The 57671-nt window shown below is 47.8% G+C and carries 45 protein-coding genes; 35 read left to right on the top strand and 10 right to left on the bottom strand.

Features of this window, described 5'->3' with window-relative positions:
- Window positions 1-203: 203 nt before the first annotated feature.
- The 12 genes from AC3WQ3_RS20235 (at window position 204) to AC3WQ3_RS20180 (ending at window position 15113) form a co-directional block, all read left to right on the top strand.
- On the top strand, window positions 204-1517 hold the full coding sequence (locus tag AC3WQ3_RS20235) for a hypothetical protein (RefSeq protein WP_492473297.1): 1314 nt from the start codon (window positions 204-206) through the stop codon (window positions 1515-1517).
- Window positions 1518-1775: 258 nt separating this feature from the next.
- Entirely contained in the window at window positions 1776-2879 is a 1104-nt protein-coding gene (locus AC3WQ3_RS20230; RefSeq protein WP_492473296.1) for an NADH:flavin oxidoreductase, read from the top strand.
- Between the two features lie 443 nt (window positions 2880-3322).
- Entirely contained in the window at window positions 3323-4618 is a 1296-nt protein-coding gene (gene nagZ / locus AC3WQ3_RS20225; protein ID WP_492473295.1) for a beta-N-acetylhexosaminidase, read from the top strand.
- A 78-nt stretch (window positions 4619-4696) separates the two neighbouring features.
- Window positions 4697-5401, top strand: coding sequence for a response regulator transcription factor (locus tag AC3WQ3_RS20220; RefSeq protein ID WP_127536055.1), 705 nt, complete (start codon window positions 4697-4699; stop codon window positions 5399-5401).
- Window positions 5398-6381 (top strand): ATP-binding protein, encoded by a 984-nt coding sequence (locus AC3WQ3_RS20215; RefSeq protein WP_154893424.1) that lies wholly within the window; start codon window positions 5398-5400, stop codon window positions 6379-6381. Before AC3WQ3_RS20220 ends, AC3WQ3_RS20215 begins: the two co-directional genes overlap by 4 nt.
- Before the next feature lie 277 nt (window positions 6382-6658).
- On the top strand, window positions 6659-7429 hold the full coding sequence (locus AC3WQ3_RS20210) for an ABC transporter ATP-binding protein (protein ID WP_095358397.1): 771 nt from the start codon (window positions 6659-6661) through the stop codon (window positions 7427-7429).
- A complete protein-coding gene (locus AC3WQ3_RS20205; RefSeq protein WP_492473294.1) occupies window positions 7404-9365 on the top strand; it encodes an ABC transporter permease in 1962 nt (653 codons plus the stop codon). Before AC3WQ3_RS20210 ends, AC3WQ3_RS20205 begins: the two co-directional genes overlap by 26 nt.
- Before the next feature lie 190 nt (window positions 9366-9555).
- A complete protein-coding gene (locus AC3WQ3_RS20200) occupies window positions 9556-10995 on the top strand; it encodes a 4-hydroxyphenylacetate 3-hydroxylase family protein (protein ID WP_336779808.1) in 1440 nt (479 codons plus the stop codon).
- Window positions 10996-11182: 187 nt separating this feature from the next.
- A complete protein-coding gene (locus tag AC3WQ3_RS20195) occupies window positions 11183-11890 on the top strand; it encodes a response regulator transcription factor (RefSeq protein ID WP_492473293.1) in 708 nt (235 codons plus the stop codon).
- On the top strand, window positions 11868-13307 hold the full coding sequence (locus tag AC3WQ3_RS20190) for a sensor histidine kinase (RefSeq protein ID WP_336779810.1): 1440 nt from the start codon (window positions 11868-11870) through the stop codon (window positions 13305-13307). The genes AC3WQ3_RS20195 and AC3WQ3_RS20190 overlap by 23 nt, the downstream gene beginning before the upstream one ends.
- Window positions 13308-13400: 93 nt before the next feature.
- On the top strand, window positions 13401-14480 hold the full coding sequence (locus AC3WQ3_RS20185; RefSeq protein WP_095287491.1) for an AI-2E family transporter: 1080 nt from the start codon (window positions 13401-13403) through the stop codon (window positions 14478-14480).
- Window positions 14481-14714: 234 nt separating this feature from the next.
- Window positions 14715-15113, top strand: a complete 399-nt coding sequence (locus AC3WQ3_RS20180; RefSeq protein WP_095358391.1) for an Asp23/Gls24 family envelope stress response protein — start codon at window positions 14715-14717, stop codon at window positions 15111-15113.
- Window positions 15114-15207: 94 nt separating this feature from the next.
- Here AC3WQ3_RS20180 and AC3WQ3_RS20175 read toward each other — a convergent pair whose 3' ends face one another.
- Window positions 15208-16050 (bottom strand): AraC family transcriptional regulator, encoded by an 843-nt coding sequence (locus AC3WQ3_RS20175; RefSeq protein ID WP_492473292.1) that lies wholly within the window; start codon window positions 16048-16050, stop codon window positions 15208-15210.
- A gap of 198 nt (window positions 16051-16248) precedes the next feature.
- Here AC3WQ3_RS20175 and AC3WQ3_RS20170 point away from each other — a divergent pair, with 198 nt between their 5' ends.
- The 3 genes from AC3WQ3_RS20170 (at window position 16249) to AC3WQ3_RS20160 (ending at window position 20331) form a co-directional block, all read left to right on the top strand.
- Window positions 16249-17253 carry an aldo/keto reductase gene (locus AC3WQ3_RS20170; protein ID WP_492473341.1) on the top strand — a complete coding sequence of 335 codons (1005 nt, stop codon included), beginning with the start codon at window positions 16249-16251 and terminating at the stop codon, window positions 17251-17253.
- Between the two features lie 181 nt (window positions 17254-17434).
- On the top strand, window positions 17435-19045 hold the full coding sequence (gene mbcS / locus AC3WQ3_RS20165; protein WP_492473291.1) for an acyl-CoA synthetase MbcS: 1611 nt from the start codon (window positions 17435-17437) through the stop codon (window positions 19043-19045).
- A gap of 41 nt (window positions 19046-19086) precedes the next feature.
- On the top strand, window positions 19087-20331 hold the full coding sequence (locus AC3WQ3_RS20160) for an aminopeptidase (RefSeq protein ID WP_095358388.1): 1245 nt from the start codon (window positions 19087-19089) through the stop codon (window positions 20329-20331).
- 77 nt (window positions 20332-20408) lie between these two features.
- Here AC3WQ3_RS20160 and AC3WQ3_RS20155 read toward each other — a convergent pair whose 3' ends face one another.
- Together AC3WQ3_RS20155 and AC3WQ3_RS20150 are read right to left on the bottom strand one after the other, a co-directional pair.
- Entirely contained in the window at window positions 20409-20861 is a 453-nt protein-coding gene (locus AC3WQ3_RS20155; protein ID WP_492473290.1) for an AraC family transcriptional regulator, read from the bottom strand.
- 178 nt (window positions 20862-21039) lie between these two features.
- Window positions 21040-21672 (bottom strand): nitroreductase family protein, encoded by a 633-nt coding sequence (locus AC3WQ3_RS20150; RefSeq protein ID WP_127536044.1) that lies wholly within the window; start codon window positions 21670-21672, stop codon window positions 21040-21042.
- A gap of 131 nt (window positions 21673-21803) precedes the next feature.
- On the opposite strand from AC3WQ3_RS20150, the gene AC3WQ3_RS20145 reads away from it, so the two are divergent.
- The gene (locus AC3WQ3_RS20145; protein ID WP_127536043.1) at window positions 21804-22043 is read left to right on the top strand and encodes a hypothetical protein; all 240 of its coding nucleotides are present in this window, start codon (window positions 21804-21806) and stop codon (window positions 22041-22043) included.
- 146 nt (window positions 22044-22189) lie between these two features.
- Here the strand turns inward: AC3WQ3_RS20145 and AC3WQ3_RS20140 are convergent, their stop codons facing one another.
- On the bottom strand, window positions 22190-22966 hold the full coding sequence (locus AC3WQ3_RS20140; RefSeq protein ID WP_154893413.1) for a M15 family metallopeptidase: 777 nt from the start codon (window positions 22964-22966) through the stop codon (window positions 22190-22192).
- A 265-nt stretch (window positions 22967-23231) separates the two neighbouring features.
- Complete coding sequence (locus AC3WQ3_RS20135; protein ID WP_154893412.1) at window positions 23232-23594, bottom strand: iron-sulfur cluster biosynthesis family protein; 363 nt, start codon at window positions 23592-23594, stop codon at window positions 23232-23234.
- Window positions 23595-23814: 220 nt separating this feature from the next.
- Here AC3WQ3_RS20135 and AC3WQ3_RS20130 point away from each other — a divergent pair, with 220 nt between their 5' ends.
- From AC3WQ3_RS20130 to AC3WQ3_RS20115, 4 genes are read left to right on the top strand one after another with little or no spacing between them, the layout of a single operon-like run.
- Window positions 23815-24819, top strand: a complete 1005-nt coding sequence (locus AC3WQ3_RS20130) for an ABC transporter ATP-binding protein (protein WP_336779816.1) — start codon at window positions 23815-23817, stop codon at window positions 24817-24819.
- Window positions 24812-26326, top strand: a complete 1515-nt coding sequence (gene opuFB / locus AC3WQ3_RS20125) for an osmoprotectant update ABC transporter permease/substrate-binding subunit OpuFB (protein ID WP_492473289.1) — start codon at window positions 24812-24814, stop codon at window positions 26324-26326. Before AC3WQ3_RS20130 ends, opuFB begins: the two co-directional genes overlap by 8 nt.
- Window positions 26327-26361: 35 nt before the next feature.
- Window positions 26362-27705, top strand: coding sequence for a dihydrolipoyl dehydrogenase family protein (locus tag AC3WQ3_RS20120; RefSeq protein ID WP_492473288.1), 1344 nt, complete (start codon window positions 26362-26364; stop codon window positions 27703-27705).
- Between the two features lie 29 nt (window positions 27706-27734).
- Complete coding sequence (locus AC3WQ3_RS20115) at window positions 27735-28346, top strand: DUF1349 domain-containing protein (RefSeq protein ID WP_492473287.1); 612 nt, start codon at window positions 27735-27737, stop codon at window positions 28344-28346.
- 176 nt (window positions 28347-28522) lie between these two features.
- Here AC3WQ3_RS20115 and AC3WQ3_RS20110 read toward each other — a convergent pair whose 3' ends face one another.
- Window positions 28523-28975, bottom strand: coding sequence for an SET domain-containing protein (locus AC3WQ3_RS20110; RefSeq protein ID WP_492473286.1), 453 nt, complete (start codon window positions 28973-28975; stop codon window positions 28523-28525).
- A 160-nt stretch (window positions 28976-29135) separates the two neighbouring features.
- Here AC3WQ3_RS20110 and AC3WQ3_RS20105 point away from each other — a divergent pair, with 160 nt between their 5' ends.
- The 5 genes from AC3WQ3_RS20105 to AC3WQ3_RS20085 all read left to right on the top strand — a co-directional run bounded on the left by AC3WQ3_RS20105 (window position 29136) and on the right by AC3WQ3_RS20085 (window position 41204).
- On the top strand, window positions 29136-30692 hold the full coding sequence (locus tag AC3WQ3_RS20105; RefSeq protein ID WP_095287476.1) for an ABC-F family ATP-binding cassette domain-containing protein: 1557 nt from the start codon (window positions 29136-29138) through the stop codon (window positions 30690-30692).
- Window positions 30693-31185: 493 nt separating this feature from the next.
- A complete protein-coding gene (locus tag AC3WQ3_RS20100) occupies window positions 31186-36384 on the top strand; it encodes an S-layer homology domain-containing protein (protein ID WP_492473285.1) in 5199 nt (1732 codons plus the stop codon).
- Window positions 36385-36636: 252 nt separating this feature from the next.
- The gene (locus AC3WQ3_RS20095; protein WP_492473284.1) at window positions 36637-38472 is read left to right on the top strand and encodes an assimilatory sulfite reductase (NADPH) flavoprotein subunit; all 1836 of its coding nucleotides are present in this window, start codon (window positions 36637-36639) and stop codon (window positions 38470-38472) included.
- A 50-nt stretch (window positions 38473-38522) separates the two neighbouring features.
- Window positions 38523-40244 (top strand): assimilatory sulfite reductase (NADPH) hemoprotein subunit, encoded by a 1722-nt coding sequence (cysI, locus tag AC3WQ3_RS20090; protein WP_492473283.1) that lies wholly within the window; start codon window positions 38523-38525, stop codon window positions 40242-40244.
- Window positions 40245-40487: 243 nt separating this feature from the next.
- Window positions 40488-41204 (top strand): YebC/PmpR family DNA-binding transcriptional regulator, encoded by a 717-nt coding sequence (locus AC3WQ3_RS20085; protein ID WP_127536594.1) that lies wholly within the window; start codon window positions 40488-40490, stop codon window positions 41202-41204.
- Window positions 41205-41291: 87 nt separating this feature from the next.
- Here the strand turns inward: AC3WQ3_RS20085 and AC3WQ3_RS20080 are convergent, their stop codons facing one another.
- From AC3WQ3_RS20080 to AC3WQ3_RS20065, 4 genes are all read right to left on the bottom strand, one after another.
- On the bottom strand, window positions 41292-41777 hold the full coding sequence (locus tag AC3WQ3_RS20080; RefSeq protein ID WP_336780233.1) for a DMT family transporter: 486 nt from the start codon (window positions 41775-41777) through the stop codon (window positions 41292-41294).
- Window positions 41778-41794: 17 nt separating this feature from the next.
- Window positions 41795-42493 (bottom strand): Crp/Fnr family transcriptional regulator, encoded by a 699-nt coding sequence (locus AC3WQ3_RS20075; protein WP_336779833.1) that lies wholly within the window; start codon window positions 42491-42493, stop codon window positions 41795-41797.
- A 45-nt stretch (window positions 42494-42538) separates the two neighbouring features.
- Window positions 42539-42964, bottom strand: a complete 426-nt coding sequence (locus tag AC3WQ3_RS20070) for a DMT family transporter (protein WP_336779834.1) — start codon at window positions 42962-42964, stop codon at window positions 42539-42541.
- Between the two features lie 254 nt (window positions 42965-43218).
- On the bottom strand, window positions 43219-44016 hold the full coding sequence (locus tag AC3WQ3_RS20065; RefSeq protein WP_492473282.1) for a Nif3-like dinuclear metal center hexameric protein: 798 nt from the start codon (window positions 44014-44016) through the stop codon (window positions 43219-43221).
- Between the two features lie 419 nt (window positions 44017-44435).
- On the opposite strand from AC3WQ3_RS20065, the gene AC3WQ3_RS20060 reads away from it, so the two are divergent.
- The 10 genes from AC3WQ3_RS20060 to treR all read left to right on the top strand — a co-directional run bounded on the left by AC3WQ3_RS20060 (window position 44436) and on the right by treR (window position 57565).
- Window positions 44436-45029 carry a biliverdin-producing heme oxygenase gene (locus AC3WQ3_RS20060; RefSeq protein WP_336779836.1) on the top strand — a complete coding sequence of 198 codons (594 nt, stop codon included), beginning with the start codon at window positions 44436-44438 and terminating at the stop codon, window positions 45027-45029.
- A 93-nt stretch (window positions 45030-45122) separates the two neighbouring features.
- On the top strand, window positions 45123-47666 hold the full coding sequence (locus AC3WQ3_RS20055) for a diguanylate cyclase domain-containing protein (RefSeq protein WP_492473281.1): 2544 nt from the start codon (window positions 45123-45125) through the stop codon (window positions 47664-47666).
- A 207-nt stretch (window positions 47667-47873) separates the two neighbouring features.
- Window positions 47874-49460, top strand: coding sequence for a TerB N-terminal domain-containing protein (locus tag AC3WQ3_RS20050; RefSeq protein ID WP_492473280.1), 1587 nt, complete (start codon window positions 47874-47876; stop codon window positions 49458-49460).
- Window positions 49461-49467: 7 nt separating this feature from the next.
- Window positions 49468-50811: an ATP-binding protein gene (locus tag AC3WQ3_RS20045; RefSeq protein ID WP_492473279.1), complete on the top strand. Its 1344-nt coding sequence runs from the start codon at window positions 49468-49470 to the stop codon at window positions 50809-50811.
- Entirely contained in the window at window positions 50808-53015 is a 2208-nt protein-coding gene (locus tag AC3WQ3_RS20040) for a DEAD/DEAH box helicase (protein ID WP_492473278.1), read from the top strand. The genes AC3WQ3_RS20045 and AC3WQ3_RS20040 overlap by 4 nt, the downstream gene beginning before the upstream one ends.
- A 340-nt stretch (window positions 53016-53355) precedes the next feature.
- The gene (locus AC3WQ3_RS20035; protein ID WP_492473277.1) at window positions 53356-54303 is read left to right on the top strand and encodes an EamA family transporter; all 948 of its coding nucleotides are present in this window, start codon (window positions 53356-53358) and stop codon (window positions 54301-54303) included.
- Between the two features lie 228 nt (window positions 54304-54531).
- Window positions 54532-54957: a cupredoxin domain-containing protein gene (locus tag AC3WQ3_RS20030; protein WP_492473276.1), complete on the top strand. Its 426-nt coding sequence runs from the start codon at window positions 54532-54534 to the stop codon at window positions 54955-54957.
- Window positions 54958-55054: 97 nt separating this feature from the next.
- Entirely contained in the window at window positions 55055-56071 is a 1017-nt protein-coding gene (locus AC3WQ3_RS20025; protein WP_492473275.1) for an SDR family oxidoreductase, read from the top strand.
- A 16-nt stretch (window positions 56072-56087) separates the two neighbouring features.
- A complete protein-coding gene (locus AC3WQ3_RS20020) occupies window positions 56088-56741 on the top strand; it encodes a prolyl oligopeptidase family serine peptidase (RefSeq protein WP_154893393.1) in 654 nt (217 codons plus the stop codon).
- A gap of 113 nt (window positions 56742-56854) precedes the next feature.
- Entirely contained in the window at window positions 56855-57565 is a 711-nt protein-coding gene (gene treR / locus AC3WQ3_RS20015) for a trehalose operon repressor (protein WP_336780234.1), read from the top strand.
- Window positions 57566-57671: the final 106 nt, after the last annotated feature.

Here is a 57671-nt window from a genome sequence, read left to right as displayed (position 1 = left end):
ATCTTTTCTTTTTAATAAAACGATGTCATTTTGGCAAAAAGAATACCTGCCTAGACAGCTCATCTTCGGATGAAGCTGTCTATTTTTGTTGAAAAGGGCGGAATGTATTGCATGCTTGTTCTGTTTTACATAATATAAAAAGATACAATTTGTATCGTTTATATGAAAAGGCATTCAATTTCAGAACGAAGGAGGAAGCGGGCATGCATAACAACACGAAATGGGCAGCTCTCATTTTGACCATCGTTGCAAGCGTGGGCTGGATGCTTACAGGGAGTGCCAAGCCCAAAAGCAGTGACAAGGCCGAGCGCAAGCCGACGGTTGAACGGGCCATGGCAAAGGTATCCAATGTACCCATCAATTCTGCGGATGTGACAAGCAAGATTGAGCTGCTTGGACGACCTTTTGCCAAAACGCCTTACGCCAATAATGTGTGGGATATGCAGTTATACAGAGACAAGATCTATTTGGGTCATGGCAACAGCAGCAATATGGGGGTAGCGCCGAACTCGGGTCCCATCCCGGTCATTTATTTCGATACAGCAACCTCATCGTTTAATAGGCAGGCAGTCAGCAACAGCAATCCTGGAATTGTCCCATCAACCAAAATGGTTGTGGATGAGGAGCAGATTGATATCTACAAGGTCCTGGACGACAAGCTCTATATTCCGGGAAATGATTCTGACGGAGAGCAATGGAGTTTCGGGAACTTTTATCGGCTGGATGGGGACGTATGGACAAAATACCGCAACCTTCCGCTTGGGGTACACGTTTATGACCTTGCTCTGTTTCAAGGCAAAATGTTTGCCGCTCTCGGAACAGAAGATAAACCAACGATTCTGATTTCACATGATATGGGCGTAAGCTGGCAGAAGTTTGCAAACATTAATACGTTCGGGCTAAGGGCATACACGCTGTTTGAGCTGGGGGGCAAGCTGTATGCATCCGGAATGATGTATCCTGCCAATAAAATCTGGAATGACAAAACCAATTTCCTAGAGATTAATGCGAATCTGGAGAAGAAAGACGTCGTAATCTACGGTAACAAAATCCTGCCGGGACTGACCTATCAGCAGGGCACGATTCCGTATAACAAGATTGGGAAAAATGTTAACTTTGATAACAAGTTAGTCTATATCGCTGGTGGCGTATTCAATGACGGTCAATTGCTTCCCAAATCCTTGAATGTCATGACAGCCATTAATCAGGCTAGGCGCGTGATTTTACCTGATGCCAAAGCATTGCCAACAGACTTGCTTTTGCGCGACGGCAAAGTATATGTACTCACCTACACGTTCCAAAATAAAAATCTGTATATTAACCGGGTATACCAAACCACGGACCTGATCAATTGGCATGAAATTCTCCGGTTCAACCAGGACACGTATGCGAAGTCATTTGAAGAGCATGAAGGGGATTTCTACTTCGGTTTGGGCACGGATCCGGACGTCGTCTCACCTTCATCAGGCAAAATACTCAGAGTTCATCGCCACGACATTCCTGTGAATTCGGATTAAGAGGAACACACAGAAAGAGTATGGAGTATATACTATGATTCATATCTATTTTTGGTTATCATTTAAAATGAAAAAGACGTAAACACGGAGCGTACACGTACAGCAGCGTAATTATCGCCACTTGCTGCGGGGATGCTCTATTTTTTTTGTTACATAATAGATCATTTCATTAGCGAGTTTGAAAATAAAACTCACAAACTATAAAATGGAAAGGTAATTGGGTTCTGACATTCCACAAGATAAAGGAGCTATAAACAAATGAATGTACCTTCAGCGTTGTTTACACCCCTCACTTCAGACAAGCTTACATTGTCCAATCGGATCGTCATGGCACCCATGACTCGTGGTTTTTCTCCGGAGGGCGTACCCGGGCCGGAAGTTGCTGAATATTACAGACGCAGAGCAGCTGGCGGTGTGGGGCTCATTATCACGGAAGGGACAGGGATTAACCATCCTTCCTCTGTAAGCGGTGCGAGTATTCCGTTATTTCATGGTGATGAATCCCTCCAGGGCTGGTCAAATGTGGTTCAAGCCGTCCATGACGCGGGCGGTAAAATCATGCCTCAATTGTGGCATGTGGGCACAGCAAGGCGTACAGGTGATCTGCCTCATGCAGAAGCGGAGCCGGTTAGTCCGTCTGGCATCAGCATGGCAGGTGAAGAGAACAGGGAACCTTTAACCGAAGAAGAGATCCAAGGCCTGGTACAAGCGTTCGCACAAGCAGCTGCAGATGCGAAGCGGATCGGGTTCGATGGCATAGAATTGCATGGCGCTCACGGATACCTGATTGATCAGTTTTTCTGGGAGCATACCAATCGTCGTACAGACAAGTATGGCGGTGACTTGGTCAAACGCACACAATTCGCAGTCGAGGTCATTAAAGCGTGCCGCGAGGCGGTTGGACCGGATTTTCCGATCGTGCTTCGTTTTTCTCAATGGAAAATGGGCAATTATGATGCTCGCCTGGTGGATACCCCGGAACAGCTGGAGCAATTTCTTGCGCCGCTGGCTGCGGCGGGCGTAGATATCTTTCATTGCTCGACTCGTCGCTTCTGGCTGCCGGAATTCGAAGGATCTGAATTAAATCTTGCCGGTTGGACACAAAAATTAAGCGGGAAACCTGCGATATCCGTTGGGTCCGTTGGTCTGGAAGCCGAATTCGTGGACCGATCAACCGAGAATCAGGGAACAGGCGATGCTCACTTGGACCAATTGAATACGATGTTAGAGAACAAGGAGTTTGAACTGATCGCTCTGGGACGTGTACTGCTAAGCGATCCGGAGTGGCCTGCAAAAGTGCGTGAAGGACGGCAGTCCGAGATCATTCCATTTACAACTGAAGTGTTGAAAACATTGAATTAGTGAATAGTAGCTATTTATCAGCATTCTTCTGCCTTTTTTACCTACAAGGAAGACAAAAAATAAGCAATCCACAACAACCTTATGCCGCCGAAAGGCGGCTTTTTCAACCTACTATAATAATAATTTCAACATATGAAAAATTCACAACAGAACACCATTTCTCGGCCGCAATTACGATCCCCGTTGATCCATACAACGCCCACGCCCTTCGTTGAAAAAATCATTAGAAACCATATTACAACACTCAAATGCAAACATTTTTTTGGCAAATCAGACCCGTATCTCACTCTTTTAATTAAAGCAGGTGATTTTGAAAAAAGAGTTGCTTATGTTAATGTTATGCCTGAACATTACGGTACACATTCCAACATGAATTAGGAGGTTGACATTCCTTGTATGTACATAACGATTCTATAAAGAGTAAACGAAGACACTCGTTGCAAATGTTATTTCTGATTATTGCAGTCCTTATGCTCATTACCGCATGTGGAGAAACGCAAAAGCCCGGCTCCACAGTGAATTCCTCTACAGGTTCTACTACGGAACAACAAGCTGCACCGGAAGGCAGTGGTGATTCCGATGCGGAGGAAGCTGAAGAGAATAATGAGCAGAACAATGCTTCCCCTCAGGAAGAGGCAGATCCGGTTCAGGAGCAGCTGGACCAGCTCTCGCTGGATGAAAAGATTGGACAGATGATTTTGGCCGGGGTACAGGGGACTGCTCTGGATGACCAGGCCAAACAAATGATTGCGGACCAAAAGGTAGGAGGCATCATTTTTTATGGTAATAACGTGACGACTTTGCAGGGAACAGCGGATTTTGTGCAGTCCATCAAAGAAGCAAACCGTTCCAATCCGGTGCCAATCTTCATGAGTGTGGATCAGGAGGGTGGCAAAGTCAGCCGAATGCCGGATGAAGTGCAGAGTATCCCTTCCAATGGTAAAGTTGGAGCGACGAATGACGCCGAACTGGCAGAAACGATGGGTAAATTACTGGCAAGGCAGATCCAACTTGCAGGCTTTAATGTGGATTTTGCTCCGGTATTGGACGTCAACAGTAACCCGAACAATCCGGTGATTGGTGACCGTTCCTTTGGCAGTTCAGCTGAACTCGTGTCTCGTCTCGGCGTCGCTGAGATGAAAGGTCTGCGCAGCGAGGGAGTGATTCCGGTCGTGAAGCATTTTCCCGGTCATGGGGATACGTCAGTGGACTCCCATCTGGATCTTCCCGTGGTGAACAAAACAGAGAAGCAGCTGGCCGAGCTGGAGTGGATTCCGTTTCAGGCCGCGGTGAAAGAGCATGTGGAGGCTGTAATGGTGGCTCACATTTTATTCCCTAAGCTGGATCCTGATCATCCTGCTTCGTTATCGGATGTCATTATTGGTGAACATCTGCGGGGCAAATTCAATTACGACGGCGTTGTCATTACAGATGATCTCAGCATGGGTGCAATCGCCAAAAATTATAAACTGAATGAAGCTGCAATCGCGACCGTTCAGGCAGGCAGTGATATTTTGCTCGTGGCTCACAGCTATGAAAGTGCCAAAACGATATTTGATACATTGAAAAATGCGGTGAAGAATGGGGAAATCACCGAATCTCGAATTGATGAAAGCGTGTATCGTATTCTGGCACTGAAGCAGTCGTACAAGCTGTCTGATGAGCAGCAACCATCGGGTGACCTCAAGCAATTGAACGCAGACATTGTACAATGGCGCAAACAGGTTCATGCCGAGTAATCCATCCTGTGTTATGATTTTGGAATGAGAGAGAACATACTACATTTCATTATTACAGGTTAGGGGTGCGGCCCATTTATGTATACCATAATGATTGTCGAAGATGATCCGAAAATTGCAGGACTGCTGAAATCCCATATCGAACGATACGGGGACAGAGCCGTTCTTGTGGAAGATTTTGAGCGGGTGTTACAGCAATTTGAGCAGATCCAGCCACATGTTGTTCTTCTGGATATCAACTTGCCCAGCTATGACGGGTTCTACTGGTGTCGTCAGATCCGTACGATGTCCACATGTCCGATTTTGTTTATTTCCGCCCGGAGCGGCAAAATGGATCAGGTGATGGCGCTGGAGAACGGAGCGGATGATTATATAACGAAGCCGTTTGAACATGAAATCGTGATGGCCAAAATCAAAAGTCAGCTGCGACGTGTATATGGAGATTACGCAGCCCGTGACGAAGAACGCAAAGTCGAGCTGGAAGGATTGACAGTATACCTGGAAAGACTGGAGATTCAGCTCGGTGATCGCAAAGTGCAGCTGACGAAGAAGGAAACGATACTGCTGGAAACGCTCCTTCGTCGTAGTCCGAAGCTCGTGAGCAGGGAGACGATTCTGGAGAAACTGTGGGATGACTCCTTTGTAGACGACAATACACTCAGTGTCAATGTAACTCGTGTACGCAAGCGATTGGCCGAAATAGGCATAACAGACGCTTTGGAAACGGTGAGGGGTTCCGGTTATCGGTTAAACGCAAACTGGAATACGGCTTCACCATCATGAAGCTGTTTATGAGAGAACACCTTGCTTTAACTTGCTGGGTGGTCGTCATCTTGCTTACCGTCGTCGGCGTATTTTGGTATGACGGTTACGACCATGTGCTAACAGCTGTCTATGCCGTATCGCTGGGGTTATTTTTATATGCAGGTTACCTGACGTACCGTTATATGTCTCACAGGGCGTTCTATACCCGAATGACACAGCCCATGAATTCGCTTAATGAATTTGTCCCGCTCGAAGAGATGGTTCCCTTATCGGTAGCGCTGGAGAAGCTGCTGGATTCACAATATGGTCATTATCATGCCCATCTCCACCGTCTGGAGCAGCGCCAGCAGGAGTATCTCACATTTATGAATCAGTGGGTACACCAGATGAAGACACCTTTATCCGTGATTGAACTGACCGTGCAGGACCAGGAGGACGATGACCCACGTCTCAGGAGTATTCGGGAGGAAGCAGATCAGATGAGACGTGGATTGGAAACGGTGCTGTACGTAGCGCGTTTGGACACATTTGAACAGGACTTCAGTGTTGAACCGGTTACACTTAAGGCAGCAGGCGAAGAGGCCATTCATGAGCTGAAGCGTTTCTTCATTCGCAATCATGTCTATCCGGAGATTCAAATGGATGCTTCGCTAATTGTGCAATCGGACGCCAAATGGATTCGTTTTGTCATCGTGCAACTGCTCTCCAATGCCATCAAATACTCCTCTGGTAATGGACAGAAGATATACCTGCGTGCATATAAAGCAGAACGGTCCATTATTCTTGAAGTTCAAGATCAGGGTGCCGGTATTCCTAAGTCAGATCTGAACAGGGTGTTCCAGCCTTTCTTTACGGGAGAAAATGGTCGTCATTTTAAGGAGTCAACAGGTATGGGACTGTACATCGTGAAAGAGGTTCTGACCCGAATGAATCACCGGATCGATCTGGAATCAGTATATGGTGAAGGGACGACGGTCCGGATAACATTTAGTGTTTAGTGACTATAAGATGGTTTTCTATATTGTTTTTCAATAGGATGGTTCAAGAGAATCGACGTCTGTTACCCTGGGGTAATGACGTCTTTTTTGTTTAATAGAAGCAACCTTACAACTTTGTCATGCAAGTGAAAGGTTAAGCCATAGGAGATTAGCCGAAACTTCGGTAAACTGAAGTCAGAAGTCAGGGCATCAAGAGTGCCAGTGAATAACCAATGATTAAATAGACACGAGTTAGTTATCGTTGACTCATGTTCAACGTAAAAAAGGAGTGGTACATATGGAAATATGCTCGGTAAAACAGATCAGCAAAATCTATAAAGGCATCGTCTCTTATGAAGCACTATCGGGGATTGACCTAAGCATCCAGGAAGGCGAATTTGTAGGGATCATGGGTCCATCCGGCAGCGGCAAAACGACACTGCTCAACATGATCTCGACGATCGACCATCCGACATCAGGAGAACTGCGCATTGCCGGGAAAAATCCGTTCGAGCTGAACCAGGATGAGCTTGCGCTGTTCCGGCGCAAAGAGCTGGGATTTGTATTTCAGTCGTTTAATCTGCTCAATACCCTTACGGTGAAGGAGAACATTGTGCTGCCGCTGACGCTCGACGGAACGCCGCTGGGGGAGATGAACGCTCGTGTGGATCGGCTAGCAAGCAAGCTGGGGATTGAAGGGATTTTGGACAAGCGGACTTATGAGATTTCGGGTGGACAGGCACAGAGAACGGCCATTGCCAGAGCACTAATCCACTCACCCAAGCTGATATTGGCGGATGAGCCAACAGGCAACCTGGACTCGAAGGCGGCACGTGATGTCATGGAGATGCTGGAGCTTCGCAATCAGGAGGATCAGGCGACGATGCTGCTGGTTACACATGATGCAGTTGCAGCGAGCTACTGCAGCCGGGTTGTCTTCATCAAGGACGGCAAACTCTATAATGAGATTCACTATGGCGATAACCGGGCGGCTTTTTATCAAAAGATAATTAATGTGTTATCCCTAATGGGAGGGTCAGGACATGAATTTTCGCCAGTTCGCCATTAACAATGTAGTTCGCAACAAACGGATTTATTTGGCTCATTTTCTGAGCAGTACATTTTCCGTCATGATATTTTTCACGTATGCACTGCTTCTGTTTCACCCGGATCTGAAGGATGGTTTGAGGGGATCAAGTGAAACGGTTACTATGCTTGCCAATCAGGGCTTTATGATTGCAGAGATCATTATTTTTATCTTTTCATTCCTGTTTTTGCTGTACTCGGTAGGTTCTTTTCTGAAAACACGCAAGAAGGAATTCGGTATATTCCTGATCATTGGGATGACACGCAAACAGATGAACCGGCTTCTGTTTATGGAGAACATGTGTATCGGGATCGCCGCCATTGCAGCGGGTATTGGACTGGGGATGATCTTCGGAAAACTGATCCTGCTCATCTGCGGTTCCCTGCTGGCTGTGGAGAACAGTCTTCGATTTTATTTTCCATTAAAAGCAATTGCTCTGACAGCTGCCGCGTTCCTTGTTCTGTTTGCTGTCATTGCACTATCTTCTTCGCTGCTTATCCGCAAGGGAACGCTGATTGATTTGGTGAAATCGGAGGAAAAGCCGAAGCCGGAGCCGAAGGCATCACGCTTGCTCGCGTTTCTATCCGTGTTGTTAATTGGCGGTGGCTATGCAGGGGTGTTCACTTTTGTGTGGGTGACGTACTCCTTCCCGCTGCTCCTGGGGAGTGTCATTATGGTTATCGCAGGTACATACCTGCTGTTCACGCAGCTCAGTGTGTATGTCATTCGGGCATTAAAACGAAATCAGCGTTTGTTTTTCCGTAAAACCAATGTACTGTTTCTATCCGAGCTTACGTATCGCATGAAAGACAATGCTGTCATGTTTTTCATGGTAAGTGTCATCTCAGCCTCGGCATTTACCGGCATTGGCACCATGCTGGCGATCGCTGATCCAGGGTTGTCGTCGATGACGAACCCGTATGCATTCACTTACACGAATTCATGGGATACACCTGAGGCAGAGGGGGATATCAGGCAGATTGAGGAAACACTTGTTGACCATGAGGTCCCCTATGTAAAAGGCAGCTACACCCAGCTGTATGAGAATAAAGATGGCAGCAATATCATCAAATTGAGTGAATACAACCATCTTGCCAAGGCTCTTGGTTACGAAGAACGCACGTTGGATTCGGAAAATGGGGCCTTTATGACGCCGTCGAATTTGGCAGCACGCAAAGAGCTGCGTAAACAAGTGGAGCAGGGGTTTTCACCAACACAGGTAGATCTTGAAGTTGAAAATTATCATCAACAGGTTGAGCTGTCTCCTCCAGCTACCGAAATCGTTATCCCTGTTGATTTCAAAGTGGACATCTACGTCATTTCCGATGAATTGTTTGAAAAGATGAAGTCAGCGTACAATGAATTCCTAGACTTGAGTGAAGATTACTATTCCAATAAAATGACTCAATTTGTGGTGGAAGATTGGATGGGAACGCGGGCCTTCGCCCCTGACCTGGTTAATTCGATTCAGGATCGGCCGCGTACGAAAGGCTACTTCATGTTCAGTGCTCTCGTTGTGGACTGGCTGAATTCGAAACAAACCAATGGGATCATTTTGATCCTGAGCGGTCTGATCGGTATTGTCTTCTTTACCTTTGCGGCAAGCTTTACCTATTTTAGACTCTACGCGGATCTGGAAAGGGATGAAGCACAGTATCGCATGATTGGCAAGATGGGACTCAGTCGTCCTGAACTTCGTAAAATTGTAACTCAGCAGCTGCTGCTTATGTTTTTCCTGCCATTACTCATTGCTTTGATTCATAGTTCGGTAGCATTTGTGGCGCTGCAGCAGTTGGTCGATTTTTCGGTTATGGGATACAGCCTACGTATCTTCTTCGTTTTTGCCACCATGCAGATCCTGTTCTTTGCGCTTGTGCGCTGGCGGTATTTACGCCATATGTACTCCAAATTAATCTAACCTGGCATGACCTAGGCAAACATCGGACGCTTCGTTCGGTGTTTGTTGACTTTTCTATACGCGACACAGTACTATTTCATTAGATACAAATTGTATCATTGTGTGTGTCATACATACCTTCAGCATGTGACAGTTATACTTTGAGATTGGTAGCCATAGCAGGCTTTTTGCCTGAGAGGGAGGATGGATCATGAGCATCACGATGTCTCGCGGACAAGCTTACATACACCGATTGAATGATGAGCGAAACGTATGGCTGGATGGCAAGCGTGTCCGGGTAACCGAACATCCCGCCTTTCAGGGAACACTGCAGACCATTGAGAACTTGTTCGATTTGGTGGATGATCCGGATACACGAGAAACAGTGGCATATTGGGATGAACAGACGGGGAGTTATGTGCATCAGGCTTTTCGGGTGCCTCACGCTTCTCAAGATGTCAGCAGTAGAGCGGCAGCATTTCGGCTCTGGTCGGATCGAACCTATGGAGTCATGAGCAGACTGTCGGATTATGCCCGCTCGCGTGTTGTCGGATGGTATGCCACACGTCAAGATATGGTACGACACGATCCCATGTATGCAGATAAGATAGCAGCCTACTATCAGGAGGCCAAACGAAAAGATGCATTTCTGACGATTGTCCAGCGTGACCCGCAGATCAACCGTTCTCTGCCTGTTGGGGAGGATGAAGATGCCATGCTGCGGATTGTGAAAACCAACTCGGAAGGGATTATTGTTCGTGGTGCCAAGATGGTGGCGACCGCAGCTCCTTATGCGGATGATATCATTGCGTATCCGATTCAGCGGATTCCGGGACATCTGCCGGAACTGGCACATATGGTAATTGTTGCTGTGGGAAGTCCGGGTTTACATCTGATCTGCCGTGAATCATTTGCCGCTCCGCAGTTGGATGCTGCTCATCCTCTCAGTGCCCGTTATGATGAGATGGATGCTGTATTATTTTTTGATGATGTATTGGTTCCCTGGGAGCGTGTACTTCTGCACAACAATCCGGAAGCCGTGTGGCAGGTTCGCTGTAACGCAGCCTCTTCCAGTCTGGCCTACCATCAGAGCATCATTCGACTGCACTCCAAGCTGGAATTTATCACCGCCGTCACGGCAGCCATTGCGCAGGAGATCGGTGTGGATTCATTCCTGAATGTACAGGAACAACTCGGAGAGATGATCAGCCAGATGCAGACCATTGAGGGCTTGATCGTTGCTTCTGAGGCCCAGGCACAGCCAGATGCGCATGGCAACTGGCTCCCGTCATTCAAATACATTGAGACAGCTCGTAACCTGGGCAGCCGATATTACCCGAGAGCGGTTGAAATTCTGAAAACCATTGCAGCTGGTGGACTGATTCAGATTCCGTCAGGCAGTTTCGATCTGGATGAAACGGTAGGACCATTGATGGCCAAATATCTTGGTGGAGTGACACTGCAAGCGCCAGAGAAAATCCGTCTGTTTCAGCTGGCTTGGGATCTGACCGGAAGTGCACTTGGGGCGAGGCACGATCTCTATGAGCGTTACTACGCAGGGGATCCGGTTCGCAACCGTGCCGGCCAGTATATACAATATGATAAGGAAAGTCTGAATAAAAAGGTTGAGCCTTGGCTCCACATGAAGTAGTCATTGAAGCTTCAGCAGCATTGTGCTCATGGATAGAATTACAAGCCCCGGCACATGCCAGGGCTTTTATTTAGGTTATCTTTAGATTTGATTTAGGTGGATTTAAGGGACGTGGTATATAGTAGTAAGATACATGTAAAAGAATACACAGCCGATGATTGAGGATTGAAGAAATGAGAGGAATAACATGAGATACACCGTATTGATTGCAGATGATGAACCAGAGATCGTGGAACTGCTTCAACTGTACCTTGAAAAGGACTATGACATCAGGACTGCCGCGAATGGAGCGGAGGCGCTGGAATGCATTCGTTCTGTACCGATCGATCTTGTCATTTTGGATATTATGATGCCTGTAATGGATGGACTTCAGTTAATCAAGCAAATTAGGGCAACCCATCATATGCCCGTCTTGTTTCTATCTGCCAAAAGCCAGGACCATGACAAGATTCTCGGACTTGGACTCGGTGCGGATGATTATATTTCGAAGCCGTTTAATCCGCTGGAGATTGTTGCTCGTGTAGAAGCTTTGTTAAGACGTGTGAATCAATTTGACGCCCATGAATCCGCAGCACCCCAGGAGACTAGTCTTGTTCTCGGTGAACTTATGCTGGATCGTTCCAAATGTGTGCTTTTTCGATCTGGCAAGCCTGTAACCCTAACCTCCACGGAATACAAAATTGTGGATCTGCTGCTGGAGCAGCCTGGCCGGGTATTTACACGCAAGAAAATCTACGAGGCGGTATGGGGGGACTACTACGCGCATGAAGACAGCACCATTATGGTGCACATCAGCAACATTCGCGAGAAGATCGAACGCGACTCCAGACAACCTGAATATTTAAAAACGATAAGGGGACTCGGATACAAAATTGAAGCGCCAACGGAAAGCTAGAGAAAAGCGACTTTTGCAAACGTCCCTGACACTGGACTTCCTGCTGTTCAACTTCTTTTTGCTGCTGCTCGTCTTGATTGTCTATCTCATGGTTTCGCTGGATGTCGTGGATTTCCGCATTTCGGATCAGGTAGTTGATCCTGATCTGAACGTCGAGGCGCATGTCTACGCAGCTGAATTGAACAAGAGGCTTGAGGATGACTCTTCAAGCAAGGAAATACAGCGTCTGCTGGATAGCGGAGGATGGATCGAAATTCTGGATGCAGAGCGTTCGGTCATTCGCCAGATCGGTGTCAAGCAGGATGCATTTACATATTACAGTGAGTCGGAGTTGTATGCCGGACTGGAGAATCGAAGCGATAGTACATATTATTATTCCATTTCTCCCTACGCAGCAGAGAGAGATGCGAAGTATGTACTGCTGAAAATACCGCGTGATCTGGTGAGTATCCGCATGAATGAAAATCTGCTGATTACCAATCTGAAGCATCCTTTGTCATTTTACATCATGATCGGAGTTGGCTTCGTTCTGCTCCTCATATTCGTATACAGCTACTGGGTCGCACGTCGTATCAAAAAACCACTGAGTATTTTATCACTGGGGCTTACCCAGATGATTCAGGGAAATTACAGTACACGCTTGTCCATCTCGGCAGAGAAGGAATTTGTCCAGATCGGCGAGACGTTTAATTATATGGCAGATGTCATCGAGAATACCTCAGCAGAAAAGCGCTATGCGGAAGAGAGCAAACAGCGGCTGATTGTGGATCTGTCGCATGATCTGAAAACACCAATTACCTCCATACAGGGATATGCCCAGGCTCTAGTGGAGGGACGGGTAGAAAACCAGGAAAGGCAGCAGCGTTATCTGGGATATATCTATAACAAGTCCGTTCAGGTTGCTCGAATGATACAGAATATGCTCGAACTGCTCAAGGTGGACTCACCCGATTATCACATGCAGATCCAGAAGAGAGAGATCGGGGAATTCGTACGTGAAGTCATGGCAGATACCTATGGTGAGATTGAGCAGAAACAATTTGTACTTCATGTGCTGGTACCTGATCAGGAGATATACGCCAGATACGATCCTGAATTACTGTCGCGGGTTATTCAAAACCTCATTACCAATGCGCTGTCCTACAATCCAAAGGGAACCGAGCTGCGGGTAGAATTGATTCCGCTGGGTACGCATGTAGTCATTGAGGTTGCAGACACAGGGGTCGGTATTCCCCAGGAACTGTGGAGCACCATTTTTGATCCATTTGTACGAGGAGATGAAGCACGAACTGGTACGGGCGGAACCGGACTTGGACTCGCAATTGCCCGGCGAAATACAGAGAAGATGGGCGGGCGATTGATCCTGTCCCAGCGAGGCAAGGAGACTACCGTGTTTACGATTCAAATTCCAAACTGATACGTTGAATGTACATTTAAACGGGTAACGAAGAGGGCAGAAAAAACCTGTAGAAAAATCCCAAAAAGAAAAGGTTATGTGGAGGGGAACATGTTGTTTAAAGGAAGTTCGTTTGTCCGGTTCAGCATCGCGCTGGCTCTGGTGCTCGTCAATATCTACCTGCTATCACGCGTCAGCTTTATCTTTCAGCCGCTTGTGACCATGCTTACGGTTATCACGGTGCCGATGATGCTGTCCGTATTCTTTTATTATCTGCTAAGGCCGCTCGTGAATTACATGGAACGGAAGAAGCTGAACCGAACACTCAGCATATTGCTGATCTATCTGGTCTTCGGTGTACTGCTTGTCCTGTTCATTGTGGGGTTATGGCCGTCCTTGCGTGAACAGCTGATCAATCTGGTGGATAATGCACCGAATTTAATTAACTCCCTCAGTGTACAGCTGAGAGAACTGGAGCAGAACGGAGCGATCAAGGCACTATTCCCGGAGGGATCCACACCGTTTTCTCAGCTTACAGACTATATTAATAAAGGGTTCACCTTCGTGACCAACTATGTGAGTGGATTGTTCTCGCTCATTTCCAGCTTTGCGATCATTCTGTTTACGTTCCCGATCATCTTGTTCTACATGCTGAAACAGGGAGAGAAATTCGGCCGCAAACTGGTGCATATCGCACCAAAACGGTTCCAAAAAGACAGCCGTGAGGTTGTTCTTGAGATCGATCAGGCGCTCAGTGGCTTTATTGTCGGAAGAGTACTCGTGAACCTGGCACTTGGCGTACTGATGTATATCGGTTTTCTGATCATCGGTCTGCCGTATGCACTGCTGCTTACCGTCGTTGCGGTCATTATGAACTTTGTTCCATTTATCGGCGCAATTGTGTCGTCCATCCCCATTGTCATTATCGGTCTGATTCAGTCGCCATCGGTGGCGATTTGGTCGCTGATTATTATTCTGGTGGCCCAGCAAATTCAGGACAATCTGGTCGCTCCGTATGTGTTTGGCAAAAAGCTCGACATTCATCCGCTGACCACCATTATATTGGTGCTGGGTGCAGGGGATCTCGGCGGCATCATTGCCATCTTGATTATCATCCCTGTCTACATGATCGTTAAAATTATTCTCGTCAGGGTCTACCAGCTGTTCTTCAAGGAGAAATGGCAGAATGCCTGATTATAGGATTTAAAACGACTAGTCTGTTACACTGAGTCACTCCGATTGCAGTACCATCTTCCGATCGCAGTTATCCCCGAGTTTCTTTGATTCCCCTTATAAGGGGGAAACTCTGGTGATAAAGGCGAGCGCTTCGCTTCTCCCGATTGGTACTGCACTCTCCGTTAACGTGTAAAAATTTTATTTGCATTTTATATCTTAATCAATCAATTAATCATAGAAGGAGTGGGAAGCATGTCTGAAATCATCCCTAAAGAATATATCGAACCCGAGTACATCGAACCTCAAGCCGTCCGGATGGGCGCCATTCACATCTCTAATGATGTCGTATCCAAAATTGTGGGTATAGCAGCACAGGCCACATCCGGCATCTCTTCCATGTCGGTTGGATTGACCGAAGGCATTGCGAAGAGCATCAGCGGCAAGAGTCTGCAGAAAGGTATTGACGTTGATGTAAAAGATGATCAGGCCTCCATTCAGCTGCGTATTAATGTGCAGTACGGGTTCAAGATGCATCAAGTATGCAAGGAGCTCCAGCACAATGTACAGCAGGCCGTGGAACAGATGACAGGCATTTTGGTCAATGAAATTAAAGTGCATGTCGTCGGTGTATCCATGCAGGAGCAAGTGTGACTGAGGTGGTCTCTTCCGGAAAATGAATGAATATTAGCGGTGGACAGGTTATGCTGTCTGAGCTTTATGTAAGTAAAATAACAGCACCTTCCCGTTAACTGCTTAACCGGGAAGGTGCTGTTTTGTGTTTACGGTAATGGGTGGGGGCTTCGCCCATCACCTTTTTGAACATTTTGGAGAAGAGAAGCTGATCGGAATACCCGACAGAGCGGGAGATATCCCCAATGGTCAACCCGGTATCCAGAGTCAGTTCGGCAGCCTTGCGCATCCGGTAGTTGACCAAATAGGATTGAATGCTGGTGCCCATCCGGTCTTTGAATAAGGAGCACAGATAGCTGCGCTGCAAGCCGATATGAGAAGCAATGGATTGCACCGTGATCGGGTTCGCATAGTTCATCTCAACAAAGTCCATGACCTGGGTGACATACGTTTCCTTGGTGAACTCTTGCTCGGGTGGAAGGATGCCTTCGTTTGCATGATCGATCAGAATGGAGAAAAATTGATATAACCATCCGGTCATGCTAATCTCCCAACCTTTGTGTGTATTTCGGGAGCTAATCATGCGATGCAGACAGGAACGCATCTCATCGTCATTTTCCAGTTCGAAGATCGGATGCTGCTCCGACAGACAGGCCTGCTGTAATAGTGAAGGGGAGGCATTTCCTTGAAAAGCAACCCAGCTGTATTCCCACGGATCTTCCAGATCAGCCTTGTAGTGAACGACGGAATTGGTGACGATGAGAAAGCCCTGCCCTTTATGCAGTTCATAAGTTTTGCCTCCGACTTCAAAAGTACCCTTGCCATCCAAAATATAATGGATTTTGTAGTGATCCCGCATGGCTGGGCCAAAGTGGTGACCTGGTGTACAGGGTTCGGTCCCGTAATGAAGGAGTTGCAGATCCTGGAACGGATTGTTTTTGAACATATATGTAATCAAGGCATTCACTCCTGTGTAGTTCATTCTTGCATTTTAACATATTTTTAGTAAGAGGATATGAATTATAGATACGATTTTATGAATAGACAACAAGTATTATTCCATATGGTTATAGCGATATGCCATATCGTTTTGGACCGAAACTGACTAAGATGAAAGGGTATTCACCCACTTTAACAAGAAATGAGAGAAAATGATATGCCTTATACTGCGAATGAACAGCGTTACGATGAGATGAAGTATGCACGTTCCGGCAAATCCGGAATCAGACTGCCGCAAATTGCGCTTGGCCTGTGGCAGAACTTTGGCGGGAACCGCACGCTGGATGTTCAGGAAGAGATGATTCTGCGTTCATTTGATCTGGGAATTAACCATTTTGATCTGGCGAACAACTACGGACCACCTCCAGGATCTGCCGAGGAGAACTTTGGTGTCTTGTTTAAAAAACATCTGCGTCCATACCGGGATGAACTCCTTATCTCAACGAAAGCTGGATATTACATGTGGAAAGGTCCCTATGGCGAGTGGGGCTCCCGCAAAAACCTGATTGCCAGCCTGGATCAGAGCCTTGGACGGATGGGGCTTGAGTATGTGGACATTTTCTATCATCACCGTCCGGATCCGAATACACCGCTGGAGGAAACGATGGCTGCGCTGGATCATATCGTAAGACAGGGCAAAGCGCTGTACGTCGGATTATCCAACTATGATGCGGAGCAGACAAGGGAGGCAGTAGCCATTTTGCGTAATCTGGGAACGCCTTGCCTCGTCCACCAACCGAACTATTCCATGCTTAACCGCTGGATCGAAGACGGATTACAGGATGTACTGGATGAGCAGGGCATAGGCTCCATTGCATTCTGTCCTCTGGGGCGAGGTCAACTGACGAACAAATACGTGGACAAGCTCAAGGAAGAACGTGCCAACCCGACAGGCAATATGAGAACAGAAGCCTATACAGACGAACGGATTGCCAAGTTTGAAGCCCTTCATGCCGTTGCTGAGCGCAGGGAACAAACCATTTCCCAATTGGCGCTGAATTGGATACTCCGTGACAACCGCGTAACCTCTGCATTGATTGGCGCAAGCCGTGTTTCACAGATCGAAGAGAATGTTGCCGCGTTAAAGGCACCTGGCCTGACAACCGAAGAATTGAATGAGATTGAAGGCACTCTGAACGGGATTGGAAATTACGCTTGGTAAACTAAATGGAACGAAAATCGTTCGGAAATCACGAATAAAATCGCGAGAATAAACACAAGTCAGTTGTAATGAGAGTTCATTATAATTGACCTGTGTTTATTTTTTTTCAAAAAGGTGTTCATATCATAGCACCTGGTCCTAGGATTTAGGGTATAATATATAGATGCTATACATTTGAAATATGAAGGAGAGGCTCCATTTGAATTTTGAACAGTGGATTTCGCCTGAAACCTATAACCTGACATCCGAGATGGAGAACCACCCGTCAGACCGGATTGCACTTAGATGGCTCAGCGATCAAAATGAATTGGAAGAGATTACGTACGGAGAGTTGTTTAAGCAGGCTAACCGTCTTGCCGGGGGCTTGCGTGATTTGGGCTTGGAAAAGGGAGATCGGGTGCTGGTCATGGTACCACGCCGCATCATTGCCTATGTCATTTATATCGCTTGTCTGAAACTAGGGATTGCCGTGATTCCTTCTTCCGAAATGCTGCGTGCCAAGGACTTGGAGTATCGCCTGCGGCATTCCGAGGCGCGAGCGGTCATTGTATGGTCCGAGACAACGGCTGAAGTGGAGAAAATGGATTCAGACCTGCCTGCACTGGCCCATCGCATCGTGGCATCACCATCTGGCGACAGCAGCGTTCCCGCTGATAGCTGGGTTAACGTACATCAGTTGATGGAAGGTCAATCGGATGAGATGAATGCCGTAGAGACACACCGTGACGATATCGCCATTCTGGCCTACACTTCCGGCACAACCGGAAATCCAAAAGGCGTTGTACATAGCCACGGCTGGGGATATGCCCACCTGCGTATCGCTTCTACGTTATGGCTGGATATTCAGCCATCAGATATCGTATGGGCCACGGCCGCGCCGGGATGGCAAAAGTGGATCTGGAGCCCGTTCCTTTCCGTACTCGGAAGAGGAGCAACAGGTCTGGTTTATAACGGGTCATTCCAGCCTAAACGTTATCTGGAACTAATGCAGGAGCATGGCATCAACGTCCTGTGCTGCACCCCGACCGAGTACCGCCTTATGGCGAAAGCGGACGATCTTGGTCATTATGATCTGTCCAAACTGCGCAGCGCAGTTTCTGCAGGTGAACCACTTAATCAGGAAGTCATTGAGATCTTCCAGCGTCACTTCAACCTGACCATCCGTGATGGATACGGCCAGACTGAAAGTACATTGCTGATCGGCAGTCTGAAGGATGCTCCTGTACGGATCGGCTCCATGGGACAATCGATTACGCCGGGTCTGATCGAGATTATCAATGAAGAAGGGCAGCCTCAACCAGCAGGGGAAGTGGGGGATATCGCGGTTCATAAGGATATGCCGGCCTTGTTCCGCACGTACTATCAGGATGAGGGACGGAAGGAAGCGAGTCAGCGGGGGGATTATTTTGTAACCGGAGACCGCGCGCGCAAAGACGAAGACGGGTATTTCTGGTTTGAAGGCCGCAGTGACGATATTATCATCAGTTCGGGTTATACGATTGGACCGTTCGAGGTGGAAGAAGCACTTATGAAACATGCCAGTGTGAAGGAGTGCGCCGTTGTGGCCAGTCCGGATGAAATTCGGGGGAATGTGGTCAAAGCCTTTGTTGTACTAAGGGATGAGTCTCTGGCTTCACCAGAACTAATGCGTGAGCTGCAACATCACGTCAAGGAATGGACCGCACCTTACAAATATCCACGTAAGATTGAATTTGTAACCGATCTGCCGAAGACGAACTCCGGCAAAATCCGCCGAATTGAACTGCGTGAGCAAGAAAAGAGAAACGCGTAAAACATGAATTAATTCTATATGAACCAGGAGTGAATGGACCTATGAGTAATTTCGAGCAAACGTTTGAGCAATCGTTGGAACAATATGCAGAACTGGTGGTCAAAGTAGGCGTGAACATTCAAAAAGGACAGGATCTGCTTGTTACAGCTCCTATCGAAACGCTTGAGTTTACTCGCCTAATCGTTGCGAAGGCATATGCTGCCGGGGCCAAGTATGTACAGGTGGATTTTGAAGATGATCAAATTACACGCAGTCGTTTTCAGCAAGGTTCTGACGACAGCTTCGACTATTATCCGGCATGGAAAGGCGACATGATGGAGAGATTTGCAGAGGCTGGCGGCGCTACCTTAACGATCAAAGTACCGGACCCGGAACTGTATAACGGAATTGATTCCGACAAGGTTTCACGTGCTACGAAGGCGGCTGCCCAGGCACGCCGCGGTTATTCGAAATATACGCGGAACCATGAAATCAGCTGGTGCCTGATCAAGGCGCCGACCAAGGCATGGGCGAATAAGGTGTTTGCCGACATACCTGAGGAAGAGCGCATCAATGTGATGTGGGACACCATCTTCAAAATGAATCGTGTGGATGGCGGTGATGCCATCCAGAACTGGAGACAACATCTGGATACCCTGAACACGAAGAGTGATCAGCTGAATCAGAAAAATTATAAGAGCCTGCACTACCGCGCACCCGGAACGGACTTGAAAATTGAGCTGGTAGACAATCACATCTGGGGTGGCGGTGGAAGTGAGAACAAGGCGGGCGTGTATACTGTTGCGAATATGCCAACCGAAGAAGTATTCACCATGCCGAAGCGCAGCGGCGTTAATGGTTATGTCAGCAGTACGATGCCTCTGAACTTGAACGGACAGCTGGTAGATCAGATGAGAATTACATTTAAGGACGGACAGGTTGTGGCGTTCACAGCGGCTTCCGGTGAAGAACACCTGAAGAACTTGTTTGCTACGGATGAAGGAGCGCGTTATCTGGGTGAGGTGGCACTTGTGCCGCATGATTCACCTATCTCGAACCTGAATCGTATTTTCTATAATACCGGAATTGATGAGAATGCATCCTGCCATCTGGCTGTAGGCAGCGCATATCCGTTTAATATGAAGGATGGCACAACGATGTCCAACGAGGAATTGCTTAAACATGAGTGCAATGTGAGTTTGACTCACGTTGACTTCATGATTGGGTCGGCTGAACTGGACATTGACGGCGAACTGCAGGATGGCACAATTGAGCCAGTATTCCGTAAAGGCAACTGGGCATTTTAATATTTTTACAGAGTTGACTAGTGAAAAAGTGACTTCAATGATGAAGTCACTTTTTTTGTGCTGTCCAACGGATTAGATTAGACCTGTTTCACAGGCACACATAGTTCACACTCATGCTGTTCAAGGAGATCCCATCGATATCGCTCCAGAACCGGTTGGTGATCTATGATATAACGTTTGTTTTGCATATAAGGGATTATTTCATTCCATGCTTGCTGAATACCTTCTGGCGTGTGGCTAACCTTGCAGATGAGATAGTTCCCGCCCTGGAGCTCTCCAATCTCAATGGTGTCATCTTCAGGGAGTTCAAGTTCATGGAGCACGATTGCGGCATCGTATCTGCAGTGGTGCGGTGGTGTCGTTGATGGGTTATCCTGAGGTATACCATATAAAATGGCAGCTTCTGTGAGTAATCGTTTCTCGTTTGCCCACTGTTTTAACTGGTTCATCGCCTGGACGTTAGCAGGACCATAAGGACCAACCTGCCTTACATAAGCAATTCGGCATGCCGCCAGATGTTCCATAGACATTTCCATTTCCATATTCTATCTTCCCTTCCCAAAGGAATTCTCTTACTTGATGGATGTTAACATGGTATAAAAAAATTTGCATAACTCTTTTCGAAAAAGGAGAGTCGGAGCAGCTGATCTATGAAATGTAAAAAAGCCACGGAACCGTGGCTTTTTTGGTAAATCTATTTGAATGATTTTACTCTGCATGCATTTTATTAAAGCTGACGTACTCGTTAATGGGTTTGCGATAGCCGCGTGGGCGTTGTTTGGCTTCTGACTTTTTACCGATCGTAATCATCATGACAGGAACGTAATGTTCGGGAACATCCAGACTGCTCTGCAGTTCATCGGCGTCAAAACCAATCATTGGACACGTATCCCATCCCATATCCTGTGCAATCAGCATCAGCTGCATCGCCGACAGGCTGGCATTACGAATGGCGTCTTCACGCTGAAATACACTTCCACGGGCTTCGTAGAAATCAAACACACTTTGGGACTCCTGCTCATATTCAAACGGATTGAGAACACCCAAATGCAGTAAACCTTCGTTAATCGTGCGGATGTGGTGGTGAGCCTTGATATCACCCAGAACAACGATGACAGCCGAGGCTGTTTTTACTTTGTATTGCTGTGAGGCTTCGTATGCTTTTTCTTTTTGGGCCGGGTCGGTCAAGACCAGGTAGTGGGTATGCTGAAGGTTAAAGGCTGATGGGGCAAATTTGTTTAACGCGAACATCTGCTGCAGATCGGCTTCCGGGATTTCGATGCCTTCTTCAAAAATAACGGCGGATCTACGGCTTTTGACCAAGTTTTCCAGTGCACTCATGGTGGTTTACCTCGCTTATGTATAAAGTATAAATTGACTATAACACGCTTAGTTACTTTTGGTAAGTATTATTTTCGAATAAGACAAGACTAAAGGGCCATAACCTTAAATAAAAACAGTAGAGGTGAAACATGAGGACGTTCATCACCAGATTCAGGAGGGAGAGCTCCTATCACGAATTTAAGGTATATGTCATTCAATCCTCCACATTAAAGCGATTTTTGGTTATGGAAATCATCGTTGGCACGCTTGCCTACCATGCTGCATTTTATTTGTGTCATAATGCACTCCTGGCAGGAGCAGGCTCCTGGGCGGGAACCGAAGGTTTGAAACGACTGCCTCTGGCAGTCAAAAGAATGGTCAGTTTTTGATCATAAGAATGTTGCTGCAGAAACGTATGATGTCTTAACCATAAGCGCAATGTAGTTATTGTGCAGAATGCAGGAGCAGAATGCCCCCTTCCGGGCTCCGGCTCCTGGTTCATTCATTTTTTCCTTAGTATACAGCAGCCTCTTCGTTATTTGGCACGCTCCAGATATTGTTCAAGGGTCAGTTTCTGACTCGTGATTTCCCCTGCGATATAAACCCCGACGTAACGCACATGCCAAGGTTCATAGGAATAACCGGTCAGTTTCTCCTGATCCTTGCCGTAGCGGATAATAAATCCGTACTTGTGGGCATTGGCTTTCAACCATTTGCCTTCTTTGGTGTTCCCGAAGCTCTGCTGCAGATCATAGCCGACGGATGCACTGGAGATATCCATGGCAAGCCCGGTTTGATGTTCACTTTGACCTGGGCGGGCACTTGTCTTATTGGCCACGGCTTCACCTTTGATACTTGCATTGCGTTCGAAAATCGATTTTTGTGTGGAGTAGGAGCGGTAACCCGATACGGCTTTGATGTCAATGCCATCTTTTTTGGCTGCTGCAAACAGCTTTTCAATCGCGGTAGCAGCGACCTTGCGCATTTGTTTCTTCGGACTGGAACCGGAGAAGCTAAATGGAATGTTGGGTACAACCAAATCTTTTGGTGCATAGGTTGAAGGCAGATTTCTTTTTTTGTTCACGAGTACCACGGTGCTGGATAGATTCGTAACGGTTGCGAGACCGCTGCTGCTTGTTTTAATAGTGCGGCTTGGCGCGTTATCATGCAAAAATTGAGTGAAACTGGAGCTTGCAGCCGATGCGACTGGCGTCATGGATGGTCCAAAGGGCAATGTAGTGAAGGCAGTACCTGCTAAGACAGACCCTATGAGCAGCGTGGATACGATAGATTTACGTGTGAATGATTTCATGATGTTCCTCCTCGGGGTTGATGAATCTCTCGCATGCTGCATCCGATAGATTCCAGACATGCTTTTCTATATACCGAGTATACTAGAGGATTATATCAAGAGGTTCTCCAATTGTTTCCGAGTTGTAAACAAATCATGTGAGATTCATAGTTTCGGTCATTTGGCCAAAAGGAACACAAAAAAAGACTCTGCATTCAATGCAGAGCCTTTGCTTATCTGGATATTTAATGTTCAACGATTGTTTAAGAAAATGAACGGTTCTTGTTTACAGCATGCATGCATCAGGTGCACTGGATTTTCCCGCATTTACAGCTCGCGTATCCCTAACCCGAACGTTGCTGCTAAGTACACCTGAATCACTGCTCAACGTGAAAGAAGGATAGTTTTCCTCCGTATCCAGCTTCATATGCTGTTCGAGATTTAATTGTTGTTTCGGATCAACATAGAATGGAACCAGGTTGGTCTCGATCTGCTCATCCAGTGCAGCAGGTTCATCTACAATCAAGAGGACCAGAATTCCGTTACAGCCACAGCCTTCAGTGTCATAGAACACTTTGAAGTAGCCAGGTTGGTCATTCAAGCTCTCAGTTAATCTCGCTGCAGCCAGATCTGTAATTTGAATATGCATAATGCTCACTCCTTATATATTGAAAATGGTCCTGAAATGTAAATGATAGAAAATTAAGGTCTCCTTTCATTATACCACCTTGCCCCAAAATCAAAGCAAATAAATTTCTACACGTCCGATGCGATATGAAGAAGGTCTTCGTCAAAGGTAATGATTATTGGGGTGTTCTTTTGGGGAAATAGATGAGAATGAAAGGTTAATAAAGGAGAGACGCGTACGGATGATTGAATTCGAAAATGTATCCAAGCAATACCCTGATGGGACCCAGGCTCTTCATCAGGTTAACCTCAAGATCAATAAAGGCGAGCTATTGGTCATGATTGGGCCTAGCGGCTGCGGCAAAACGACGATGCTCAAAATGATAAATCGCCTGATTGAACGAACGGATGGAACGATTCGTATCCAGGAGCGGCCAATCGATGAATTTAACATTCACGAATTACGCTGGAATATTGGGTATGTCCTGCAGCAGATCGCCTTGTTTCCGCACATGACGATTGCCGAAAATATCGCTGTTGTTCCTGAATTGAAAAAATGGAAGCCCGACCAGATTCATGAACGGGTTCATAACTTGCTGGATATGGTGGGATTAAACGGAGAGACCTACAGTGATCGCAAACCAGCAGAACTTTCGGGTGGACAGCAGCAAAGAATTGGCGTACTGCGGGCACTGGCAGCAGATCCCGAGATTATACTTATGGATGAACCGTTCAGTGCGCTCGACCCAATGAGCAGGGAAAAACTGCAGGACGATATTCTGGAGATTCAGCGTCAGATGAAGAAAACGATTGTGTTTGTTACGCATGACATACAAGAAGCCATGAAGCTGGGAGATCGAATATGTATTTTGAAGGATGGACAAGTACTGCAGGTGGGAACACCTGAAGAGCTTTTACAGAACCCCGCGGATGAATTTGTACGTCATTTTGTCGGAAGTCCTGGCACAGATGTGATTCAAGATCATAGCGTGCACTTGTCTTCTCATACTCAGTCAAAATTCAATCTTGAATCGATTATGACACCTATTGCACCCGGCCATGTTCCGAGGTCTGCCAAGACAGCGGTACCGATTTCTATGACATTGATGGATTTATTAGATGTCTTGGATGCATACGATACCTTGCTGGTTGAGAAGAATCATCAGATTGTAGGACAAGTGAGCAGGGCGGATGTGCTGAGGTACTGGTCTGGTCAGCTGCAAGAGCGGGGTGAGACCCATGAGTAAATTCTCAGAGGTATTTAATGAGCGCAAAGGACAGCTGTTAACCGCTCTTCTGGAGCATGTCCAGATTTCATTTATCGCCCTGTTTCTCGCCGTTCTCATTGCAATTCCACTCGGCATTTATCTGACCCGAAAACCCAAAGTTGCTGAACCGATTATCGGTGTTACGGCTATCCTGCAGACCATTCCATCACTTGCTCTTCTTGGGTTGCTCATTCCGCTGTTCGGTATCGGTACAGTACCAGCGATTATTGCACTAGTGGTGTATGCCCTGCTTCCGATACTCCGCAATACTTATACAGGGATAACCGGAGTGGACACTTCCATGATTGAAGCCGCCAATGCGATGGGCATGAATAGTCGTCAGCGTTTGAGCAAAGTGGAGCTGCCGCTGGCAACGCCTGTCATTATGGCAGGGATTCGTACGGCAATGGTTCTTATCGTGGGTACCGCAACTCTAGCAGCATTAATTGGCGCAGGTGGTCTTGGTGATCTGATTTTGCTCGGGATAGATCGAAATGATACATCACTTATTATTTTAGGAGCGATACCGGCAGCATTACTGGCAATTTTGTTCGATGTCCTGCTTAGGCAGTTCCAACGGCTGTCTTTTCGAAAAACGGTGGGTACACTTGGTACACTGGCCTTGATCGCTATACTTGTGATAACCCTTCCGCTATTATTCCGCGGCGGACAGAAGGACCTGGTCATTGCGGGTAAGCTTGGTGCAGAGCCTGAGATTCTCATTAACATGTACAAGCTGCTGATTGAGGAGCATACAGATCTTACGGTTGAATTGAAACCTGGTTTGGGGAAGACTCCGTTTTTGTTCAATGCTCTGCGATCCGGCGACATTGATATCTACCCCGAATTTACTGGTACAGCAATATCAGAATTCTTGAAGGAAACGGCTGTTAATACGGATCGCACGCAGGTTTATGAACAGGCAAGAGACGGAATGCTTAGCCAATTTGGTATGGTGCTCTTGAACCCGATGAATTACAACAACACATATACGCTGGCGGTCCCTCAGGAGGTTTCAGACCAATATAACCTGAAAACCATATCAGACCTCAAGTCTGTCCAGAAGCAGATTAAGGCTGGGTTCACACTGGAATTCTCGGACCGTGAGGACGGTTATCTGGGGATACAGAAGAAATATGGCATTCAGTTTCCTAATGTCGCCACAATGGAACCTAAACTTCGATATGCGGCTCTTCAGCGAGGTGATATTAATCTGGTTGATGCGTACTCCACGGACAGTGAGCTCAGGCAGTATAATCTCGTGGTGCTTGAAGATGATCAGGAGCTATTTCCGCCATATCAGGGAGCTCCGCTGCTGCGCAAGGAGACGGCAGATGCCTATCCGCAGCTGATCGAGATACTGAATCAGCTGGCGGGACGCATTACAGATGATGAGATGCGTCAGATGAATTATGAGGTCAATGTGAATGGAGCCCGTCCGGAGCAGGTAGCGTCCGACCATTTACAGAAGGCGGGTTTACTATAATTTTCAATGGGGAGAGAGAACAGGAGGGACAATTCATGACACATGTATACGATTTAATCGCAATAGGAACCGGAAGTGCAGCGAATTCAGTTGTATCTCGCTGTGCTGAAGCTGGTTGGAAAATAGCCGTGATTGATGAGCGTGAATTTGGCGGAACTTGCGCGCTGCGAGGCTGCGATCCGAAGAAAGTATTAGCGGGAGCTGCTCAACTGATCGACTGGAATGAACGAATGCTGGGGAAGGGTGTTCAGGGAAGAACGACCATAAACTGGCCGGAACTTATGGCCTTCAAACGAACATTTACGGAGAGCATTCCGAGAGCCAGCGAGGATAAATTCAAACAGGCCGGCATGGATACCTTCCATGGCAAGGCTTCTTTTGTAGATGAAGATCACATTCGTGTGGGAGATGAAGTGCTGCATGGAAAACATATTCTGATTGCAACAGGCGCGCAGCCTGCACCGCTCCCAATAGATGGCTCAGAGCATCTTCTTTACAGCGATGATTTTCTGGAACTGGATCAGCTTCCGAATCAACTGGTTTTGGTGGGCGGAGGTTACATTGCGCTTGAATTTGCCCACATCGCTGCAAGAGCAGGAAGCGAGGTACACATTATCCACCGCGGAGAACGGCCGCTGGAGCAGTTTGATCCGGAGCTTGTTGACTTGCTGGTTCGAAAATCGGAAGAGATCGGCATTCACGTTCATCTGAACGCGGAAGTGAAGTCCATTAGGAAACAGGGGGAGACCTTCGTGGTCAGTGGTACCCGGAACGGAGCCGATCATCAGTGGCATGGTGGAAGGGTCGTGCATGGAGCGGGACGTATCCCTAACGTGGATGGATTGGAACTGGAAAAGGGGAAGGTCAGTTATAGTGAGAGTGGTATTACCGTGAATGAGTATTTACAAAGCACCAGCAACCCCAAAGTATATGCAGCCGGCGACGTTGCTGCAACGAAGGGGCTTCCTCTAACGCCTCTGGCTGGTCAGGAATCACGGGCTGTCGCCATGAATCTGCTGAAGGGCAATCATGCTGAGCCGAGCTACAAAGTTATGCCGTCCATCGTGTTTACCGTACCATCTCTTGGCTCTGTTGGTCTTAGCGTGGATCAAGCGCAAGAGGAAGGCTACGAGGTGAAGGTAAATGACATGTCGCAATGGTATACTTATAAACGGACAAATGAGAAACACGCCATGGCCAAAGTGGTGATCGACAACAACTCAGGACGGATTCTTGGAGCCCATGTACTGGGAAGCGAGACCGAAGAGCTGATTAACCTGTTTGCCATGGCCATTCAGTTTGAACTGACAGCTGATCAGTTAAGCACCATGAATTTTGCATATCCTACGGCTGCATCGGATTTGGGCTCATTAATTTGACGTTTTGACTATGGGAGGGTGTTGAAAACTTGTCTGCAGCACAATTTCTGAGTACACCAGATGCCAAATGGACCACTGAACCGGTTGCAACCCGTACAGAGGGAGAACGTTTCATCGTGGAGGCACAGGAAGGCAGTGATTTTTGGGAGAACACGTTCTACGGATTCAGTCACCAAAATGGACATGCCCTTCTGTCGCCGTGGGACGGTAATAAAGCCGTCGAGATTACGTTTGATCTAAGCTCTTTTACTGAACTTTATGATCAGGCAGGTTTAATGCTCTGGCATAGTCGCGAACAATGGATCAAGGCTGGAGTAGAAGTGAACGATGGGGTCGTTCATGTCGGCGCTGTAGTAACGGATCACTTCTCGGACTGGTCGCTATCTCCCGTTCCGGAATGGGGTGGACGTAAGGTTACCATTCGAGCTTCTTACCACAACGAAGCGGTAGTCATTCGGGCGCGTACGGACGAACATCCTTGGCGAACCATTCGGGTGGCGCGTTTTGCCTATCCGGCGGACAAGCAGGCGGGTCCGTTTCTGTGTTCACCCAAGCGTGCAGGGTTTAAGGTGGCATTTACGAAGTGGAGAACAACGACACCTGACGAGGATTTGCACACCGATCCGCCGATACTGGATTGAGAACGGAAGCACCGTTGAACGTTTCTTTCCATGCCAAACAAGCAAGTCCTTCCTGTGTGGAAGGCTTGCTTGTTTACGTTCTGGAGAAGGGAGCAGACAGAATGTTCAGCAGGATTTCCGCGAGATGTGACGCTGCGATTATTCTGACTTGTCTCTGGATTACTTTTTACACCAAATTACTTCGTTTCGTTGTTTTCACGATTCTCTTCGTTACGTTCTTCAGCTTCGTTCAGCTCACGCATCCGTTCTTCATAATCGTCCAGGAACCATAACGGGTCCATGTTGTCTTCTTCGCCATTGTAATTGATCAGGATCTCTTCGCCCGCTTTGATATCTGTATAAGCATAGAAGTCAAATGTATGGTTTTCAAAGTTGATATCATAGGTTGCGTTGGGCTCGTACGAATGATTGATCAAGCTGCCGTATCCCAGCAAAATGGCGGTGTGGTTGGCACCATACTCAAATACATAATCCTCCAGGATCGTTTTTTCGACATGTTCGTGGTCTTCGTTGGGATAAGGGACAACCGGGGCCTGATGGATCAATTGGCCTTTGGGAATATCCACTGTGGCAAAAACCCCTCGATTAAATTCGCCATCACCCAATTTGGATTGTTTTACTTCAATCATAATGTTCACCTGATGCTCGCTTGAGAGAGCTCCGTTCTATAGTAGTTTAAGGCCAAATTTTAACCGATTCATGCATATAAGGCAAATATGGCGTTGAGTTGTGCAGGTTATAACGATTATAATATACAGGAATGAAGTCTATATAGAAAAGGTGTCATGAATGAGCATATTAAATGTGGAAAAATTAAGTCACGGTTTTGGTGACCGTGCTATCTTTAACGACGTATCTTTCCGCCTGTTGAAAGGCGAGCACATTGGTCTGATCGGGGCCAATGGTGAAGGTAAATCCACCTTCATGAACATTATTACTGGCAAGCTCCAGCCGGATGAGGGCAAAGTCGAGTGGTCTAAGCGCATGCGCGTGGGTTATCTCGATCAGCATGCCGTGCTGAACAAGGGACAATCCATTCGTGATATCCTGCGCAGTGCGTTCCAATACCTGTTCGACATGGAGCAGGAGATGAACGAGATGTATGGCAAGATGGGAGACGTTACTCCCGAGGAACTGGAGCAGCTGCTCGAGGATGTCGGAACCATCCAGGATACCCTGACCAACCAGGACTTTTATATGATTGATGCAAAAGTGGACGAGACTGCACGCGGTCTGGGTCTGACGGATATCGGTCTCGATAAGGACGTTAATGATCTGAGCGGTGGTCAACGGACCAAAGTGCTGCTCGCCAAGCTGTTGCTTGAAAAGCCGGATATTCTGCTCCTCGACGAGCCGACGAACTATCTGGATGAACAGCATATCGAATGGCTGAAGCGTTATTTGCAAGAGTATGAGAATGCATTTATTTTGATCTCGCATGATATTCCATTCCTGAACAGTGTCATTAACTTGATCTATCACATGGAAAATCAGGATCTGACCCGTTACGTGGGTGATTATGATCACTTCCAGGAAGTTTATGAAATGAAAAAGCAGCAGCTCGAATCGGCTTACAAGCGTCAGCAGCAGGAAATTGCCGATCTGAAGGATTTTGTTGCACGTAATAAGGCCAGTGTGGCGACACGCAACATGGCGATGTCCAGACAGAAGAAGCTCGACAAAATGGATGTGATTGAACTCGCCAAGGAGAAGCCGAAGCCACAGTTCAACTTCCGTGATGCCAGAACATCCGGCAAGCTTATTTTTGAAACCAAAGGGCTGGTGATCGGGTACAACGAGCCACTGTCCAGACCGCTGGATCTGCGTATGGAGCGTGGTCAGAAGATTGCACTCGTGGGTGCAAACGGAATCGGTAAAACCACCCTGATGCGCAGCATTTTGGGTGAAATTCCAGCCCTGGAAGGAACAGTTCAGCGCGGGGAGCATCTGGAGATCGGGTACTTCCAGCAGGAAATGAAGGATGCGAACTACAATACCTGTATCGAAGAGATCTGGCAGGAGTTCCCGTCCTATACACAATTCGAGGTTCGTGCTGCACTTGCAAAATGTGGACTGACCACGAAACACATTGAGAGTAAGGTTGCTGTGCTGAGTGGTGGAGAAAAGGCTAAAGTACGTCTGTGCAAACTGATCAACAACGAAACTAACCTGCTTGTACTCGATGAGCCGACGAACCATCTGGACGTGGATGCCAAGGATGAGCTGAAACGCGCGCTCAAAGCCTACAAAGGCAGCATTCTGTTGATTTCACACGAACCGGAATTCTATCGTGATGTTGTGACGGAAACATGGAACTGCGAATCGTGGACAACCAAAGTATTCTAAATTAATGTCTGTCGAAATAAAAAGGTGAGGTTTGTCGCAATCAGAGAATACATCCGTTCTGGCCCCGGTTACATGGTGCCAAATGAGCACAATTGCGAAACAAGCTCGAACCACTAATAAAGAACACGTATTTTGCTTGCGGAAGCAGGCAGGATGCGTGTTCTTTTGCGTGGTTCTGCGAAAAATGTTCGAGTGGTGATGCGGTTGACAGCGTCAATAAGGCGATAATATAATGCGAGAAAGCACTTACATTCTCATGACATAAGCAACCTGTTTCACTACTTAGGGCAAAGAAGACACGGTAATCCGTATTGGGATCATTGCACTTAGCAGGGGAGACAGGTCTTTTTTTTGCCCTCCAATGAAACCGATTTCATTAAATGGAGGAGGTGAAACGCCTTACCGCACGCTGGATACACAGGTAATGCCGAATAACAGCACCGTGTGATCAGGACCATGCTTTCATTTTCCGAGGCAAAGGAGAGAATGGATATTGGATAAAATCAGAAAGCCGCTCATATTCATGTTATCTGCTACGCTCGTGTTATCTTCCGGACCTTTGATGCTGCCAGGCAAGACATATGCTGATGCTTACAACATGTCTGGGACGCTGCTGCAGGACGATTTTTCTGATGGGGATTACTCGGCGTCACCCCCATGGAACGTAAGCTCAGGTCTATGGGAGGTAAGCTCAGATCCTACAGACGCATCGAACCAGACGCTTTTTCAGAGCGATACCGGGGAAGGCATCATCTCCACCGGCGACATCATGTCCGACATGACGGTGTCCATGCGCTTTTACACAGGAGATGGTCAGGGATATCCGGGAATGCTGCCGCGGTTTCAGGATAAGAGCAATTTTTATTATTTTCAAATGCAGGTTCCAGCCAATAAACTCGTCTTCTCCAAGCGGGTGAATGGGGCAGATACAACCTTAAAGTCGGTGGATTATTCTTTTGCCAAACATACATGGTATACCTTGAAAATAGTGCTGTCAGGACCTTCCATTCGCGGGTACATCGTCGAAAACGGAGCAAATCGGTTGGTATTCGATCTGATCGATACAACATACGGTGCGGGCAGCATCGGCATACGAAATCGCTGGCAATCCGTTCATGCAGATGACGTAATCATCGCCGAGCCGCCGCCAGGAAACGATGCTGTGCTCTCAGCTGATAGGCAGACGTCATCCTCGGTCTCGCTGCAATGGACCGAGACAGCAGGTGCGACCAGCTATCGCCTATATCGATCCACCTCGCCTGAAGCGGGATATTCCCTGGTAACGGATACCGATTCACTGGGTTATGTAGACGATGGTTTAATCACCGATACGGTCTATTATTACAAACTCGCCTATGAATACGGGGGAATGACCGAATCGTTATGGTCGGCACCACTTGAGGTTCGGACAGAAGCAACCGCACCGCAGGCTCCAGGAGAATTGAAGGCTCTGGCCCTGAATACATCCAGTGTGAAATTGTCTTGGCCAGCTGTGGATAAGGCAACCGGATACCGTATCGTCCGTTCTGAGGCGGGCAGTGAGCAATATGAGCAGGTGTACGAAGGCCAGGCACTCACTTACACGGATCAAGGTCTTGCATCCGGCCAGGGTTTCAGCTATCGCGTAACGGCGTATAATGCCGCCGGAGAGTCCGAATATACAGCTGCAGAGGTGACAACGTATTTGATGGATTCCCCCGCTGAATTTACCGTTTCGGACGTGACCAGTACGTCGATTACCCTGGGGTGGAATGCACTGCCCGGTTCCGAAGTGATGTATTCCGTATCCAGGGCCACGAGTGCAGGCGGTACGTATCAGGAGGTCTATAGCGGCAGTGCTAACACGTTTAACGATAGCGGCCTGACGATGGGCACAGGATATTATTATATTCTTCAGGCAACTGTGGATGGCGTTCCTTCTCCTGCATCTGCACCGCTGAGTGCTGCCACAATTCGTACGAGCTTTACACCGGGCCAGTTATGGCCGGATCTGGATGGCAAGCCTATCGATGCACATGGGGCTGGCTTTTTCTACGATGAGCAGACCGAAAAATACTACTGGTATGGGGAATATCATACGGGAGGATGGCCAGCCGTTGGCATCCGTGTGTATTCATCGACAGATCTGCTGAACTGGACGGATGAAGGCATGGCACTCACGATGATTCAATCCATGGATGATTTCGAAACGGATCCGTTAATTTCCGAATTGTACGCGGGACGTGAAGACAAGGTGGACATCTGGGCGGATATCCGCAGAGGGCGGATCATTGAACGACCAAAGGTCATCTATAACGACAAAACGAAAAAGTACGTCATGTGGGCTCATATGGATGGAGACAAGGATCCCTACAACGATAATACTAATTACGGAAAGGCGCAGGCGGGTTATGCCATTAGCGATTCGCCTACAGGACCGTTCGTTTACCAGAAGAGCTATCGGATGGACAGAGCCCCGGAAGGGGAGAAAGATTACTTCCCAAGCGATCGGGGCATGGCGCGTGACATGACTTTGTTCAAGGACGAGGATGGTACCGGATATCTCATCTACTCCAGCGAGGAAAACCTGACACTGTATATCTCCAAACTGAACGAAGATTACAGTGATGTTACAGGCTGGCATAAGCAAGGTCTCACGGATGAGAAAGGCAATCCGGTGCGAGATGCTACATATCAGGCGGAATACGGCGTTGATTACGTCAGAGTATTCCCGGGTGGACAACGCGAGGCACCCGCCATGTTTAAATATGAAGGCAAATATTACATTTTGACCTCCGGTGCATCAGGATGGTCCCCGAACGAAAACAAGGTAACTGTGGCGGATAACATTTTTGGTCCATGGTCCACGATGACGAATCCGTTTGTACGCACACTGCCAAGCGATCCCGATCCAGGCAAAGCCTTCGGCACGCAGACCACATCGGTCATCCCGGTTGACCCGGAAAAAGGAAAGTTCATTTACGTGGGGGATACGTGGAACGGGGGCAACTTCTCGAATGATGGTGCAAAATATGTGTTCTTACCGATTGAGTTCGGCATTGGATCTGACATCGCAATAAAATGGTATGACAGCTGGACACCGGATCTGCTGAATTCAATGGGCAAAGTGGACATCGCTGATCCGCTGCCTGAGGCCGTGCCTCTGGGGAAAGTGCCTTCTCTGCCAACAACGGTTAATGTGCGGGATGGAGGGTCGCTTGTGCCAACACCAGCAGTATGGACGGTGGATAACCGGGCGATGACTGCAGGGGATTTTGCCAAACCGGGACCGATTACGCTGCAGGTAACGACACCGGAGTACGGCAACAAGAAACAGGCGGTCCGCGTATATGTCATTCCGGAGAACGCGCTCTATTTCGTGAACAGTGGCGGCTACGAAACGGCTGATTACAAACTAATGGGTGAATATATGAAAGGTTCGCTTGCCAATCCGGGAACGGCGGACCAGATGTATGCGCCGGCGGAAGGACGAAACTGGGGTTATGTTAGTGCGGATGCACTGCCATCCGGTTCAGCTGGCGGGGATATCTACTCCACCGTACGCTATTTGAACGGTGGCAATGTGAGCAATTCACCTAAGGGCAGCGATCTCACCTACACCTTTGAAGTGCCGAATGGAACTTATGATGTGTACGCAGGATTTAACGATCCGTGGACCAATACGTCCCGCAGAGCAAACTTCCTGATTAACGGCAATAACACAGGTCCGGTGACGTATACGCCTGCTAATGTCAGAGCTCATACAGGTATTGCGGTTACGGAGAATAAGCTTGAACTGTTGGTGCGTAATACGGCATCACAGGACCCGTTGATTAGCTGGATCGTGATCGCCAAGCCGGGTGCAGTTCCACCGATGGACAACACGGCCGGGCTGAATGCTGAAATAGCGGATGCAACGAGTACTACGCTTCGCTGGGATGCTCAGTTGGGTGCGGCAAGCTACAAGCTCTACCGTTCGAACAAGGAGCAGGGGGAGTATAATGTCGTTTACAGCGGTAGTCTGCGGGAATACATCGACATCGGGCTGCGTCTTGGCACCGATTACTATTACAAAGTGGAGGCCTTTGACGCGTCGGGGCGTACCATTCATGGTTTATCTACTGCTTATCTAGTGCGTACCGCTGAAGAGACCGCTGCTGATGTGGCTGCACGCATTACAACCTTGGAGGAGCCTTCTGCAGGTGCCAAGCAGTTAAAACTGCCGGTCGTACCGCAAGGCTTTATAGTAAAGATCGCTGCAAGCTCGTTACCATCCGTCATTCAAATCGATGGAACAATCGTGCCGCCATCCAAGGAAACTGCGGTGACATTGGAACTGGAGGTTACTCGAGCCTCGGATGACAGCAGAGCCATGACCCAGCCGTTAACGGTTTACGTACCAGCGTATACGCCTTCCCCGGGCGGATCCGGCTCCGATGGTTCAGGTGGAAATTCTAACGGGGGCTCGAGCAATTCCGGAGGACAACCGGGGTCTGGTACTCCAACACCAGGGAATGCTTCGCAAAAACCTGAACCACAAAAAGACCGTTCCATCCTTGAGCTACAAGGGGTGGCAGATAAGGATGGGGTCGTGCAGACGAAAGTGGATGCTTCTGTAATCCAAGAAGCCTTCCAAGCTGCACCTCTTACAGGTACGGGTTTCCGTCAGGTCGAACTTCGGCAGAAGCCTGTCTCAGGGGCAAGCACTTATGAAGTGTCCTTGCCAGCCTCGTCATTGGCGGATCAAGGCGAATCGCGTGTGTTCCAGCTCGTTACGGAACTGGGAACACTAGAACTTCCTGCGACGCTGTCAACAGAAGACTTGGCAGGCCATGAACTGGCTAAGGTGCGATTCATCCGCATGGATCTGCCCAAAACAGTCGCCGATCAAGTCGGAATGAAGCATGGAGTACGCCTTGAATTCGATTTGGATGGCGATGCTTGGCCAGAAAAACATGAGCTGAAGCTTCACCTGCCTTACCGAACGCTGCAAGGTGCAGAGCGAGATAGAATCGTTGCGTTCTCGTGGAATGCGAACCATGTGGCAGCCCCGTTGCCGCAAAGCCGTTACGATCAAGAGAAGAGGGAGGTAGCCTTCTCCGCAGCGTCGGCAGCAGGAAATTATGCAGCCGTATCTGTGCAGGAGGAATTCGCAGATATCGCGAATGTGCCATGGGCCAAGAATGCATTGGAGGCACTGGCTGTCCGCGGCGTCATCGATGCAACTGATAACGGCAGCGAACGTCAATTACATCCGAAACAGGAGATGACGCGCGGTCAATACGTGCAGTGGCTGACTACGGCACTCGGCTTGAATGGCGCGCCTGGCATTCCGTTCTCGGATGTAAGTTCTGATGCTTCGTACTACGAAGCAGTTAATGCCGCTCGCTCGCTTGGCATTACTGGCGGCACGGGAGATGGGCGCTTTAAGCCTGAAGACACCATCACCCGTCAGGAAATGATGACGCTAACGGTAAGAGCTCTGGAGGTAGCAGGGCTGGTCGAACTTGAATCGGCTTCCACGGATAGCCTTGCTCGCTTCCGCGATGCTTCTGCAATCCGTTCATATGCCCGGGACAGTGTGGCCATTTTAGTGGATCTGGGTATCGTTAGCGGGTACAACGACGAGGTCAAGCCGCTTGCCGAAGCGACCCGTGCTGAATCGGCTGCGCTTGTGTACGCCATGATGGACAAATTGGTGTGGCCTAACTGACGGAAACAATATAACGAAGTAGGAGAAAAAGGCTTACTAAGACCTGGATTGAAGGTCTTAGTAAGCCTTTCTTGCATGACCATAAATGGAGTGAGTTCGTACAAATTGTTCCTTTATCAGCGAAACTGATAAATGTTATAAAATGATTGAAATTGACCCCCAACACCCGGTGTGTTAGGTTCTAGAGAGTAGAAATAAATTTGATCATTTTAGTAGGAATTAAAATTGAAGCAATGCGCGAGGTGGCAAATGGTGGAACTTCAAGTGACAAACAGCCCTTTTAATCAGGAACAGGTTGAGCTGCTCAACCGTCTTATTCCTACATTGAACGATTCACAAAAGACTTGGCTTAGCGGATATTTAACAGCTATTCAGGGGATCGCAGCCGTAGCGGCCGGAACAGGTGCAGCATCAAATGTACAAGCGGAAGCGGTATCGGCTGTCAGTGTACCCCCGGCTTCCCGGGAAGTAACGGTACTCTACGGATCCCAAACAGGGAATTCCAGCGGATTATCCAAGAAGCTGGCTAAGAAATTGGAAGAGCAAGGTCTTCAGGTGACGTTATCATCAATGGGAGATTTCAAACCGAACGGACTGAAAAAAATTGAGAATCTGCTCATTGTTGTCAGTACTCATGGTGAAGGCGAGCCGCCGGATAATGCGATTCCGCTTCATGAGTTCCTGAACAGCAAACGCGCTCCGAAGCTTGATGGATTAAAATATTCCGTGCTGGCGCTGGGAGATACGTCGTATGAGTTCTTCTGCCAAACTGGCAAGGATTTCGACCAGCGTCTGCAGGAGCTTGGTGGTACTCCAATTGTTCCTCGTGTAGACTGTGACGTTGATTTTGACGAAGCGGCAGCGGAATGGATGAATGACGTTCTGGCCTCCCTTAGCAGTACGCCAGCGACTGCGGGCACTCTATCCAGCGAAGCTGTTGTCGCTGCCGTGAGTGGCGGGGAATCTAAATACAATCGGACCAATCCATTCAAGGCAGAAGTGCTGGAGAATCTTAATCTGAACGGCAGGGGATCAGATCGGGAGACTCGTCATATCGAATTGTCTCTGGAAGGTTCCAATCTGGATTACGAGCCGGGAGACAGCCTGGGCGTATTCCCGGAAAATCATCCTCGCCTGGTAGATGAGCTGATTGCAGCCATGGGATGGAATGCCGATGAACGTGTAACGGTGAACAAATCCGGTGAGCAGGTATCGGTATATGAAGCGTTGCTGCGCTATTTCGAAATTACCGCTGTGACCAAACCTGTGGTCCAGGAGCTTGCAAAACTAAGTCCCGACAGTGGACTTGCCGATTTGCTCGCAAATGATGCGGAGTTCCGCAATGTTATGAACAGCTGCGATCTGCTGGATCTGGTACAGGATTATAACCTGAAGGGCATACCGGCGGGAGAGTTTGTTGCCGTTCTTCGTAAAATCCCTGCACGTTTATATTCCATCGCCAGCAGTTCGAAGTCATTCCCGGATGAAGTACATCTTACGGTGCGTACGGTGCGTTACGAAGCGCGCGGAAGAGAGCGTTATGGAGTTTGTTCAGTTCATCTGGCAGAGCGGATTGAGGCAGGTGACAGCCTGCCCGTGTACATTCAGCATAATCCGAACTTCAAATTGCCGGAGAACCCGGATGCCCCAATCATCATGATTGGGCCTGGAACAGGAGTAGCCCCATTCAGATCGTTCCTGGGTGAGCGTGAAGAAACGGGAGCACAGGGCAAAACGTGGTTGTTTTACGGGGATCAACATTTCCTCACGGATTTCCTATATCAAACGGAATGGCAGCGCTGGCTCAAAGACGGCGTGCTCACCAAGATGGATGTGGCCTTCTCTCGGGATACGGAGCATAAGGTATATGTTCAGCATCGGATGCTGGAGAACAGCAAAGAGCTGTATCAATGGCTTCAGGAAGGCGCAGTCATCTATGTGTGCGGTGATGAGAAGAAAATGGCGCATGATGTTCATGGCGCACTTGCTACCATTCTTGAACAAGAGGGCGGTTTGACTTCTGAGCAGGCCTCGGAGTACCTGACTAGGTTGCAACAGGAAAAACGTTATCAGCGGGACGTGTATTAATTCGGAAATACCGGATGAAGGCACCCGCAGAGACGAGAGGAGAAAGCAGCATGGCTTATAATAACTTACTGAATCCACAGCGCGCAAATAGTGATGTGGAAGATATAAAGATCAAAAGTGATTACTTGCGCGGCAGTCTCACTGAAACGCTGGCGGACCGCATTAGCGGTTCGATTCCGGAGGATGACAACCGGCTGATGAAGCATCACGGAAGCTATATGCAGGATGACCGTGATCTGCGCAACGAACGAAACAAGTCGAAGCTTGAGCCTGCTTACCAGTTCATGCTGCGTGTACGAGCTTCGGGCGGAATTGTAACTCCTGAGCAGTGGCTCATGATGGACCGAGTCGCCCATAAATATGCGAACGGAACCATTCGTTTGACTACACGTCAGTCATTCCAGCTTCATGGTGTATTGAAATGGGACCTCAAAAACACGATTCGTGAAGTGAACGATTCCCTGCTGAGCACACTTGCGGCGTGTGGAGATGTGAACCGGAACGTGATGTGTAATCCGAACCCGAATCAGTCCGATGTGCACGCAGAAGTATATGAGTGGGCTTGTCAGGTGAGCAACCATCTGGATCCACGTACTCGCGCATATCATGAGTTGTGGCTGGACGGGGAGAAAGTGATCGATACCGGAGCGAGTGACGAGGAAGTGGAACCCATCTACGGCAAAGTATATCTGCCGCGGAAGTTCAAGATTGGGATTGCGGTCCCTCCATCGAATGATGTCGATGTATTTTCACAGGATCTCGGGTTTATCGCCATCGTCGAGAACGGCAAGCTGCAGGGATTCAACGTGTCGGTAGGCGGCGGAATGGGGATGTCGCATGGTGATCCGAAGACGTATCCACAAGTGTCCAAAGTCATCGGCTTCTGCACACCGGAGCAAATGATTGATGTTGCGGAGAAAACGGTCACGATTCAGCGGGACTATGGAGATCGTGCAGTACGGAAGCATGCACGCTTCAAATATACCATCGATGACCGCGGGCTCGCCTGGTTCGTGGAGGAATTGACAAACCGCCTGGGCTGGAGCTTGGAAGCAGCACGTGCTTACCATTTTGATCATAACGGAGATCGTTACGGCTGGGTCAAAGGCAGCAATGGCAGATGGCATTATACGTTGTTTATCCAAAACGGACGGGTAAAAGATATCGACGGCTATCCGCTTATGACGGGATTGCGCGAAATTGCCAAGATTCATAGTGGCGATTTCCGGCTGACAGCCAACCAAAACCTGATTATCGGGGACATCAGCAGTCAGAAGAAGAAAAAAATCGAAGCGCTGATTCAGCAGTATAATCTTACGGATGGTGCTCATTATTCTGCACTGCGTCGAAGCTCCATGGCGTGTGTAGCACTGCCTACCTGTGGTCTGGCCATGGCAGAGTCCGAGCGCTACCTGCCGTCCCTGATCGACAAGCTGGAACCAGTTCTGGATGAAGCAGGGCTGAGAGACGAAGAGATCGTCATTCGCATGACGGGATGCCCTAACGGGTGTGCACGTCCAATGCTCGCCGAGATTTCGTTTATTGGGAAGGCTCCGGGCAAATACAATATGTATCTGGGTGGCAGCTTTACGGGTCATCGTCTAAACAAGCTTTACAAAGAAAATATTGGTGAAGCAGAGATTCTGGATACGCTGACTCCAATGGTGCATCAGTATGCGAGAGAACGTTATGAAGGGGAACATTTCGGTGATTTTGTTATTCGTGCCGGTTATGTGCCTGAAGTGCTGGACGGCCAGCAGTTTCATGCCTGATTGAATTCGTTTGTTAGAAAGAGCATTCCCTATGGGAGTGCTCTTCGTGCTAGATTCGTTTGATTGACCCGGTATTCGCGAAAAGATTAATGAAAGGCCAGATGACGTTTCAGGCTGGATCTGAAGACCGTTTCCTATGAACATTACCATTATTTCGTCATACTGAACTTGTTGAAGCAGTCTCAACAAGATATAATAACTAGGTAGAATGCAGATTACATGTTGAAAGTGAGCGGAAACGATATGGGTCGTAAGTGGAATAATATTAAGGAAAAAAAAGCTTCAAAAGATGCCAATACAAGCCGGGTTTATGCCAAGTTCGGCGTTGAGATTTATGTAGCTGCCAAGAAGGGTGAACCAGACCCGGAGGCAAACCGCGCGCTGAAAGTCGTGCTGGAACGTGCGAAAACGTATAATGTACCAAAAGCGATTATTGATCGCGCGATGGAAAAAGCCAAAGGCAGCGGGGACGAGAACTATGAAGAGCTGCGTTATGAAGGCTTTGGACCGAATGGTGCGATGGTCATCGTGGATGCTCTCACCAACAATGTGAACCGGACAGCGCCTGAAGTTCGTTCCGCATTTAACAAAAACGGCGGGAACATGGGTGTCAGCGGTTCGGTTGCTTACATGTTTGATCCAACTGCGGTCATCGGCGTAGAAGGCAAAAACGCTGAAGAAGTACTGGAAATCCTGCTCGAAGCAGACGTGGATGTGCGGGATATCGTGGATGAGGATGAAGCCGTGATTGTATACGCGGAGCCAGATCAATTCCATGCCGTACAGGAAGCTTTCAAAGCTGCTGGTGTTACTGAGTTCACCGTAGCCGAGCTGACAATGCTGGCACAAAACCATATTGAACTTCCCGAGGATGCACAGGCTCAATTTGAAAAACTGATTGATGCCCTGGAAGACCTTGAAGATGTTCAGCAAGTGTATCATAACGTAGAGTTTGTATAAGACTACTTGCATATGCTTGTGTCTATAAGAAAAAGAGTGTCCAATCCATCTTGCTGATGGCAGGACACTCTTTTTTTGCATGTGTAATTAAGAATCGGACCGCAGAGCAGGGCGAGGTTTCTCCGCTGTATTGCTTTTACTGCCGCCAAATTTGAACAGTACAATTCCTCCCACGATTACAAGCACCCCGAGCAGCTGATTCCAGGAGAAGGGGATCTTCTCCAGCCCAAGCCAACCCATTGAATCAAACAAGAGAGCAAAACTCAGCTGGGAGGTCAGGACAATGGATATGGCAAAGGTAGGCCCGAGCAGCTTCATTCCCTGAACGAGACAGAATACGACGCCTACCCCGATAGCGCCACTAACCCAATACCATGGCTGCATATGCTGAAAGCTGAACGTGTTTTTGCCTTCTACCAGTATTGAAATCAGGAATGAGGCAAGAAATCCTGTGAAAAGAACCATGGTTGTCGTGGACCATGACCCGGTCTTTTCATTGACTTTACTATTAAAAACGGTTTGCAGACTGACGAGTGAACCTGCAAGTAATGCGAGCAAAATACCCGTAACAATCATTAGCTGTAATCTCCTTATTCATAGATGTTGTGACCTGCAATTTGACGCAAACCGGCTCGATCCTTGACCTGAATAAAACCTTGGTTGCGTTCAATGAACCCGTCTGTACATAGCTTCTGAATGACCCGGTTTAGATGCCGGTAGCTTGTGCCGATCAGATTGGCAATGTCCGTCAGATTGAATGAATCCAGCCCCTCATGTACGACGGTACCTGCCTCCTCGGTGGAGATGGACAGCAGGTAGCTGGCTAACCGTACCTCAACCGGGTACATCAGGTTGAAGCTTGAGAAGTTTGAATCGATGTAGAACTTATGAGAAATGATCTTTAGCAAAAATTTCAGCAAAGGGGCATAGTCGCCTGCATGTTCGGCCAGGTGCCGGTAGTGGATACGCAGCATGACGACAGGCGTGACAGCCTGCACGGTATTGATGATATGACTTTCCCGGACATACTCCACGTCTCCAACAACTTCAAGTGGGGTTTTGAAGCAGAGCACGAGTGTTTTGTCCTGGGCGGACGTCGTAAAAATCTTGATTTTGCCTTCTACCAGCACATATAAGTATTCGGATGCTTCACCCTGGCGGCAGATCAATTCACATTTTTCAAAATGACATACGGTCATCAATGGACGCAGGGGCTCGGGAAATACCGTTTCGAGCTGGTACTGCTTCAAGTAGTTTAACAATTGATTTTCATCATGGACTTCTTCCATAAAGTACTTCGCCCCCGACCTGTTCTTGTGCAAACTAAAAAGAAACTACAGTTTCATAATAATAACACCCGTAATCATGAGCGCTATGCCTAGAAATTGCGGCAGCTTCATCTTCTGCTTCACAACACCAAACCACCCGTTGCTGTCGACCAGAAAAGTCAGGAACAGCTGTGCAATCAGCAGGGCAGAGATCGTGAAGGTTACCCCAATTTGTTGAATGGCAGACACTTCACTGAAAATAATAACCGCACCGAAAGCTCCTCCGGCGAGATATAGCGGTTTGACTTGTTTTAATCCCTGAAGATTGACATCACGGGCAAACATCAGAATGATGGCTGCCAAGATAAAGCCGGTAAACTGTGTAATGGTGGCGGCTTGCCATGTACCCATGTCCGTACTAATCCGGGTGTTGGCCACACCTTGCAGCGTAATGCAGGCACCGCCGAGTAATGCAAAAATAATTCCTTTCATGCTGTACGCTCCTTATCACTGTGTTACTTCGACTTCTATTAAATGATAGAAGTGCCCCGATCGCCAAGGACAAATGTCCTGAACTCCAAAACCATAGCCATCAGCGTACAACATTGGAGCATAAAAATCCACATGTGAGCGAAGTGGAGGTCGTACAATCTAAACTTAATCAGTCAGAGAGCAACTAAGGATTTTTTGAAGAAAAATAAAAAGAAGCCCTCTTCGTCAGAGGGCAGCGATCAAGCCAAAATCAATTAAAGCACGTTATATACAGGCTGTTCTCCAACAAAAGTCACAGGCAATTCAGGATAAGCTTGATCTAGCTTCATGGCAAGGAGTTTCATCCCGGAAGACTCGCTTTCGGCGTGTCCGATCATAATAAGAGCCTGCTGCCTGCCTTGCTGTACAGCATCACGTATGTATTCCGGTGTTTCCCATTCGAAGCCCTCGCCTGCGATAATCAGGTTCAATCGTTCGTTGTGCAGGAGGGGGATGGTTAGATTCCCATTACCGCGAAAACCAACCAATACCGCTGCACGCTGGCAAGTCATCTCCAAGTTACCGGCAACGCGCACATATTCAATTTGAAGTGTTTGTTTGATATATTCTGCAATTTGTTGAACTGTCATACCCGTATCAAAGGAAAGAATATCTGCTTCCGGCTTCCTCTGCTCAAGGAAGGATGTCCATCCCAATGCTTGGACTAAACCTTCGGTGATGCCGTCGGGTTGAACTTGGTGAATGGAATCATGACAGCGGTAAATGGCAATTCCTGCTTCATCAATGAGGTTACGCTTCGTCTGATAGACAGGATCTTCGGTTAGCCAATCCGTATGACTATGGTGGTTATAGAAGGGGGGCTCATGGGCGATGATCAGATTGGCTCCCTGTTGAACCGCACGTTCAATGACCTGCTGAGTGGGCATGAATGCAACAACGATGCCCGAGACGAGTTGATCCATCGATCCGCTAATTAACTGATCCACCGTGTCATCCCGCAATTCTACATGAGCAGTCAAATGATCGATAATTTCTTGAACACGTACCTCCATGAATACGATACCTCCAGTGAAAGAATATATCCTCAGTGTATCATTTTGATGAAATCCCAGCATTAACCATTGTAACTTGCTGCTAAATAACGTGTGGTGTATTGCACTGCTAGATTGTCCAATGTTAAAAGCGGAAATAAATGAATGGTGGCTTCCGGCAAATACGATATTCGGGGTCTTTTCACCTCGTAATACAATGAGAATGGACTACAGATATGAGGGAGGACGTACATTAACAACTGTATAAAACGTTCCAAAGGTAACGGTACGGGGGACAAGTAGTTTTCTTCTGCGAGAAAAAGTATACTTACATAGAATCTTTATCTGGATTAATTAAGGCATCTTTTTAACATGCACTAAACATGCGGTTTTCGTTTGGTTTTAATCTTGATGAAGGAAGTAGAGAAAGGTGTGATTACATGACAGCCAGTACCATTATGGAACGTCTAAAGAGTGAGACTGCTCACTATCACAGACAAGTGGAACAGAACGACTATGCGAAGGCTATTATGAATCAAACCGTGAGCTTAGAAGAGTATAAGGAATATCTAGAGAAATTTTACGGTTTCTTAAAACCACTGGAAGAACTTGCTCTGCAGCAGCCGTTCTGGGAGAATACAGGACTTGATTACGGAATCCGGGGCAAAGCCATTTTGCTTGAAAACGACCTGCGTAATTTAGGTTCTAGTGATGACGATATCAAGCGGCTGCCAAGATGTGAGGAATTGCCGGATATATCTTCGCCTGCACGATTGTTCGGGTATCTGTACGTCATTGAAGGGTCTACTAACGGAGGGCAGATCATAACCAAACGTCTCTCTCAGTTTTTGCCGATTGAAGCGGGTCGCGGACTTGAATATTTCAATGCTTATGGTTCGGAAACCAGAACAAGATGGGCCGAATTCATGGCGCAGCTGGTTCAATTCGCTCACAGCGAGGAAGATCAAAATGAAATGGTTCATACGGCTTCGGAAACTTTCAGGCTGCTTGACCAATGGATAAATACCAAATGAGATATATAAACTTGTAATTAGCGAGTACTTGTAATGAAAGAATCCTTTTAAATTTATATATTGGAATATCATGAGAGGGGTTTTTTTCAGGCCATGGCCGAATCGAAGTCCAGGAAAGATAATAATAATCTGCTGAACCGTACGCTGCTTCATCAAGGTGTGTACACCAATGATCCTATAGATCTAAACAATTGCGATAAAGAACCGATTCATATACCCGGCTTCATTCAGCCTCATGGTGTGCTTTTGGCTGTGAATACCCAGAATGTCCCTACCATTGTTCAATGCAGTCTGAATACAGAAGAGCTTCTCGGCCTTGAAACCGATAAAGTGCTCGGTCTGCCTCTCGAAAATCTGATTGGCAGAGAAAGTCTTCACCAGATCCTTGCTCGCAGCTTTAGTGCTTCTGTAACCTCAGATCTGCAATATATGGATCTCACAATCAACATTGCTGGACATGATCAGGTGTTCACGTCGGTGAGCCATGAGAGCGAAGGTTTGCTCATACTGGAGATGGAGCCTTCCAATGAGAGCAGAACGATGGAAGGTAATGATTTTGAGTGGATCTCACGCTTTTTTGGACGAATCAAGAGCACGGACAGCCGAATTGAGGCTAGTCAGATTGCAGCGGAGCAAGTGAAGGAAATGCTCGGTTACGACCGGGTCATGATTTACGAATTCGACGAGCAATGGAATGGTAAGGTCATTGCGGAAGCGCGTGAGGAACAGCTTGAACCATTTCTCGGACATCATTATCCGGCATCGGACATTCCTAAACAAGCGCGTGAATTGTATCTGCGGAACTGGCTGCGTACCATCGTTAACGTTAATTACCAGCCTGTAGAGATCACCCCTACACTGCAGCCTTTGACGGGTAAACCGCTCAATCTAAGTCTTTCGGTTCTGCGCAGTGTATCGCCACTGCATATTGAATATCTACAGAACATGGGCGTTGGGGCGACAGTAACGATTTCTCTGATTCATGACAATCAGCTGTGGGGCCTTATTACATGCCATCATTACTCGGCCAGATATGTCCCTCACCGTGTTCGCAACTTATGCAACTTCCTCGGTGCATTTTTCTCCAGTGAATTGTTCCAGCGTCAACAGCTGGATGAATATCAGGCAGAGATCAGGTCGCGGGAAGCTGCTTCCCGGATTTCGAGCATATTTATCGGGAATACCAGTCCTTCCAGAATTCTGGAAGAGCTTGAGAGTGAAGAGCAAACGTTACTTGGTCTCATGAGTGCTTCCGGGGCGGCCATCTGCTATCAGGATAAATTAATGTTATATGGCGATACACCGACACGTGAACAAGTACGTGAGCTTGCGGCTTGGCTTGCGGGTAAATCAGAGGACTACAGTTATCATACATCCAAGCTTAGTTTGGAGTACGGTCCTGCGGTAGCCTACAAGGAGAAAGTGTCTGGCGTAATTTATGTTGCAATTTCACCCGGGGAGCATCATTATATGATCTGGTTCCGGCCTGAAGTGATCCAGCTTGTTGATTGGGCTGGGGACCCGGCCAAGGCAGTTATAAAGACTGATGACGGAGTGCGTCTCTCTCCGCGTAAATCGTTTGAAAAATGGCGAGAGGTTGTACAATCCACCTCCTATCCATGGACAACAAAAGAACTGAATGTGCTGCCTTTGCTCAAAAGCATTGTACGTCGTCAAACGGAAAATCAGCTGGTTCAGGCCGAAGAGCAGGCACTGCAAAATGCACGTATTTTGCGGCAAAATGAACAACGCTATTTACAGCTGATGGAATTCTCACCTGTAGCCTTCTTTACGTTGACGGATGGCAAGATTATATACTGCAATAACAGGGCGGCAGAACTGCTCGGGTATGAAAACTCCAAGCTTCTGAACGGCATGGAATTCAGCCAATTCGTACCCGATAATGCAAGAACCGTCTTACAGCAGCATCTGGAGGAGTTGAAATTGGACGATACACGTCTGTACACAAATCAGTCCTATTTCACAACAGCTGCAGGAGTTTCCCTGCTCCTGGAGGTTACCCTTGCTTCGGTGAGGCACGCAGGCAAACCTTCGGTCATGGTGGTCCTGAACAGTGGAGTATCCAACCACGAGCAGGAAGGTTATACGGAGACAACCAATCAGCTGCAAAACTATCTTAATACAGATCCATTAACGGAGATGCCTATTCAATCCATATTTAAATCTCAGCTTCAGGAAGATTGGGATGCGTGTTTGCAGGAAAAATGCAGCCTGGGATTGCTGATTATTGATATTGACGATTTCCGATCCTATAATGCTACCTACGGTCTTCAGGGCGGTGATCTTTGCCTGCAATGGATTGGCGAAGTGCTGGCTGTCGTGAGTGAGCAGAATGAAGCGCTGATCTCTCGCCTGCGCGGAGGAACGTTTATGCTGAAACTCAAGGGCACAACGTCCGAACAGGCTGACCAGCTTGCAGATGAGATCAGGCAGCATGTGCTTGCTCTTCAGATTCAGCGAGACCCATCAAGCCCGGATGAAGTCGTTACGGTCAGTGTGGGCGGTGCTGTCATGGTGCCTGAAGATAGTCTGTCCGTGTCTGATTTAATTGAAAAGGCAACGCAGGCTCTGCTTCAATCCAAGAGTGAAGGGAAAAATCGGATCACCATGGTATAATATCCCACAATGGATCGCAAATTCATTTGATCAAGACTGTTGATTAATTATAGGATGGCGTTTGAACTGGAGAACAGTTTGAGCGCCATTCTTTCTTTTTTTGAAAAATGCATTCTCATCGCCATTGTCACAGGACAAGTGCTATAATGAGGCATATGGATACACTTGTTCGTATTATGATTTATGGAGGAGGGTGAAACAGTTTTAATGAAAGACCATTCAAGACAGTTGGAATTTATGGAGATCGATCTGACCGAAGAGCCAGAAGCTTCGGCTGTTCCGGTGCCTGAACGTTCAACCATTCCCCACAGGCAATTTCATTCAAGCCGTGCTGGTGGCAGCATATTGTCTTCGGAGAAGCGATTCGTGGAAGAGGCGCGGCAACTTGAAAAAATGGAGGGAGATCCTGCTCCGTTTGTTCCCTTTATGAGCTACTGGCCGACTTATGGTGTCATGAACGAGTCCCAGCGCGAGTGGTACTTGTACTGGAGGTCGGAAGTGAGGCAAGGACGTTTCCCGGATACAGATCTGTCCTACGTATTCGTTCATACGTATGAATTGATTAACGGAGTAGGGTGGAGAGATCCTCAAGCGGGTTTTGATCAACTGAAACAGTTATGGATACAATACCGTGCCCGGAATCCGCAGCTTGACGGTTATATGCAGGAATGGCTCGTGGATTACACGCTGGTTCATCAACTGGATATGCCGTTGTCCGAGATTCTGAACATTTCAAGTGGATATCTTCCCGCTGAGATACAGGATATGGAGATGCACCGGATTTTGCAGAATCGAATCTCCGACGTTTCGTTGAATCTGCTGCGGCGATATTATGACTATGACATCACGCTCAGCAAATTTTATAGGGATGGAGGCCAGGGAGTTCTGGAAGAGGTTATTCCCAAGGTTATGGTGCTCGTCGATTCCTATCTGCTGCGAACACGTCAGGCAGGGATCGCGGACCAGTTCATACAGGATAAACCGAGAACAACGGAGCGGGTCTTGTTTCGCAAAGCGGTATATGACGATACCCTTTATGGAAAAACGGTTCCCTTATCCTATGTTCCGGTTGGAGAGAATTCGGATTTTGTTCAATTGGTTACACGCGTCTTTCGATGTACCGAAAACAAGTGTCGGGAACTGCTCGGATTCAGAGGCCGATTGCGTGGAAAGACTCTGGAACCTGAACTCGCAGGCTTGATCGAACGATATTTGGACAAGGTATATGCCGCTAAACAAGATGCCGCCGAGAAACCAATCATTCGAATTGATGCGGAGAAACTGACGGCATTACAGCAGGAGAGTGAATACGTCCGCCAGGCTTTAACGATTGAGGAAGATGTGGAGCAGGTACAGGGAGCGGCTTCCTTCGAACAGCAGGCTGCCGTTGAGGGAGAAGCGAACCACACCGTGAAATACATGACCGAACTGTATAAGGATCACGCTCTCGAACCAGAGGCTGATGAGGCGTTAGCTGAACGTTCCCAAGCCGTCGCAACGAATAATACGCCAGTCCGATTACAGTGGGAGGAAGCGATTGCCGGGGAATTGGATGAAGAGTGGACCCACTTGGTGGACCAGCTTGCTCCTCAGCATGTGATGGCCATTCATGCTCTGCTCAGCGAGAACCCCGATACTGAACTGAACCTTGTGGCTGAACACTATGGAACAATGCCTGCACTTCTGCTTGATGAAATTAACGATCTGGCCATGGAAACGATTGGTGACCTGCTGATCGACAGTGACCGGATTGTTTCTGAATATATGAATGTATTTGAACATGTGAAGAGGTGAGAGGACAGTGACAGAACTAAAAATACCGAAACGGCTGACCACCGCGCTGGTGAATTCATTGACAGCGGGTGTTGTGCCGCGAATTGGACTGGAGCAGATTGCCGTCGGCCGCAAGCCTGAAGTAGACGCGATATTGCGTGATTTGGATAACATTGCCGAAGGCGGAGCAGCATTTAAACTAATTACAGGAAGATACGGCAGCGGGAAAAGCTTTCTTTTACAAATGATTCGCAACTATGCGATGGACCGGGAGTTCGTTGTAGCAGACGCAGACCTGTCCCCAGAGCGAAGATTGGTAGGTACCAAAGGTCAAGGACTTGCAACGTACCGAGAACTGATGACCCGTCTGTCCACGCGCACACGTCCGGATGGCGGAGCACTTGAACCGATCCTGCAAAAGTGGATTGCTGCCCTGCAGCAGCAAACGATGCAGAACCAGGGCTTGCGACCTGATGATCCGGCTCTGCCGTCCGAGGTGGAGAAGCAGATTTACGCGGTCACGAACGAAATGCAGAACCTGGTGCACGGCTTTGATTTTGCCAAAGTTCTTGCTTCGTACTGGAACGGATACAAGCTGGGAGATGATGATCGCAAACAGGCTGCGCTTCGCTGGCTCAGAGGGGAGTATTCCACCAAGACAGAAGCCAAAAAGGAACTTGCTGTCGGCGTGATCATCGATGATGACAACTGGTATGATTATTTCAAATTATGGTCGGAGTTTACGGCACGTATAGGTTATAAAGGATTGCTGCTCTTTATTGATGAAGCGGTGAATCTGTACAAAATCACAAATAGCATCTCTCGGCAGAGCAATTATGAGAAATTGCTGACCATGTTTAATGATACAATGCAGGGCAAGGCAGAGCACCTCGGCATCTTTGTTGGCGGTACGCCGCAATTTGTAGAGGATGAGAGACGCGGATTGTTTAGTTATGAGGCGCTTCGTTCCAGACTGATCGATGGTCGGTATGCAGCGAGAGAATATGCGAATTACACAGGACCTATTTTAAAGCTTGCGATGTTATCTCATGAAGAGATTCTCATCCTGTTGCAGAAGCTGCGTCAGATTCATGCCCTTCACTTTGGTTACCTTGCCAGCTTGACGGACGAAGATCTGGTTGATTTCATGCAAACGGCGGTGAACCGTCTCGGGGCGGATGAGCTGTTAACAACCCGTGAAGTAGTGCGAGATTTTATGGATGTACTGCATACGCTCCACCAGAATCCGGAAGTGACCTATGCCCAATTGCTTGGGGAGCGGGCAGCCGAGCCACAGGATGGCGGCAAAGGAACGTCAGCATCTTCTGCTCCGGATGAGATGGACGATTTTCTGGCGGAATTTGAATTATGAGGGACAATCCTTTTTACAGGCTGGCACCTTTTGTCCAGGAATTTATTTATAAAAAAAGATGGGATTCGCTCCGCCCTGCACAGATTGAGGCTTGTCATATCTGCTTCGATACTCCGCATCATATGCTGATCGCGGCAGGAACGGCTTCAGGCAAGACGGAAGCAGCCTTTTTTCCTGCACTGACGGAGCTGTATGAACGTCCTTCCAAATCGGTGGGCATTTTGTACATCGGGCCACTTAAGGCACTGATTAATGATCAATTTGAGCGTCTGAAGGATCTGCTATCTGAGGGCAACATACCGGTGTGGCACTGGCACGGGGATGTGCCTCAAGCGGAAAAAACACGTTTGGTGCGTAATCCGTCCGGCGTGCTCCAGATTACACCGGAATCGCTGGAGGGTTTGCTCATGAACCGTCCCAATGCCATACCAGCCCTGTTTCATGATTTGCGGTACGTTATTATTGACGAGGTCCATGCATTCATGGGAGCAGATCGGGGCATTCAGGTATTGAGTGAATTGGCCCGGATTGAACGGATGGCTGGCTGCAGACCCCGCAGAGTTGGATTATCTGCGACGCTGAGTGATTATGAGGCAGCAACTTCATGGCTGGCAGCTGGAACGCAGGAAGGGGTAGATGTAGTGTCTTCTCCAGGCGGCCGCAAGCTGCGCTTGCGGGTGGAGCATTTCTCTTTTCCTGATGCCCGGGATGAGGAGCAGGCCGAACATCTGCACAACGCACGCAAAGCCTATTACGAGTTCATCTATGAGAGTACACATCGCAAAAAGGCACTAATCTTCACCAACAGCCGAACGGATGCCGAAGTGACCATCCTTGAAATGAGAAGAGTCGCTGCACGGCGGGAAGAAAGGGATGTATTCCATGTACATCACGGAAGCATATCAGCCATGCTTCGCGAAGAGACGGAAGCGGCCCTGCGGACCGGGGTGGGTCCGGCAGTAGCTGCGGCTACGGTAACATTGGAACTTGGGATTGACCTCGGGGAATTGGAACGGGTTGTGCAGCTCGGTGCCCCATACAGCGCTTCGAGTTTTGTCCAGCGTCTGGGAAGGTCAGGAAGACGGGATGACATGGCTTCGGAAATGTTATTCGTTTGTCCGGAAGAAGAGGATGAAGAAGCGCAGCTTCCAGCTCGCATGCCATGGACGCTGCTGCGTGCCATTGCAGTCATAGAGCTGTATGTGAAGACCAAATGGGTCGAACCGCTTGAGGCTCGCAAAATGCCAATGGGTGTTCTCTACCATCAGACGATGAGCATGCTGAAAAGCATGGGGGAGGCAGAGCCACGCGAACTCGCGTATGCCGTGCTGTCTCTTGCGCCGTTCAGTCAGATCCGGGCAGATCAGTACCAGACGTTCTTAAATTATTTGATTGAAACCGATCATCTGCAGTGGACGGAAGAACAGACCTTAATCATTGGACTCACTGGCGAAAAAACGGTGAATAATTATCGATTTTACGCGGTTTTCAAAGACGATGAGGAACACAAGGTGCTGAATGGTTCAGAGGAAATCGGTTCGATTACGACAGTTCCACCGCCTGGCTATTGCTTCTCACTTGCAGGAAAGCTGTGGAAAGTGGAAGAAGTGGATCATAAACACAAAGCCGTATATGTGAAGGCGGCCAAAGGCAAAGTGGACACCCTATGGCTTGGAGCGGGGGGTGACATTCATACGCTGGTCATTCAGAAAATGCGTGAGGTTCTATCGGATTCAGTGATCTATCCTTATCTGTCTCCACAAGCGGTGAATCGCTTGGAGCGTGCACGCCGGTTGGCACGGGAAAGCGGATTGCTGAAGCAGGTGGTTATTCCGGCTGGCGGTGATTCCCTGTACGTCCTCCCTTGGGTGGGAAGCAAATCGTTTCGAACACTGGAACGATTGATGAAGCATAATCTGTCCGATCGATTTGCACTGCGTTCTGTCGTGCCCATGGAGCCTTATTATTTTGTCGTCTCTGGTAAAGTGGATGCACGAACACTTCTGGCAGAGATTATGAGCGAATGCCGAACCGTTGAGGATGCTTCAGGACTGCTGGCGGAAGACGAGGCCCCGTATCTAGGCAAATACGATGAATTTGTGGCACCTGCATTGATCAGGGAAGCCTTTGCCGTGGACGGCTTGGATCTGCAAGGTTTACAGGAGGGTTTGGAACAAACGTTGGCTTGGGAAACTCCTGAATGAGATAATGCCCTGGATGATATCGTTCGATATCCCTAGCTGTCCAATTTCATCTTCAATGGAATGATGGGGTTGACACCATCTCACCTGCCATGTAATATATGAAAAGTCGTCACATACGTAACATCACAAAAGCATACTTCATTTCGTATAACCTCGCAGGCCAAAAGTGTACACAGGGCGAGGGTCTCTACGGGAAGCCTATACTTCCTAACTACGATGCCAGGAATATCATTTATTCCTTGCTCGAAGTTAGGATTTTTTGCGTTTGGATGGCAAGTTGTGACCTTGGCATGGATTAGACATGCGGACGTATTATCGATCATCAGGAGGTTTATTCATAATGAAATACTATTTGTCCGTTCTCGCTGGAGCGATGAGCTATGGCATCTTGTCCACTATAGTTGTACTGGCATACGGTGAAGGATATCAACTCGGAGAGGTTGTTGGTTCACAGCTGGTCACGGGGTTCATCCTGTCCTGGTTGCTGGCACTATATACGAAATTTAAAACTAAACGCAGATCACAGACTAGAAAAACAGCAGCGACCAGTGTGTTTACGCGTCTGACATGGAAGCAGCGTCTACTGTTAATGGCTGCCGGAACGCCAACAGTTATAACAGGTTTGGTGTACTATCAGTCATTACGTTACATTCCCGCATCCCTCGCGATTATTCTCTTGTTTCAGTTTACCTGGATTAGCGTGTTGATTCAGGCGGTAAGCAAACGCCAACGTCCAGACAAAGTAACCTTCCTAACTCTGATTATTCTGTTTGGAGGTACACTCCTTGCTGCAGGTTTCCTGGAGCAGGGACTGAGCGAGTTTAACGGTCTGGGTATTGCACTCGGACTGATGGCGGCTGTGAGTTATTCACTGTTTGTGCTGTTTAGCGGCAAAGCTGTCCCGTCAGCACATCCTGCCTTTCGCAGCGCGTGGATGGTTACCGGCGGATTGGTTCTGCTCTGCATTCTGTTCCCGCCGACATTCCTGTTTAACGGACTGATCTGGAGCCAGCTGCTTGTGTTCGGATTACTGCTCGGTTTCTTCGGTGCTTTCATTCCACCAGTGTTGTTCGCCATTGGGGTTCCTCATATTGGGGGCGATATGGCAGGCATTCTGGGTGCAGTAGAGCTTCCGGTTGCGGTGTTGTTATCTTCCATCGTACTTCATGAGCATGTCAGCGGACTGCAGTGGTTTGGCGTCATTATCGTTCTGATCGGCGTTGCTCTGCCAGAGTTGTATAAAATGCGGTTGAAACGGAGTCGAAGTGCTCCGCAGTATTCCTCTTAACTAACCCTAGTAAGCAGGGGATGCGCTAGAGTTATCATGGAAATGAATATAAACATAGAGAAGCCTGAGTAATCAGGCTTTTTCTAATGAAACGAAGTTTTCAGTTGGATATAGAGCCCTCCCTTGCTAAGTATGATCTGACATGGCCCATAGGAGCCATTTTCTTCTGCAGCGGGTTAAGGTATGATATAGGCTGTACTTTTATTTCAGGAAAAGAGGCATGCTGATATGAATAGCTCAATCAAGAAAATGTGGCCGTGGTTTACGCTGGGCCTTGCTGTTATTGTATTACTCGGATCATTTCTCGTTTATTTCATGGGCAAGGATATGTCTCCCGGTGCAGGAAGTTCGGTAACAGCACAAGCGAAGACGTCTGAAGAATTGGAAGGATATGAAGTCATTGATGTGAATGTAAGTAATGACGGATTCGAGCCTGGGGTGATTGAGGTTAAAGCAGGAGTTCCAACTAAAATTAATTTTATTCTTACCCGGTCAGTCACCCATGTGAAATCGGTTGGTTCACAAGATCTGGGAATGGATTTGTACATGCAAAAAGGAGACAACTACTACACGATTGATGAAAATTTGCAGCCTGGAGAATATGAAATTCACTGCGGCATGTACATGATATACGGAACAATTAAGGTCGTTTAAACGAGAGGAGCAGAGTCAGTGACAAGCTGGCTTTGCTCCTCTTTTGCATGCGTGCTATCATGGACTTGTGAGACATTTCATCTGGAGGTGGCCTAACATGAAAGCGCTATTTATTGGAGGAACGGGTACAATCAGTACGGCAATTACGCATCAGCTCGCCAGTCAGGGTTGTGAGCTTTACTTGATCAATCGCGGCAATCGTAATGATGATCTGCCCGCGGAAGTCAATGTGCTGCAGGCCGACATCAACGATGAAGAACGGGTGGCAGAACTTATTGTAGATCTTGAATTTGATGTCGTTGCAGACTTTATCGCTTTTGTCCCGTCACAGCTCGAAAGAGATTATCGTTTATTTAAAGACAAAACCAAACAGTTCATATTTATAAGCTCGGCATCAGCCTATCAGACACCACTTGCCGACTATCGCATTACGGAAGGTACACCATTATCCAATCCCTACTGGGAGTATTCACGCAATAAGATCGCTTGTGAAGACTATCTGATGAAGCAGTACCGGGAGCATGGTTTTCCGGTGACGATTGTACGTCCAAGCCATACGTATGGTGACCTGTCTGTGCCTCTGGGCGTGCATGGAGCCAAAGGAAGCTGGCAGGTTCTCAAGCGGATTCGTGAAGGCAAACCCGTAATCATTCACGGTGACGGCACATCGCTATGGACGATTACGCATAATAGTGATTTTGCCAAAGGTTTTATCGGTCTTATGGGTAATATCCATGCCATTGGTGAGTCTGTACATATTACCTCAGACGAGTCCGTGACGTGGAACCAAATCTATGAAATTATCGCAGGAGTACTTGGTGTCAAGCTGAATGCGGTTCATGTCCCTTCGGAATTTTTGGCTGCATGCAGTGATCAGGACCTTCGCGGCGGTTTGCTTGGAGATAAGGCCAACACGGTCGTATTCGACAATAGCAAACTCAAGAGGCTTGTACCTGAATTTGTAGCAACAACGAGAGCGGATCAGGGAATACGGAAAACGATACATTATATGCTGGATCATCCACAGCTGCAAACCGAAGATCCTGAATTTGACGTTTGGTGTGACAAGGTGGTTGGAGCTCTGGACGAAGCGTTGAAGAAGATTAGAGAATAGAAGTGAGGGGACAGTCATGACCCAGACGGGGCATCGAATCGTCAAAGAAATAACCAAAACGTTGACATTGGACTATTGGCTGCACATTCCGGATACGGAAGACCAACCAGCAGATCAGAAATGGCCTGTTATTCTGTTTCTTCACGGATCAGGCGAACGCGGCAGTGACTTGAATAAGGTGAAAGCGAACGGACTTCCGAACATTGTAGATCAGGACAAGAGCTTTCCGTTTATCGTCATATCACCTCAATGTCCGGAGGATGAATTCTGGGCAATGGAAAAGGAAGCTCTGCATGCCATTGTTGAACATGTGCTGGAGAACTATCCTGCAGATCCGAAGAGAGTATATCTAACCGGATTAAGCATGGGCGGTTACGGGGCGTGGCATCTGCCCATCGACTATCCCCATGTATTTGCTGCAATAGCCCCTGTGTGCGGGGGAATCGATCCATCCAGAGCAGAAGCCTTGCGTGATGTGCCGATCTGGGCATTTCACGGTGCCAAGGATGATGTTGTTCCTCTCTCGGAATCACAAGGAATTGTGGATGCCCTTGAAGCGATAGAGGCAAACGTGAAGCTGACCGTCTATCCGGAAGGGAACCATAATGCTTGGGATGAGACATACAGCAATCCTGACCTGTATAAGTGGTTTCTGAGTCACTCCTTGTAAACATTTACTTATCAGCTATGCTGGTAGAACCACCGAGTGCATTAACCCTGCCAATAATGCTATAATAGGTTGCTAATATGATTAAAAAGGGTAATGAACTATGGTGATGAATGATGAATAACAAGTTTATCCGAATCTACGAAGATATCGCAGCTCATATTCGGACGGGAGAGATCGAGGCAGGATCGCTTCTGCCATCGGAGCTTGATTTGTCCGAAAGCTATCAGACGTCCAGAGAGACGATACGCAAAGCACTGAAAATGCTGTATGAAGAAGGTTACATTCAGAAAATTCAGGGCAAGGGATCCATTGTACTGGATATCCGCAAGATTGATTTTCCCATTTCGGGACTGGTCAGCTTCAAGGAACTGGCCAAGAAAATGGGACAGCGGGCCAGAACGCATGTTGAGGAATTAGAGGAACTGAAGGTAGATCAGGCCTTGTTTAAAACCATTCATTTTGGGATGGGCGAACAAGTGTGGAAAATCGTGCGTGTAAGAAATGTGGATGGAGAACGTGTCATTCTGGACAAGGACTATATCAGTCAACGTCTTGTCCCGGGATTAACCAAAGAGATATGTAATGATTCCATTTATGAGTACATTGAGGATCAGCTTGGATTGTCCATTTCTTTTGCCAAGAAAGAGATCTTGGTGGAAGAGCCTACCGAAGAAGATCGAAGACTGATGGATCTGGAAGGCTTCCACAATGTGGTCGTTGTACGCAGTCAGGTCTACCTGGAGGATGCGAGTCCTTTTCAGTTCACGGAATCCCGGCACCGTCCGGACAAATTCAGGTTTGTTGATTTTGCAAGGCGTAAATAACTGTAATGGATCAATAGAAATGCCTGTCCACTTCTTCATCATTGGACGGGTGTTTCTTTTTTTTTCCATAAAGAGTTAAGAATGAGTTGACTAGTAAGCGTTTTCA

The sequence above is a fragment of the Paenibacillus sp. FW104-T2 genome (assembly GCF_058789975.1).
The sequence above is the reverse complement of the archived record's forward strand: the minus strand, read 5'-3'. Positions and strand labels throughout refer to the sequence as shown.

What these genes read in the sequence shown, in the direction of transcription:
- AC3WQ3_RS20235 (WP_492473297.1), top strand. Translation starts at nt 204, where the DNA reads ATGCATAACAACACGAAATGGGCAGCTCTCATTTTGACCATCGTTGCA.
- AC3WQ3_RS20230 (WP_492473296.1), top strand. Translation starts at nt 1,776, where the DNA reads ATGAATGTACCTTCAGCGTTGTTTACACCCCTCACTTCAGACAAGCTT.
- nagZ (WP_492473295.1), top strand. Translation starts at nt 3,323, where the DNA reads ATGTTATTTCTGATTATTGCAGTCCTTATGCTCATTACCGCATGTGGA.
- AC3WQ3_RS20220 (WP_127536055.1), top strand. Translation starts at nt 4,697, where the DNA reads ATGTATACCATAATGATTGTCGAAGATGATCCGAAAATTGCAGGACTG.
- AC3WQ3_RS20215 (WP_154893424.1), top strand. Translation starts at nt 5,398, where the DNA reads ATGAAGCTGTTTATGAGAGAACACCTTGCTTTAACTTGCTGGGTGGTC.
- AC3WQ3_RS20210 (WP_095358397.1), top strand. Translation starts at nt 6,659, where the DNA reads ATGGAAATATGCTCGGTAAAACAGATCAGCAAAATCTATAAAGGCATC.
- AC3WQ3_RS20205 (WP_492473294.1), top strand. Translation starts at nt 7,404, where the DNA reads ATGAATTTTCGCCAGTTCGCCATTAACAATGTAGTTCGCAACAAACGG.
- AC3WQ3_RS20200 (WP_336779808.1), top strand. Translation starts at nt 9,556, where the DNA reads ATGAGCATCACGATGTCTCGCGGACAAGCTTACATACACCGATTGAAT.
- AC3WQ3_RS20195 (WP_492473293.1), top strand. Translation starts at nt 11,183, where the DNA reads ATGAGATACACCGTATTGATTGCAGATGATGAACCAGAGATCGTGGAA.
- AC3WQ3_RS20180 (WP_095358391.1), top strand. Translation starts at nt 14,715, where the DNA reads ATGTCTGAAATCATCCCTAAAGAATATATCGAACCCGAGTACATCGAA.
- AC3WQ3_RS20170 (WP_492473341.1), top strand. Translation starts at nt 16,249, where the DNA reads ATGCCTTATACTGCGAATGAACAGCGTTACGATGAGATGAAGTATGCA.
- mbcS (WP_492473291.1), top strand. Translation starts at nt 17,435, where the DNA reads ATGAAGGAGAGGCTCCATTTGAATTTTGAACAGTGGATTTCGCCTGAA.
- AC3WQ3_RS20160 (WP_095358388.1), top strand. Translation starts at nt 19,087, where the DNA reads ATGAGTAATTTCGAGCAAACGTTTGAGCAATCGTTGGAACAATATGCA.
- AC3WQ3_RS20155 (WP_492473290.1), bottom strand. Translation starts at nt 20,861, where the DNA reads ATGTCTATGGAACATCTGGCGGCATGCCGAATTGCTTATGTAAGGCAG.
- AC3WQ3_RS20150 (WP_127536044.1), bottom strand. Translation starts at nt 21,672, where the DNA reads ATGAGTGCACTGGAAAACTTGGTCAAAAGCCGTAGATCCGCCGTTATT.
- AC3WQ3_RS20145 (WP_127536043.1), top strand. Translation starts at nt 21,804, where the DNA reads ATGAGGACGTTCATCACCAGATTCAGGAGGGAGAGCTCCTATCACGAA.
- AC3WQ3_RS20140 (WP_154893413.1), bottom strand. Translation starts at nt 22,966, where the DNA reads ATGAAATCATTCACACGTAAATCTATCGTATCCACGCTGCTCATAGGG.
- AC3WQ3_RS20135 (WP_154893412.1), bottom strand. Translation starts at nt 23,594, where the DNA reads ATGCATATTCAAATTACAGATCTGGCTGCAGCGAGATTAACTGAGAGC.
- AC3WQ3_RS20130 (WP_336779816.1), top strand. Translation starts at nt 23,815, where the DNA reads ATGATTGAATTCGAAAATGTATCCAAGCAATACCCTGATGGGACCCAG.
- opuFB (WP_492473289.1), top strand. Translation starts at nt 24,812, where the DNA reads ATGAGTAAATTCTCAGAGGTATTTAATGAGCGCAAAGGACAGCTGTTA.
- AC3WQ3_RS20120 (WP_492473288.1), top strand. Translation starts at nt 26,362, where the DNA reads ATGACACATGTATACGATTTAATCGCAATAGGAACCGGAAGTGCAGCG.
- AC3WQ3_RS20110 (WP_492473286.1), bottom strand. Translation starts at nt 28,975, where the DNA reads ATGATTGAAGTAAAACAATCCAAATTGGGTGATGGCGAATTTAATCGA.
- AC3WQ3_RS20105 (WP_095287476.1), top strand. Translation starts at nt 29,136, where the DNA reads ATGAGCATATTAAATGTGGAAAAATTAAGTCACGGTTTTGGTGACCGT.
- cysI (WP_492473283.1), top strand. Translation starts at nt 38,523, where the DNA reads ATGGCTTATAATAACTTACTGAATCCACAGCGCGCAAATAGTGATGTG.
- AC3WQ3_RS20085 (WP_127536594.1), top strand. Translation starts at nt 40,488, where the DNA reads ATGGGTCGTAAGTGGAATAATATTAAGGAAAAAAAAGCTTCAAAAGAT.
- AC3WQ3_RS20075 (WP_336779833.1), bottom strand. Translation starts at nt 42,493, where the DNA reads ATGGAAGAAGTCCATGATGAAAATCAATTGTTAAACTACTTGAAGCAG.
- AC3WQ3_RS20070 (WP_336779834.1), bottom strand. Translation starts at nt 42,964, where the DNA reads ATGAAAGGAATTATTTTTGCATTACTCGGCGGTGCCTGCATTACGCTG.
- AC3WQ3_RS20065 (WP_492473282.1), bottom strand. Translation starts at nt 44,016, where the DNA reads ATGGAGGTACGTGTTCAAGAAATTATCGATCATTTGACTGCTCATGTA.
- AC3WQ3_RS20060 (WP_336779836.1), top strand. Translation starts at nt 44,436, where the DNA reads ATGACAGCCAGTACCATTATGGAACGTCTAAAGAGTGAGACTGCTCAC.
- AC3WQ3_RS20055 (WP_492473281.1), top strand. Translation starts at nt 45,123, where the DNA reads ATGGCCGAATCGAAGTCCAGGAAAGATAATAATAATCTGCTGAACCGT.
- AC3WQ3_RS20050 (WP_492473280.1), top strand. Translation starts at nt 47,874, where the DNA reads ATGAAAGACCATTCAAGACAGTTGGAATTTATGGAGATCGATCTGACC.
- AC3WQ3_RS20040 (WP_492473278.1), top strand. Translation starts at nt 50,808, where the DNA reads ATGAGGGACAATCCTTTTTACAGGCTGGCACCTTTTGTCCAGGAATTT.
- AC3WQ3_RS20035 (WP_492473277.1), top strand. Translation starts at nt 53,356, where the DNA reads ATGAAATACTATTTGTCCGTTCTCGCTGGAGCGATGAGCTATGGCATC.
- AC3WQ3_RS20030 (WP_492473276.1), top strand. Translation starts at nt 54,532, where the DNA reads ATGAATAGCTCAATCAAGAAAATGTGGCCGTGGTTTACGCTGGGCCTT.
- AC3WQ3_RS20025 (WP_492473275.1), top strand. Translation starts at nt 55,055, where the DNA reads ATGAAAGCGCTATTTATTGGAGGAACGGGTACAATCAGTACGGCAATT.
- AC3WQ3_RS20020 (WP_154893393.1), top strand. Translation starts at nt 56,088, where the DNA reads ATGACCCAGACGGGGCATCGAATCGTCAAAGAAATAACCAAAACGTTG.
- treR (WP_336780234.1), top strand. Translation starts at nt 56,855, where the DNA reads ATGAATAACAAGTTTATCCGAATCTACGAAGATATCGCAGCTCATATT.